At 38.9% G+C, this 57,671-nt stretch carries 53 protein-coding genes and 1 pseudogene (2 of these 54 running past the window's edge); 8 read left to right on the top strand and 46 right to left on the bottom strand.

Going from position 1 to position 57,671, the window contains the following annotated elements; genetic code table 11:
* The 16 genes and pseudogenes from ACSAMO_RS01110 to rnr form a co-directional block, all read right to left on the bottom strand.
* Positions 1-230, bottom strand: partial view of an antirestriction protein ArdA gene (locus ACSAMO_RS01110; protein ID WP_002323345.1) — the start only. 274 nt of this gene lie to the left of the window's left edge; the window shows 230 of its 504 coding nt (coding positions 1-230); the start codon lies at positions 228-230; the stop codon falls past the left edge of the window.
* A 17-nt stretch (positions 231-247) separates the two neighbouring features.
* Positions 248-751 (bottom strand): antirestriction protein ArdA, encoded by a 504-nt coding sequence (locus ACSAMO_RS01105; RefSeq protein WP_025489601.1) that lies wholly within the window; start codon positions 749-751, stop codon positions 248-250.
* A complete protein-coding gene (locus tag ACSAMO_RS01100; protein WP_074038079.1) occupies positions 670-966 on the bottom strand; it encodes a conjugal transfer protein in 297 nt (98 codons plus the stop codon). The genes ACSAMO_RS01105 and ACSAMO_RS01100 overlap by 82 nt, the downstream gene beginning before the upstream one ends.
* A gap of 88 nt (positions 967-1,054) precedes the next feature.
* A complete protein-coding gene (locus ACSAMO_RS01095; RefSeq protein WP_022620533.1) occupies positions 1,055-1,681 on the bottom strand; it encodes an alpha/beta fold hydrolase in 627 nt (208 codons plus the stop codon).
* A gap of 70 nt (positions 1,682-1,751) precedes the next feature.
* Entirely contained in the window at positions 1,752-1,973 is a 222-nt protein-coding gene (locus ACSAMO_RS01090) for a hypothetical protein (RefSeq protein WP_002323342.1), read from the bottom strand.
* Positions 1,974-2,087: pseudogene (locus ACSAMO_RS01085) on the bottom strand (DUF3789 domain-containing protein); the annotation flags it as partial.
* 33 nt (positions 2,088-2,120) lie between these two features.
* Positions 2,121-3,317 carry a MobT family relaxase gene (mobT, locus tag ACSAMO_RS01080; protein WP_025489600.1) on the bottom strand — a complete coding sequence of 399 codons (1,197 nt, stop codon included), beginning with the start codon at positions 3,315-3,317 and terminating at the stop codon, positions 2,121-2,123.
* A gap of 149 nt (positions 3,318-3,466) precedes the next feature.
* A complete protein-coding gene (locus tag ACSAMO_RS01075) occupies positions 3,467-3,856 on the bottom strand; it encodes a hypothetical protein (protein ID WP_004843352.1) in 390 nt (129 codons plus the stop codon).
* Positions 3,857-3,950: 94 nt separating this feature from the next.
* Positions 3,951-5,342 carry an FtsK/SpoIIIE domain-containing protein gene (locus tag ACSAMO_RS01070; RefSeq protein WP_004843351.1) on the bottom strand — a complete coding sequence of 464 codons (1,392 nt, stop codon included), beginning with the start codon at positions 5,340-5,342 and terminating at the stop codon, positions 3,951-3,953.
* A 91-nt stretch (positions 5,343-5,433) separates the two neighbouring features.
* Positions 5,434-5,919 carry a DUF6560 family protein gene (locus ACSAMO_RS01065; protein ID WP_004843350.1) on the bottom strand — a complete coding sequence of 162 codons (486 nt, stop codon included), beginning with the start codon at positions 5,917-5,919 and terminating at the stop codon, positions 5,434-5,436.
* An 86-nt stretch (positions 5,920-6,005) separates the two neighbouring features.
* Positions 6,006-6,389 (bottom strand): YdcP family protein, encoded by a 384-nt coding sequence (locus tag ACSAMO_RS01060; RefSeq protein ID WP_004843349.1) that lies wholly within the window; start codon positions 6,387-6,389, stop codon positions 6,006-6,008.
* A 15-nt stretch (positions 6,390-6,404) separates the two neighbouring features.
* On the bottom strand, positions 6,405-6,731 hold the full coding sequence (locus ACSAMO_RS01055; RefSeq protein ID WP_004843348.1) for a YdcP family protein: 327 nt from the start codon (positions 6,729-6,731) through the stop codon (positions 6,405-6,407).
* Between the two features lie 21 nt (positions 6,732-6,752).
* The gene (locus ACSAMO_RS01050) at positions 6,753-6,953 is read right to left on the bottom strand and encodes a hypothetical protein (protein WP_004843347.1); all 201 of its coding nucleotides are present in this window, start codon (positions 6,951-6,953) and stop codon (positions 6,753-6,755) included.
* 12 nt (positions 6,954-6,965) lie between these two features.
* A complete protein-coding gene (locus ACSAMO_RS01045) occupies positions 6,966-10,010 on the bottom strand; it encodes an SrtB-anchored collagen-binding adhesin (protein ID WP_499209611.1) in 3,045 nt (1,014 codons plus the stop codon).
* A gap of 401 nt (positions 10,011-10,411) precedes the next feature.
* A complete protein-coding gene (locus ACSAMO_RS01040) occupies positions 10,412-11,551 on the bottom strand; it encodes a THUMP domain-containing class I SAM-dependent RNA methyltransferase (protein ID WP_499209610.1) in 1,140 nt (379 codons plus the stop codon).
* 8 nt (positions 11,552-11,559) lie between these two features.
* A complete protein-coding gene (gene rnr, locus ACSAMO_RS01035) occupies positions 11,560-13,812 on the bottom strand; it encodes a ribonuclease R (protein WP_499209609.1) in 2,253 nt (750 codons plus the stop codon).
* Positions 13,813-14,059: 247 nt separating this feature from the next.
* On the opposite strand from rnr, the gene secD reads away from it, so the two are divergent.
* Together secD and secF are read left to right on the top strand one after the other, a co-directional pair.
* The gene (gene secD / locus ACSAMO_RS01030) at positions 14,060-15,355 is read left to right on the top strand and encodes a protein translocase subunit SecD (RefSeq protein WP_022229077.1); all 1,296 of its coding nucleotides are present in this window, start codon (positions 14,060-14,062) and stop codon (positions 15,353-15,355) included.
* Positions 15,355-16,275: a protein translocase subunit SecF gene (gene secF, locus ACSAMO_RS01025; protein WP_022229078.1), complete on the top strand. Its 921-nt coding sequence runs from the start codon at positions 15,355-15,357 to the stop codon at positions 16,273-16,275. Before secD ends, secF begins: the two co-directional genes overlap by 1 nt.
* A gap of 85 nt (positions 16,276-16,360) precedes the next feature.
* Here secF and ACSAMO_RS01020 read toward each other — a convergent pair whose 3' ends face one another.
* The 4 genes from ACSAMO_RS01020 to ACSAMO_RS01005 form a co-directional block, all read right to left on the bottom strand.
* Positions 16,361-17,719 carry an MATE family efflux transporter gene (locus tag ACSAMO_RS01020; RefSeq protein ID WP_499209608.1) on the bottom strand — a complete coding sequence of 453 codons (1,359 nt, stop codon included), beginning with the start codon at positions 17,717-17,719 and terminating at the stop codon, positions 16,361-16,363.
* 125 nt (positions 17,720-17,844) lie between these two features.
* Complete coding sequence (locus ACSAMO_RS01015) at positions 17,845-18,210, bottom strand: heavy-metal-associated domain-containing protein (RefSeq protein ID WP_117966386.1); 366 nt, start codon at positions 18,208-18,210, stop codon at positions 17,845-17,847.
* Between the two features lie 155 nt (positions 18,211-18,365).
* Complete coding sequence (locus ACSAMO_RS01010; protein WP_499209607.1) at positions 18,366-21,125, bottom strand: Ig-like domain-containing protein; 2,760 nt, start codon at positions 21,123-21,125, stop codon at positions 18,366-18,368.
* A gap of 128 nt (positions 21,126-21,253) precedes the next feature.
* Complete coding sequence (locus ACSAMO_RS01005; RefSeq protein ID WP_499209606.1) at positions 21,254-25,825, bottom strand: glycoside hydrolase family 95 protein; 4,572 nt, start codon at positions 25,823-25,825, stop codon at positions 21,254-21,256.
* Between the two features lie 157 nt (positions 25,826-25,982).
* Here ACSAMO_RS01005 and ACSAMO_RS01000 point away from each other — a divergent pair, with 157 nt between their 5' ends.
* Positions 25,983-26,810: a helix-turn-helix domain-containing protein gene (locus ACSAMO_RS01000; RefSeq protein ID WP_499209605.1), complete on the top strand. Its 828-nt coding sequence runs from the start codon at positions 25,983-25,985 to the stop codon at positions 26,808-26,810.
* A gap of 28 nt (positions 26,811-26,838) precedes the next feature.
* On the opposite strand, the gene ACSAMO_RS00995 is transcribed toward ACSAMO_RS01000, so the two are convergent.
* From ACSAMO_RS00995 to ACSAMO_RS00945, 11 genes are all read right to left on the bottom strand, one after another.
* Entirely contained in the window at positions 26,839-27,267 is a 429-nt protein-coding gene (locus tag ACSAMO_RS00995; protein ID WP_499209604.1) for an S-layer homology domain-containing protein, read from the bottom strand.
* A gap of 139 nt (positions 27,268-27,406) precedes the next feature.
* Positions 27,407-30,040, bottom strand: coding sequence for a glycosyl hydrolase 53 family protein (locus ACSAMO_RS00990; RefSeq protein WP_499209603.1), 2,634 nt, complete (start codon positions 30,038-30,040; stop codon positions 27,407-27,409).
* Between the two features lie 20 nt (positions 30,041-30,060).
* A complete protein-coding gene (locus tag ACSAMO_RS00985; protein ID WP_443707466.1) occupies positions 30,061-30,981 on the bottom strand; it encodes an ROK family protein in 921 nt (306 codons plus the stop codon).
* A 132-nt stretch (positions 30,982-31,113) separates the two neighbouring features.
* On the bottom strand, positions 31,114-31,542 hold the full coding sequence (locus ACSAMO_RS00980; RefSeq protein ID WP_443707467.1) for a flavodoxin: 429 nt from the start codon (positions 31,540-31,542) through the stop codon (positions 31,114-31,116).
* A gap of 49 nt (positions 31,543-31,591) precedes the next feature.
* On the bottom strand, positions 31,592-32,161 hold the full coding sequence (locus ACSAMO_RS00975; RefSeq protein ID WP_499209602.1) for a DUF3793 family protein: 570 nt from the start codon (positions 32,159-32,161) through the stop codon (positions 31,592-31,594).
* Between the two features lie 49 nt (positions 32,162-32,210).
* A complete protein-coding gene (locus ACSAMO_RS00970) occupies positions 32,211-32,501 on the bottom strand; it encodes a DUF2325 domain-containing protein (protein WP_022229091.1) in 291 nt (96 codons plus the stop codon).
* 126 nt (positions 32,502-32,627) lie between these two features.
* A complete protein-coding gene (locus ACSAMO_RS00965) occupies positions 32,628-33,800 on the bottom strand; it encodes a D-alanyl-D-alanine carboxypeptidase family protein (RefSeq protein ID WP_499209601.1) in 1,173 nt (390 codons plus the stop codon).
* A 92-nt stretch (positions 33,801-33,892) separates the two neighbouring features.
* Entirely contained in the window at positions 33,893-34,060 is a 168-nt protein-coding gene (locus ACSAMO_RS00960; protein WP_443707470.1) for a hypothetical protein, read from the bottom strand.
* Positions 34,061-34,082: 22 nt separating this feature from the next.
* Positions 34,083-35,273, bottom strand: a complete 1,191-nt coding sequence (gene gltS, locus ACSAMO_RS00955; protein ID WP_499210113.1) for a sodium/glutamate symporter — start codon at positions 35,271-35,273, stop codon at positions 34,083-34,085.
* Positions 35,274-35,295: 22 nt separating this feature from the next.
* On the bottom strand, positions 35,296-36,234 hold the full coding sequence (locus ACSAMO_RS00950) for a TAXI family TRAP transporter solute-binding subunit (RefSeq protein ID WP_499209600.1): 939 nt from the start codon (positions 36,232-36,234) through the stop codon (positions 35,296-35,298).
* A 656-nt stretch (positions 36,235-36,890) separates the two neighbouring features.
* A complete protein-coding gene (locus tag ACSAMO_RS00945) occupies positions 36,891-37,226 on the bottom strand; it encodes a winged helix-turn-helix transcriptional regulator (protein ID WP_294668474.1) in 336 nt (111 codons plus the stop codon).
* 303 nt (positions 37,227-37,529) lie between these two features.
* Here ACSAMO_RS00945 and ACSAMO_RS00940 point away from each other — a divergent pair, with 303 nt between their 5' ends.
* The 4 genes from ACSAMO_RS00940 (at position 37,530) to ACSAMO_RS00925 (ending at position 39,532) form a co-directional block, all read left to right on the top strand.
* On the top strand, positions 37,530-38,363 hold the full coding sequence (locus ACSAMO_RS00940; RefSeq protein ID WP_499209599.1) for a nuclear transport factor 2 family protein: 834 nt from the start codon (positions 37,530-37,532) through the stop codon (positions 38,361-38,363).
* A gap of 66 nt (positions 38,364-38,429) precedes the next feature.
* Complete coding sequence (locus ACSAMO_RS00935; RefSeq protein ID WP_499210112.1) at positions 38,430-38,753, top strand: tyrosine-type recombinase/integrase; 324 nt, start codon at positions 38,430-38,432, stop codon at positions 38,751-38,753.
* Between the two features lie 137 nt (positions 38,754-38,890).
* Complete coding sequence (locus ACSAMO_RS00930) at positions 38,891-39,085, top strand: hypothetical protein (protein WP_022229100.1); 195 nt, start codon at positions 38,891-38,893, stop codon at positions 39,083-39,085.
* A gap of 42 nt (positions 39,086-39,127) precedes the next feature.
* Positions 39,128-39,532 carry an SLOG family protein gene (locus tag ACSAMO_RS00925; RefSeq protein WP_499209598.1) on the top strand — a complete coding sequence of 135 codons (405 nt, stop codon included), beginning with the start codon at positions 39,128-39,130 and terminating at the stop codon, positions 39,530-39,532.
* Positions 39,533-39,673: 141 nt separating this feature from the next.
* Here the strand turns inward: ACSAMO_RS00925 and ACSAMO_RS00920 are convergent, their stop codons facing one another.
* The 12 genes from ACSAMO_RS00920 to ACSAMO_RS00865 all read right to left on the bottom strand — a co-directional run bounded on the left by ACSAMO_RS00920 (position 39,674) and on the right by ACSAMO_RS00865 (position 53,038).
* Positions 39,674-40,306, bottom strand: coding sequence for an L-2-amino-thiazoline-4-carboxylic acid hydrolase (locus ACSAMO_RS00920; protein ID WP_499209597.1), 633 nt, complete (start codon positions 40,304-40,306; stop codon positions 39,674-39,676).
* On the bottom strand, positions 40,303-41,145 hold the full coding sequence (locus tag ACSAMO_RS00915; RefSeq protein WP_499209596.1) for a class I SAM-dependent methyltransferase: 843 nt from the start codon (positions 41,143-41,145) through the stop codon (positions 40,303-40,305). The genes ACSAMO_RS00920 and ACSAMO_RS00915 overlap by 4 nt, the downstream gene beginning before the upstream one ends.
* Complete coding sequence (locus ACSAMO_RS00910) at positions 41,135-41,755, bottom strand: class I SAM-dependent methyltransferase (RefSeq protein WP_499209595.1); 621 nt, start codon at positions 41,753-41,755, stop codon at positions 41,135-41,137. The genes ACSAMO_RS00915 and ACSAMO_RS00910 overlap by 11 nt, the downstream gene beginning before the upstream one ends.
* A 26-nt stretch (positions 41,756-41,781) precedes the next feature.
* Entirely contained in the window at positions 41,782-42,645 is an 864-nt protein-coding gene (locus ACSAMO_RS00905; RefSeq protein WP_499209594.1) for an MBL fold metallo-hydrolase, read from the bottom strand.
* A gap of 8 nt (positions 42,646-42,653) precedes the next feature.
* Entirely contained in the window at positions 42,654-43,259 is a 606-nt protein-coding gene (locus ACSAMO_RS00900; RefSeq protein WP_499209593.1) for a class I SAM-dependent methyltransferase, read from the bottom strand.
* Positions 43,259-44,989 carry an ABC transporter ATP-binding protein gene (locus tag ACSAMO_RS00895; protein WP_499209592.1) on the bottom strand — a complete coding sequence of 577 codons (1,731 nt, stop codon included), beginning with the start codon at positions 44,987-44,989 and terminating at the stop codon, positions 43,259-43,261. Before ACSAMO_RS00895 ends, ACSAMO_RS00900 begins: the two co-directional genes overlap by 1 nt.
* A complete protein-coding gene (locus ACSAMO_RS00890; protein WP_499209591.1) occupies positions 44,982-46,769 on the bottom strand; it encodes an ABC transporter ATP-binding protein in 1,788 nt (595 codons plus the stop codon). Before ACSAMO_RS00890 ends, ACSAMO_RS00895 begins: the two co-directional genes overlap by 8 nt.
* Before the next feature lie 80 nt (positions 46,770-46,849).
* Positions 46,850-47,467 (bottom strand): TetR/AcrR family transcriptional regulator, encoded by a 618-nt coding sequence (locus ACSAMO_RS00885; protein WP_295198347.1) that lies wholly within the window; start codon positions 47,465-47,467, stop codon positions 46,850-46,852.
* A gap of 85 nt (positions 47,468-47,552) precedes the next feature.
* Entirely contained in the window at positions 47,553-48,695 is a 1,143-nt protein-coding gene (locus ACSAMO_RS00880) for an S-layer homology domain-containing protein (RefSeq protein ID WP_499209590.1), read from the bottom strand.
* 59 nt (positions 48,696-48,754) lie between these two features.
* Entirely contained in the window at positions 48,755-51,178 is a 2,424-nt protein-coding gene (locus tag ACSAMO_RS00875) for a leucine-rich repeat protein (protein ID WP_499209589.1), read from the bottom strand.
* Positions 51,179-51,190: 12 nt separating this feature from the next.
* Complete coding sequence (locus ACSAMO_RS00870) at positions 51,191-52,828, bottom strand: leucine-rich repeat protein (RefSeq protein WP_499209588.1); 1,638 nt, start codon at positions 52,826-52,828, stop codon at positions 51,191-51,193.
* A gap of 15 nt (positions 52,829-52,843) precedes the next feature.
* A complete protein-coding gene (locus ACSAMO_RS00865) occupies positions 52,844-53,038 on the bottom strand; it encodes a hypothetical protein (protein ID WP_499209587.1) in 195 nt (64 codons plus the stop codon).
* A gap of 99 nt (positions 53,039-53,137) precedes the next feature.
* Between ACSAMO_RS00865 and ACSAMO_RS00860 the strand changes: the two genes are divergently transcribed.
* Complete coding sequence (locus ACSAMO_RS00860) at positions 53,138-54,364, top strand: IS256 family transposase (RefSeq protein WP_499209174.1); 1,227 nt, start codon at positions 53,138-53,140, stop codon at positions 54,362-54,364.
* Positions 54,365-54,522: 158 nt separating this feature from the next.
* Here ACSAMO_RS00860 and ACSAMO_RS00855 read toward each other — a convergent pair whose 3' ends face one another.
* The 3 genes from ACSAMO_RS00855 to guaA form a co-directional block, all read right to left on the bottom strand.
* Positions 54,523-55,110 (bottom strand): hypothetical protein, encoded by a 588-nt coding sequence (locus tag ACSAMO_RS00855; protein ID WP_499209586.1) that lies wholly within the window; start codon positions 55,108-55,110, stop codon positions 54,523-54,525.
* A gap of 202 nt (positions 55,111-55,312) precedes the next feature.
* Positions 55,313-56,733, bottom strand: a protein-coding gene (locus ACSAMO_RS00850; RefSeq protein WP_499209585.1) for an IS3 family transposase whose coding sequence is annotated in 2 segments (ribosomal slippage) — positions 55,313-56,211 and positions 56,211-56,733 — 1,422 coding nt in all. Because the reading frame shifts where the segments join, the coding sequence is not laid out codon by codon here.
* A gap of 169 nt (positions 56,734-56,902) precedes the next feature.
* Positions 56,903-57,671, bottom strand: the 3' portion of a protein-coding gene (gene guaA / locus ACSAMO_RS00845) for a glutamine-hydrolyzing GMP synthase (protein WP_499209584.1). Its footprint extends 764 nt past the window's final position; 769 of the gene's 1,533 nt are visible here — the last part of the coding sequence; its start codon lies off the right edge, out of view — the gene reads right to left on this strand; its stop codon occupies positions 56,903-56,905.

The raw sequence follows: 57,671 nt of genomic DNA, 5'->3' as shown, positions 1-57,671 counted from the left end.
TCCTCTATCATTTCATACATCTCATTGAGTTCTTCAATGGAAACATACTCGCCAATCGCAATGGGGAAGTTGTCGGTATCATGGATTGCGTATTCCTCATACTGTTCATTCAAGCCGATTTTTTCTTTTACATCTTCCTCATCAATGGGAAACGTGAACCAAGCACCGACTAAATATCCCTCATTGTATTTGCCAAGATTAGCAATGTAAACCGCCATATCATCAATCATAACCACCACCTCATTTCCTACTCTGGCAGTTCAAAGATACCGTGTTCTGTTACTAAAAATTTCCCGTGTTCCTGCAAGTGAGAAGCATAGGCTTCAAAGTCAAAGTAATATTCTTGACAGTCCTCGGATAAATGCTTAAATGTCGGGTCGTTCATCAGCTTTTGCCTTGCAACATCTATCATGCTTTTGCAGTCAGGATAAACCGTAATCACGTTCCTGCAAATATAAAGTGCTTCTAAATTGTCATATACGGTCAGAAGTGATACATATTCTTCCTGCATATCACTTGAAAGCTGGCGGTACATAAAATCTAATTCGTTGAGCTGATACACGCTTGTATGTTCGTGAACTTCATCAGCATAAGGCAACACCTTTTCGATAATACAGTAATCCCCACTTTCTGCACCGATACCTAACTTTTCTTCAAACTCGGCAACATCTATCGGCAGGTCGAACCAGTATGATATTGTTTCTTCGTCAGTTGTTCCTCTCGTTTCCACCAGTACCCTTGTTTCCTGCATTGTTCCTCACGTCCTTTCTGTTGGTTCATCACATCTTTTAAGTTCTGGTATGAGATACCAAACACATATTTAGAAAAATCTTCTAACTGTCTTTCTTCATAGTCGGCAGGGTTCAGCCGTTTCATTTCATGCCACACCTTACGCTTGTAAGAGGGCAGGTCGGAAATGTATTCACAGCCGACTTTTGCCTGCATATCCTTAAAAATATCGTTCATTTCATCACTCCAATCTGAAATTTAGGTATGAAAAAAGCAGTCAATCCTAAGACTAACTGCTTTGTGTGTATGGATATGAAATTGTTTATCAGACATATTGTTTGAAAAATACATTTAACTTTTGCCCTAGTAGTGTTGGGTTATCTGTATTTACTTCATGTCCTGCATTTTCAATAATAGCTATTTCTGCGTTTTCTATCTGTTGTTGCAATTCTAAAGAAGCTTTTTTATTTATCTTATCCTTATCGCCACAGACAACAAGTACCGAACATGATATTTTTTTCAGTTCATGTTTAAAATTAAGTTCTGTCATAGATTTGCATAGATTGATAAAATCTGTTTTCTGAAAACCCATTTTTTCAAATGCTGAACAAGGCATAATACGGAATATCAGATTTTGCATTTTTAACAGATACTTTGGCATTTCATATTGTGTGCCTATTAACACTAATGAGTTCATTTTTTCTGGGTGTTCTATCGCATACTGCATAGCAAGAATACCACCTAAAGAAAGTCCACAAATATTTAGCGGTTCTTCAAACTGTTCACAGTATGTTTCCAATGTCCGATACAATGTATCATAACATGGTATTTTTCCAAAAAGCCAATCTGATAAATTAGGGCATAAAACTTCAAAATCATCATTGAATACTTTTACGGTATCACTCCAACTTTCAGAAGATTGTCCCAAACCGTGAAGCATTATATATTTCATTCCATCACTCCTAGATACTGTGTTTCATATCCACATTATAACATTCGCATATCAGCACCACAATAAAATTTTATGCACCGATAATCTTATTGAACAGCTCTAACAATACATCTTTCACACCGCCAGCGTTGAATACCAAACCGACAGCAATCAAGGCAACTACCAAGAAGCCGATAAGTTTTGAAAACTCACGCTTGAACCCTAAGTAGATACCGATAACCACAATCGCCATAAGCACTAAGCTCTGTGCGTTTGATAAAAACCATTGATACAAATTTTGTCCGAAATTCATTTAATTGTCCTCACTTTCTTCTAATTGTTTCATTTCATAGTCAGCTTCTTTGCCGACATTCAAAATACACATCAAGACTACGCCGATACCCATTCCCATAGATACCAGCAGGAAATCTTTTAATAATACCCACATTTTTTATCACTCCTAACTTTCCACCAAATCTTTTGCAGGGGTCGTCTGCTGTTTGATTATCATTTTATGCTTTTCTGTGAGCTTTGCCTGCTGTTCGATTGTTTCCATGTAGTCTGTACCGTTTCCTTTATCAATCTTTTTCAGCATTTTCAAGGTTGGTGCTACCTGCCTTTGTACCCAACGCAATGTGCGGTCTAAGGTGTAAGGCTCTGGCTTTGTCGTCAGCTTCAAGCTCTGTCTGTTATCGCCAATAAACCAAGCCCAGCGGTCATTGAGTTTCCATTCATTTTTTCGCTTGTCGGGTTCTTCATCAACAAACCGTACATACTGGTTGATGATAGAAAAGGCGGTCTGCTCTGCGTCATAATAGGTCAGCAAATCTCGTACTGCATAATAGGCACGTTCATTTCTAAGCCGTATCTCAAAACGGTTGATAATGTCGGCTTCTTCAAGCGGTGTCCCTAACTTGACGTACTGCTCATAGTCCTTTTCATAGATACAAAAATACACATCTGATTTCAGCGAACCAAGATAAAGGGTGCGTCCCATATATTCTCTGTCGTCCTCTCTATGCTTGATAAGCTCGCCCGACTGGTAAAACTTATAACTTCTGGACTTTCCGATATATTCCCGTTTTCTGCATTTTTCCGCAAGCTCTGGAATATCCAAAATGCCCGTATGGTCGTTGATAGCAAGGTCGATACGCTTCATCACGCCACCGTCTACGAGTGCGTCCATGAGAAAGTCATACCAGCTTCTTTGCTGTGCCAGCAGGTAACTTTCAAACTGCCTGCAACCACGCCCCTTTAACTCTAAAAGGACACCTTTTTCTTCGTCAGCCGACGTATAGATAAAGATGTCCCCTAAAGAGTAATGCTCCGTATAACTGTAATGTCCATAATCTTCATGGAGCATATAGTTGATATTCAGTTTTAATATGTCTTTGATGATATGCTGTATATCCAGCGTGGGAAAACGAATTTTCACATAATCAAACAGCATGGTAAGCGGTGCTTCTGGATTGAACCTTGCCAGTTCTTTATGCAGAGTTTCCAAAAGCTCCTTTGACGGCTTCATTTTTCCGCTTTCTATCTTATTGAGATATTCTCTTGTGATACCAGAAGCCACCGCCAGCCTGCCTTGTGAGATACCGTAAGCAATCCGTTTCTCCCGTAATTCTTTTATCCATTGTTCTTCATTCAGAACCATACCCCCAATCTGTAAAGTGTGAAGTTTTTTTAGGCGACTTCACAGCCGATTTTTGCTAGGAAACCATGCCAGAAGCCTTATGTTTCCTATGTTTTTTGTCTATTGTCTATTTGCAAACGTACCCCTCTGTTAGATACCGAGGGGTTTTATCAGCGGACGGGACAAGCCCCGTCCGCCAAGAACGGAACTTGCGGTTGAGAACCGCAAAACCCGTCCTTGTCGTCCGTGTCTGTGTCCTGCTGTGAACCTTGTATGCCCTCATAGATAACCGCAAAATCTATTCTTTCATCTGAAAGTGCTTCTTTCATTTCTTCAGACAGCCCTTTAAGAAATACATTACATTGCAGACAAGCCTTATCTAAAACTCGAAATCGAAAATAGATTATCCTGCTTTCAACGCAATGTCTACTTTCCAACCTCATTCTAAACTTATGAGGAATGTTGATTTTTTCACGAATAACATCATCAATGATTTTATCTATCCTTGAATGAAATCGCAGATTTGGATTGACAGAATAATCTAAAAAACAATCTAACATATATTTCCTGCAATCCGTTGTAAAAATATCTGTATTCAAGCACAAACAGAGGTAGTTTTTCTCTGTGGGTGCGTGATAAACATTTAATGTGTCCTTATTCAATCACATCTTCCTTTCCTTGTTGTTCTGGCATGACTTGTCTTTCTTGTGCAAGCCTGCCGATTGTTTGTAAAAAATCATGTCCTTTGGGGACTAAAGGCGTGTAAAATTCGCTTATCACGCTTGTTCCCATATCACAATAGCCACGCCCCTTGATACGCTTCTGGAAAAACTGCTTTTTCACATCTGAACCGAACAGCATACCGTAACCTAATTCGCTGATACGCCCAAGTCCCACACGGAAATTGAAGTTATCTCTGATACCGTCAGAGAAATACTTTGCGTCTGGACGCTGGCAGGCAACGATAAGGAAATAACCTGCTTGTCGTCCTAACATAACGATTTTCTTTAACTGGCTAAGCAAGCCCACGCTTTCCTTTGTCCCCAGCATTTCAAAAAATGCCACATATTCATCAAAGATAAGAAAGCAGGGTGGCAGTCCCAGATAGGCGTAGTTTTCGCCCGTCTTATAGTTCGGGTGTTGCTTCATTTCCTCACTTCGCTGTACCATTCCCTCATAAAAGGCATTGACACAATCAATCATTTCTTCTTTGGTGTGATACACATTTCCCATAACTGTCCCTAAGTCTGCAAGGTCAGCGTTCTTCGGGTCTAAGATGTAAAGGACAGCGTTGGTATGCAGTAAGGCTTCAATAAGCGTCAGCAGAAAATAAGTTTTACCGCCACCCGTTCCACCAGCAATCAGAGCGTGAGGGAGTGCGTCATATTCCCAGACAAGATTTTTCATCAGTTTCAGACAGCCGTTTTCTGCCCGTACTTCATCAATGGTAATGCGGTTCGCTATCATATCATAAAGCAGGGTATATTCAATATAGCCGTCATGCAGGGTCTTGTCGGTCAGCTCACAATATAAGCCACTTTCCAATTTATCCTCTAACCGTAAAAGCTGGTCTTGATATTTTCCCAGCGTAATTTCACAGCGGATATGAAGCAGTCCCTTTTCCATTTGATAATAAATCTTTGGAAACCAGACGATTTTTTCCCTTGATCTGCTTTGCAGGTCAGTAAAAAAACCGCTGTCTTGTACGGTATCGGCTTCATACCACTTATTTTCCAGTACCATTCTTGCCAGCTTTTGACGGTGCAGGAGCTTCTTGAAACTATCGTAACAGAAGTGGTAATACAGAAAAACGACCAATGCACAAACACCAGTCGCTATCAGTATAGTTATGAAGTTGTAAGGGGAAAGCGTCAAGCCGTTCTCTAACAAGCTGAAATGTTCCCAATCAGTACGCATGAGCTGTTTGATATTCAGTAGCAGGAGAACCGCCACGAATACAAACAGAAGCGTTCCTATGGAAAAGTGGTAGACAAGGTGCTTGTCGCTGGCTCTGATACGGTGTCCTTTGTTAAAAATCTTTTGCATAAATCAATCACTCCTTTCTGGGTATGAAAAAAGCAGTCAATCCTAAGACTAACTGCTAAAATAATATAACTGTTTATTTGGGCGAAACGTATTAGAGTAAATTTTTCTCTTTTAACATTTCAAGAAATTCTTTATATCCAACACAGTCGCAAGAAACTGTACAAATTTTTTTGTTTCCTACAAATATTTTCAATCCTATTTGCTCTTTTTCTGTGCAACGGGAAATATCATTAAATGAAATTTCTCTTGTTCTTCCAACAGCAGGAGTAATACGCAAATTATTTCCGTCAATTACTACCTTATGTCTTTTTAATGCCCACGCACAAAATTCAATCAATAGAACAAAAATAGCAAAAACAACAGAGTGTCCCACCGTATTATCAAATCCCATGAACAATCCTAAAGCTATTGCAATTCCTACCATTATCAATGAACAAATATGACATACTGTTTGATAGGCGTGTGATACAAAAACAGTATTTGTGAATTTTTCTTTTTTAGTTGCTTTTTGTGTCTTATCTAATACGAGAGATATAATAGGGACAACGAATACAGCAAATATAATAGCTCTTATCATAAACAGCACTCCTTATAATTAAATTTTTCATACCCATATTATAACAGTTTTATATATCCGCTACAACGAAAATCTATTCAGCAAGCCTATTTTTTCGGCTGTCCCTGCGGTGTATGGTTCTGTGGACTGCCTACGTTTTGATTGCCTTTATTCTTCAATACAATATCCTCTGCCTTTACATACCAGTCCACATCTGCACCCGTATAGGTCTTTCTTGATACCGTATCGGCTACTGGATTGACAAGCTCCACAACTGCATTGTACGGAAATTCTCTTAACGGTACTTCTGGCGGTACAGACACGGGGATAATTCCACCATGCAAACTGCACTTCAAATCATAGATACGCTTTTTAAGCTGGGTACTCGGTGTCCCGTCCTCATTCTGTAAGAACACATCACGCACCGCTGTAAATTTTAATTCTCCAAATGTTTTCTCTTTGTCAATAACAAACCCGTTTGATAATCTCATAAATTCTTCACTCCTTTACTTTTCTTCAACTGCTACAATATCATCAGCAACTAACACATAATCGGTATGTCCCATATCCCCGATTGCATAACCTCTGCCGTATAACTTCGGATTGACAAGTTTTACTTTCTGTTCATACTTGAACTTTTTTTCGCCAGCCTGCACGGGAATTTCTACCACAACATTTTCGCCTTTCTGTACGTCAGAATAAAGGTTATAGCTTCGTCTTGCTAAGACCCTGCGGTTATTTTTATCTCTTTCAAAGACTGGCTCACTTTCGCCTGCAAATTCAAGAGTTCCAAAAGACTGTACCATATCTGGCACGACATATTTCATTTCCATATTGTTTTACCTCGTTTCTTTCTATTTTTGATAAATTGATTGTGATTTCTTATTCTGGCGGTTTGGGAAGTACCAGCAATCCCACAGATAGTAAAGGGTAAAATCAATGCTTACGCACCCTTGACTATCCGTGTTCTTGCAGGTTGTTGGCAGACAAGCCAGAATAAGCGGAAGTCTGCCGTTTGACAACTTCGGCGGAGAGCGTGATTTTTCTTTTCTCATACCGTTACCGCCTTATGATTTTTTCATTTTACGGCGTTTGTAGAAGAAGATACCTGCCAGTCCAGCACCAGAGGTCAAAAGAAGTGCAAGCAGTCCGTAAAGGTTTGTGTTATCGCCCGTTTTGGGACTGTCGCTCGGTCTGTTTGGCTTTTCTGGTGTCGGTGGTGTTTCGGGTTTCTCTGGTTCTTTTGGCTTTTCCTTAAAGGTAATCGTCTGTCCCTTATCCTCAATATCCTTATGCTCGGTAACTTTCTTCGGATCGTCTGGATTGCTTAAATCGTACAATTCTTCAAAAGTTACAAGCTGTTTGCCGTCAAGGGAAGTAGCGTCAAGGGTAAAGGCAACTTCCACTTTCATAGTTTCGCTGTCAGCAGTAAAAGTGTAATCACTTTCCACACGTTTCCCATTGATAAGAAGCTCGGCATTTTCTTTTTTCAACATCTGCCAGCCCACCAGTTTGTACTGTGTACCGACTTCTAAGCCCTCTAAGGTTACGGTATCAATGATTGTTACCTCTTTTCCAGCTTCAAGCTCTTTGTTGCCGTCCTTATCGGTAGCAGTCGTATGAATTTTGATGATACGCTCTGTGATAAGTACGGTCTGCCCGTCGTCCTCAATGTCTTTATGCTCCGCAACTTTCACGGGTTCGTCTGGATTGCTGAAATCATACAATTCTTCAAAGGTAACAAGGTTCTTGCCACCTAAAGCAGACGCATTGAATATATAGGAAATTTCCACTTTCATTTCTTCATCATCAGCGACAAAGGTATAATCGTTTTCTACACGTTTCCCGTCAATGATAAGCTCGGCGTTTTCTTCCTTTAACATCTGCCAACCTTTCAACTGATACTTTGTGCCTTTTGTAAGCCCGTTTAATTTGACAGTATCAACGATTGTTACCTCTTTTCCTGCAAGGATAGTTTTTTCGCCGTCCTTGCTGGTCGCTGTGGTATGGATAGAGATTTCTTTTTCGTATTCATCAGTCAACGTTCCTAAATCAATCACAAGGTTATTTCTTGATACCACGATTTCAAAAGGTGGGATAAGTTCAAAGCCTTTGTTACTGTCGCAACGCATTTCTTCAATGATGTAGGTATCATAAGGTAATGCACCCTTGCTGTCGTCTGGTTCAGAAGTTCCAAACCACACACCGTCCTCGCTGGTCTTGCCTGCGTTGGTATTGTGCTTATGCGAAGCCCATTCAGAAGAAGTGGAAAACTGCCCGTTATCATCAGTTACAACTATATGATTTTCGCCCGTTGTCTTGCTTGTGATCCTAAAAGGAACATCAGCAAGACGCTTGTGTGTGCCTGCACCGATTTTTACACCCTCAATATCTCCACGCTTAATCTGATTATAGATAGAATGGGCTTCGTCGGTTAAGTCCACGATTTTTCCATTTTCTGTGATTGTAAAATCAATCGGTTTTGCACCGTCTGTCAAATATCCGTCTGGTGCTTCGCTCTCAACGATACGGAAGTTTCCATAAGGTAAAAGGTCAGCAGAAGTAGAAGCGATACCCTCAATATCGGTACGAATTGTCTTTACCACTTCATTTTTCTTATAGAGCTTGCCCTCAACCAATACTGCATTATCATTTAAGGAAATGATGTCAAAGGCAGTATCTTTTAAAGTTGCACTTCCTTGTAGTTTGGTATCGCCCGTTTCTAAATCTCGTTTCTGAATTTTCACACCGCCACGGATAACCTTATCTGATACGGAAAACTGGTTACTTCCAGATAATACGGCAAGGTCGCCGTCCTCGGTAATCTGTGTAAGGTATAAGTCTTTTATCTGTTCGGACTTATCGCCAGCCTGCATATATGCACCGTCTAACAAGTATCCGTTTGGAGCTTTTGTTTCTTCAACGGTTAGCGTTCCAAGTGGAAGAACCGCTTTACCGTCCTGCATATAGAAGCTATCGCCAGATACTTTGTATGCGTCCGCAAATTTTGTGATGTAGTGGGTTGACCCGTCGCTGTCTGTTTCAGCGATTGTCTTTGTAACCCATGTACGAGTAGCTTCGGCAGGGAGATTGTCTTTATTATAGAAGCCTGCATAATACTTCCATGTAAATTCCGCACCTGCTAGAGAAGCGTTCCCCTGCGGATTGTCTTTCTGTGTTTCCATATCAATCTTGAAAAGCTCAATCAACGTGTCCGTTACTTTTGGTGTATCAGATACTTTCAAAGTCGCTGTTTTTCCAGCTTCAACCTTTAAGGAATATATAGTTTTATCTACTTTATATCCTGCTGGTGCGGATAATTCCTTGATATAGACTGTGCCTGCTTTTACCTCTACAACATCTGTATTTCCGTTTTCATCAGTCGTAAGAGTGGCAAGCTGTTTCGTGCAGTTCTTATCAGAAAAGACACCGTATGTTGCACCAGCGATAGAGTAATTCCCGTTACCGTCTGTAATGCTGGTATTACTGGTAGCCTTTTTAAGTTTCGCATTTCCGATATTTAACTTCGCCCAGAATTGCCCCAATTCCTGCCCCTCGCCAGAGTAGATATAACCGCCACATTCATAACGTCCTTTATTTTCTTTGACAAAGGCTCTTGCACCAGAGAAAACTTCGTCCTGCGTTGCCTTTGGAATTTCATCATAAGAAGCTCTCACGTTGTCGCATTGCCAGCCAAGATGTACGCTCAATCTCTGCCAGACAACAAGCTGTCTTAAAAGGTAGGCGTGATTGTTGCTTATTCCGCTGTGGCTGTCTGTGTACTGTTTCACATATTCGATAGATAAGGCAACGTCGCTTATCTGGTCGGCACTCATACGGGTGCTTGCGTCAATTCTGGTCTTGTAGCCATTCCTAAAATCTGTGTTAATGTCGATACAGTAAGCGTCCTCGCCCTCGACGGTCAAATGTCCCTCGTTAAAAGTAGAACCAATCGAACCGTCATTCATTACTTTTTCAACGATACCGACACGCTCTTTTGACTCCGTCCAGTATTGCTTGCTTTCTGCATGAACGGGTGTCGTCGGTAAAGTAGTAACGACAGTTGCAAGAGCTAAGAAGCCAGTACACAATCGTTTTAACATCTTTTTCATAAATCTAATGCTCCTTTCATTTTGGGTAATAAAATAGCCGTCCAATAAGAACGGCTGGAAATAGAAAAGGAACGTCATGTTAGGCGTTCCATAGTCTATAAGTTATTCAATTTTTTCTTGTTTCAATACTGATGTGTTGTACCATATCTTTGCATATCTAGGAAAACTTGCGTATCAAGGCTCATTCGTTAGTAGTAAATAAGTAGTAAATTGATGTGTTTGTTTCCTTGAAAATGCTGATAGATACTGTGTTTTAGCGGATAATCAGATTTTTATTGTGTTTTTTATTTTAATAAATTATACAATTTTATAAAGAAGTTTTGAATTGCAAATTATAGAGAATAGTTTGCAAATAGTGACATTATAAAAAATACCGATTGAAATTTTCAATCGGTATAAATTTACTTGTTGGTTTTAGGCGGACGCTCTCCGAAGAATTGATATAGATTGCACTTAATCATACCATTATACAATTTACGTTTTTTATTTGCTTTTTTTCCGAACAGCGATTCAAAGTTTTCGTTTGACGCGATAATATAATACGACCACTTATCAAGTGCATTAAAGCTTTTGCCTATTTCCTTATACAGTTTTTCACATTCTTTAATTCCACCTATTCTTTCACCGTAAGGCGGATTACAAATAATTGTACCATACGGCATATCGAAGTGAATTTTTCGTGCGTCACCTTTTTCCGCTTTAACAAAGTCACCCACACCTGCAATTCGGGCATTTTCATTTGTCAATTCAACATATTCGTTTTCTATATCATACGCATAAATTTCAAGCGGCACATTTCTTTCCAAGCTTTTAGCTTCTTCAACGGACTTAACCCACAACTCTTCATCTATCCACGCAAAATTCTGTGCCGCAAATTCTCGCTTTATTCCCGGAGCAATGTTTCTTTTTATCATTGCGGCTTCAATAGGAATTGTACCGCTGCCGCAAAACGGATCACATAGCGGATATTCAAATTTCCAATGACTCAGTTCAACCATTGCGGCGGCAAGTGTTTCTTTTAGCGGTGCAACATTTGAATGTTGTCTGTAACCGCGTTTGTGAAGTCCCTCGCCAGACGTATCTATCATAAGTGTAACTTTATCTTTAAAAATTGAAAACTGTATTTGATAATTTGCGCCGTCCTCCGGCAACCATTCTATGCCGTATTTATTTGAAAGACTTTCAGCAGTTGCTTTCTTTATAATTGCCTGACAATCCCTTACGCTTGCAAGAGTTGACTTTAAGGAATATCCTTTCACAGGAAAAGCGTCATTTTTGCCAATCCATTTACTCCGATCAACAGCTTTTGTCTTTTCAAACAATTCGTCAAACGTGACCGCAGTAAATTCGGCAGTTTTTATAAGCACTCTCTCTCCTGTTCTTATCCACATATTTGCTCTGCAAACAGCCTCATTATCACCCATAAACGTAACTCTGCCGTCCTCAACTGAAGTTGTTTCATAGCCAAGACGACGTACTTCTCTTGCGACAAGCGATTCAAGTCCGAACAATGTTGTTATTATAATTTCAAATTTCTCCATTTGTAAACCTACTTTTTCTTCTTATTGTATTTCTTAAAACTCTTTTTCCTTTTTGACTTCTTACCGTGTTTTTCCGATTTAGGAATTTCTATCGGTTTTGCGAACTTTTTAAGTAACTTACGGTCCGCGTCTTTAGCTAAAACAAAGTCAATCTGTCTTGAAAGAATATCAGTTCTCGCAACAACTATATTTACCACATCACCGGTAGTATACGACTTCTGTTTTCTTCTGCCGGTAAGCGTATTTACCTTTTCGTCATACTCATAATAATCATCGGTCATATTTTCAACTCTTATTAAACCCTCAACCGAATTTTCAAGTTCTACAAACATACCGAAATTAGTCACATTTGCAACCACACCCTCAAAGGTTTGTCCAATAAATGATGACATATAAGCCGTTTTCATCAAATCGTCAACGTCACGTTCGGCCGTTTCCGCATTTACTTCACAATCGCTTGAATGTTTGCTTGCCGCCGAAACGTAACCTGCAAGATATGAAATTCTGTTCCCCGTAACCTTGCCGTCAAGAAAATCTTTTAATATTCTGTGTATTGCCAAATCGGGATAACGTCTTATCGGCGAAGTAAAATGACAGTAATATTTTGCCGCAAGTCCGAAATGACCGAGATTTTCTTCACTGTACTTTGCTTTCATAAGTGAATGCAGCATTGTTGACGCAACAATACGCTCCTGCGGTGTATCTTTTACTGTATCGAGTATTTGTTGCAGAGCCTTTGGATGAATAGGTGTATCTCTGTCAATCTTACCCTTAAACGACAATCCGAAATGAAGTATAAATTCATTAAAAGTCATTATCTTTTCAAGTGTCGGTGCCTCATGGTTTCTGTATACAAACGGTATTTCAGACCAAAAAGCATATTCGGCGATTGTTTCATTTGCCGAAAGCATAAATTCTTCTATCATTTTGTTTGAAGTACCGCGTACTTCTTTTTCTATTTCAATCGGCTCTCCGTTTTCATTCACAACTATATGACTTTCAGGAAAATCGAACTGTATCGCACCTCTTAAAGTACGTTTATTCTTTAATATTTGTGCCAAGTCCTCCATTAGTTTCAATGTCGGCAAAATATGCTTGTATCTCTCACAAAGTTCTTCGTCACCGTCTTCAAGCATTTTATTTACATTATTATATGTCATTCGTTCTTTTGAGCAAATAACCGATTTACAAAGCTTGTGGCTCACAACATTTCCGTCACCCGTAATTTCCATAAATACAGACAAAGTCAATCTGTCCACTTGCGGATTAAGACTGCAGATGCCGTTTGAAAGACTTGTCGGCAGCATAGGAATAACTCTGTCTGCCAAATACACGCTTGTACCACGCTTGTATGCCTCATTTTCAAGTGCTGTATCCTCTTTTACATATTCTGAAACATCGGCTATATGCACACCGAGATAATAGTTTCCGTTGTCCTTTAACGTAAGAGATACGGCGTCATCAAAATCTCTGGCGTCATCACCGTCAATGGTGAAAATAATCATATCTCTTAAATCTTCTCTGCCTGCAAATTGGCTTTCCGTCACTGTTTGAGGGATTTTATCAGCCTCATTTAATGTTTCTTTATCAAATTCCTGCTTAATATCATTTCCTAATATAATACCCTCAATGCAACTTTTAAGCGACTCCTGTTGTCCGAGAACACTTATAACTTCACCGAAAATCTTTTTCTTGTCACTGTATCTTGTAATCTGTACGGCAACTCTGTCACCCATTTGAGCCGTCATTGCGTCCGATTGAGCTATAATAATTTTTGAATATATTTTTCTGTTATCGGGACGCACATAAAAATATCGTTCTTTTTCCTTATATATAACACCGACAATAACCTTGTTTCCGCGTTCAAGCACCTTGGTTATATGACCTTGTCGGTGACCTTTTGCATTGTCGTTATCGTCAATATGAACGATAACTCTGTCGCCGTTTATAGCGTCACCCATATCGTCACCGGAAATAAATATGTCACTTTCGTTTTCGTCGTCACATATTACAAAACCGAAAAATCCTTTTGCATTACAGACAAGTTTACCTACTACCGTTGAGTTTTCTCCCTCAATGCTCATATATCTGCCTTTTTTAGTCATATATATTTTACCCTCAATACAAAGTTCGGTTAATATATCGCGAAGTTCTTCCTCATCTTCCGCCGGTACGTCAAGTACAGTCATCAATTCGGCAAATTTAAGCGGAATATATTCTTTTGAACACATATATGAAAGTATCTTTTCTTTTCTGTCCATTTCTCTCTCCTATTTTTGTCAATTTAATTCCAAACAATTCTTTACTTATAATTATTCTATAACAAATATGTAATATACGCAAGTATTTTATACCTATGATTAATCTGATTGTAACCTTTTTGTTACATTATAGTAATATAATTTTTATTGACGAAAAGGTTGTATAGCGATATAATAACTTTATGCTATTTTATAATGGGTTTTAATGAGCAAATAGAACCCAACAAAGAAAGGAATGGATACGCAAATGAAAAAGAAGAGCATTATCACTCTTTGTTTCGTTGTTGTATGTGCCATTTTGCTTAACTATGTAGCCTTTATAGGTTTTAACATAGCTGGTTTTTCATATGGCGGTATGTTCGGCGAAACAGGTATCAAAAAGGGCATCGACTTAGCCGGAGGTTCAGTTATAACTTTCCAAGCTGATTCAGACGCTCCGACCGACGACCAAATGCAGGTTGTCGAATCAATTTTCCAAACTCGTATGACTAATGCGGGATATACAGAAGCACGTATATCTCAAGGCGAAGGCGGAAAAATTACTGTTGAAATACCTTCAGTATTTGAAACAGACCAAGCTGCAAGCCTACTTGGCGATACAGCAAAACTTACATTTAACGATGCTGACGGCAACGTAATTCTTGACGGTGCTACAGACATCAAGAACGCTTCTTACCAATACGGTAAGACTTCACAGACAGGTTCGGCTCAATCTTACGTTCAGGTTGAATTTAATGCTGAAGCAAAGCAAAAGTTTGCCGACGCAACTAAGGCTGCTGCCGCAAGATCAAGTGAAGGCAAAAACTACATTTCAATTCAAATGGACGGAAAAGATATTTCTTCTCCGAGAGTTTCAGAAGAAATCAATTCTGACTCATGCATAATTTCAGGTGATTTCACTCCTGAAACCGCACAAGACCTTGCTAACAAGATTAAGTCTGGTCAACTTCCGTTTGATATGAAAGTTATCTCTCAAGAAACAGTAGGTGCCGAACTTGGTGCAAACGCACTTCCTACAAGCCTTTTGGCTGCTGCAATCGGTATCATTCTTATAATGATCTTTATGGTTATTATGTACAGAATTCCTGGTCTTATCGCAGATATTTCATTGTTAATATATGTCGGACTTATCGGTTTGGCAATGGGTATATTCCATGTTAACCTAAGTCTTTCAGGTATTGCCGGTATCGTTCTTTCAATCGGTATGGCGGTCGATGCTGACTGTATCATATTTGAAAGAATGAAGGAAGAATTAAAAGTTGGTAAAACTATCAGAGCGTCTGTTTCGGCAGGTTTTGATAAGGCATTCTCAGCAATCCTTGACTCTAACATTACAACAATCATTTCTTGTGTAGTTCTTTACATCTCAGGTATCGGTGCAGTTACCGGTTTTGCTACTACACTTGGAATCGGCGTTATTTTGAGTATGTTTACTGCTATCGTTATCACAAAGTTCCTTCTAAAGCAACTTGTAGGTATCGGTATCGAAAACAGAAGTCTATTCTATAACGCAAAAGCAAAAAAAGGAGGTGCGGAAGAATAATGAAAGATTTGACTAAAAACAGATGGAAATTCGTGCTTATCCCCGCACTAATTGTTATTGCCGGTATTGTTCTATATATCGTACACGGCGGATTTAACTTCGACGTTGAATTTATGGGCGGTATCAGAATGCAAGTTAATATGCACACTGATTTCGACAATAAAGAAGTCGCTGACTTAATCCAAGAAAAAACTGTTGATACTGTATCAGCAAAAGTTCAAACAGGTGACAATCCTCAGGTTGCAGTAATCAAAACTCCTCCTGTTGACGAAACTGTTAAGACTGAAATTTTCAATGCACTAAAAGATAAGTATAATCTTTCAGATGATGATTTACTTTCAGTATCATCTGCATCAGCAAGTTTCGGTAACGAAATTCAAAGAAAAGCTTTGCTTTACACATTGCTTGCTATAATCTGTATCTTGATTTACATTGCAATTCGTTTCGAGTGGAGAAGTGCTATTATGGCTGTTATAGCTCTTGCAATCAACGTACTTATCATGGCTGCGATTTATGCTATAACAAACATTCCGCTTAATACAAACTTCATTGCGGCAATGCTTACTGTTGTAGGTTATTCTATCAATAATACAATCGTTATCTTTGACAGAATTCGTGAAAACACAAAGTCACGTAAGAAGAATGAAACTATTTCAGAAATGGTTAACAGAAGTGTTTTTGAAACAATGGGTCGTACAATCAACTCAACAATAACAACACTAATTACAATCGTTCTTATTTACATTCTTGGTGTATCTGCAATCAAGGAATTTGCTCTTCCTCTAATCGTAGGTATCCTTGCAGGTGCATACACATCAATCTTTATTGCCAGCACATTCTGGGCTTCATGGAAAGAATCAGATATGAAAGCTAAAGCAGCTGCTGCTCAAGAAAGAAAAGCAGCAAAGAAAAATAAGTAATTGATGTTACAAAAATAACCGTTCGATACGAACGGTTATTTTTTTGCCTTATTTTAAAAATACTATTTGTTTTTTTTAATTTTTATTATGTTTCTTTAAACAACTTTTTCCTCACCATTGCATATGCAATTAACACCGCAATACCTGTTATAACCCACGAAACAGGATACACATTCATCAGCATTTCAAAACTTCTGAACTTATTGAATACGGTGTATATCCATATTAATCTAAACACACACGACCCCAATACAGTAAGCACCGCCGGAGTCATTGAATATCCCAATCCCCTCAATGCCGCACCGCCTATTTCATACGAGCTTGCCAAACATTCAAACAACAATACGTGGACCATTCTTATTGACGCATATTCAAGAACGGCTTTATCAGTAGTATAAATTTCTGCGAAGAAGTCACGCCACACAACAAATATAGTACTCATCAATCCGCATATAACCACACTTGAAATCATACTGTATACGAATATCTTTTTACAACGTTTAAAATTTCTTGCACCGTAATTTTGACTTGTAAATGTCACTGCCGCTTGTACGAATGCACTAATTGTAAAATATGTAAAATACTCAAAATTCAATCCTGTAGCAGAGCCGGCAACTGCATCAGAGCCGAAACTGTTTATAGCAGTCTGTATACAAACATTTGAAACAGAGAACACAACTCCTTGCAATCCCGCCGGTACACCTATTTTGATAACTTTTATCAATTCGCTTTTCTTTATTTTTAATTTATTAAGCCTTAATCTGATTGTTTCTTCTTCATTCATCAGAAAACAGATTATAAGCACCGCACTCACACCGTCGGCTATTACTGTTGCAATCGCCACTCCCGCTACGCTTAATTTAAATACTATTACAAACAGCAAATTAAGACAGGCATTTATTACTCCAGATATAATCAGACAATATAGAGGTCTTTTTGTATCACCTTTACTTCTTAAAACAGCTGCTCCAAAATTATATATCATCAAAAACGGCATTCCCAAAAAGTAAATGTGCAAATACAATACCGCTAAATCTATTACATTTTCGGGTGTTCCCATAATTTCAAGAATAGGTCTTGCAATCATCAATCCTAACACAAGCAGAAATACACCGCTTATAAGCGAAACTATCATTACAGTATGAACTGCATCTTGAATTTTTTCTGTTTTCCCCTGCCCTATATAATTTGCTATGACAACATTCGCACCGACTGAAATTCCCACAAACAGATTTATCAGCAAGCTTATAACCGAACTGTTACTTCCAACCGCCGCCAGAGCCTCACTGCTCGCAAACCTTCCGACAACCGCCACATCAACCGAATTAAACAGTTGCTGCAATATACTGCTTATCGCTAACGGAAGTGCAAATAATAAAATTTTATTAAAAATACTTCCATTCAGCATATCCATCTGATTTGATATACCTTTACTCTTTTTCATTACATACATTCCTCCAAATATTTTAACTACTACTATTATAGCACATATGTATAAAATTAGAAAGTTAGTCTTGCACAAAAATAGCAGAAGAATTTAATCTTCTGCTATTTATATTAACGTAAATATTATTGTACGTTGTATGTAGTCATAATATATCCGGCACTTGAAACAAGTTTTCTCAAAAATAATTCAGATAAATTATTTTTCATATGTACCGTTGCTAAATTTTGACTTAAATCAACTTCTGCCCATACGCCGTCCTCACTGTTAAGTGTATTTTCGACTCTCGCTTTGCAGTGATTGCAAGTCATTCCGTCTATGCCTATCTGAACACAGTACGGATAATGTGACACATCTTTATCCTCAACCTTAATTTTCTTAACGTGTTCGATTTCAGCGCCGCAACACCCCGAAGTCAGTTTTTTAGCATAACTTCTAATAGCTATAACCGCTATAACTATCAATACTGCTACTATAATCGCTGTACTCATAATATATCTCTCCTTTGCTTTAAATCACAATTAAGGTTAGTATCCTCTAACCTTAATTAGTTTAGCACAACTAACCGATTTTGTCAATATTTCTTGATTTTTTTCAAAAAAAGAAATCAAGCTTAGTTTTTAAGCTTGATTTCCGAATTGCATTTCTATTCTATATTTTTAACCAATCTCACATTGTCCATCTGTACCCATTCATTTGCGTGAGCGTCCGAATATAGTCCTACTGTACATTTTCCGTCTGTCACTTTTATATCTGTTGCAACAACAATTTCTTTCCAATCATCAATATTTGTTTTAACGGAATATGTTTTCTTTTCGTCACCGCTTTGTGCGTATACATTACATACATTTTGTCCGCCACTGCTTTTTACCCACGCAGTCATTGTATACGTTCCGTTAGGTAAATCAGTTATTTCTTGATACAAATCTGAAATATAATCTTCCGGTGCAGTTTCCTGTATTACAAAATTACCGCTATCAACCTTTCCGCGCGCATTGGATACAGAATAATTGCCGACATTGTCACGTACTTTCCAACCTGTTGGTGTTGCTGTTATTTTTCTGTCCGCCTCAAATTCTGGATTGGAAATATAGTTATTGCCCTCTCCGACTTCCCAAGTACCTTTTTCAGCGTCCAACTTCCATTGATGAAGATTGTTAAAGTACGGTTTGCCTTCTTTATCAAATGATAGCGGTACCCATTGATTATATCCGATTCCGTTACCTGCAAAATCGCCCCATCTGTCACCGCAATAAATAATCAAATCGTTTTCACTTCCGTGAATCGTTGTATAGAAGCCTGCTTGCGAATTGTGAGCAAAACTATCTCGTGTGTTATTCATTATATATGGAAGTCCCATATCTTTATTATAATCGCCCAAAATGCTGTCAGACTGCATTACATACACTCTTGACGAATTCCAGCCGTATAAATCAGAGCCTGTATAATAGTAATTGCTGTTATATTTAAACATACAATTACCCTCTATACCTGTTTTGTCTTTCTTATCCACTTTGCCGTTTTCATCTATGTAACTGCCGTCTTCATCATAGAAAAGCATTTTGATATTTTCTTCGTCTATATCCAAAAAGTCTGATTCTCTAAGCGGAATTACATATTGATAAGCACGTCCGTTTGCACTTGAGCATATTATATATGCTTTGCCGTTATCATCTTGGAACAAAGTTTGGTCACCTGTAACATCATTTTGAATTGGCAACGTTTTTTGAATATGGTCAATCTTAAACGGTCCTTCAGGCTTATCACTTACCGCATAAACCATACCCGGTGCATATTGAGAAATTAACACATATTTTTTCGTGTTTTCATTATAAACAACACCCATTCTGCCAACCCAACCGTTCGGTTCACCGGTAAGAGGATAACCCTCAAACTTCCAATTCACCAAATCGTCCGACGAATAACAAGTAAATGTTTCGTAAGCGGCATTTCCCGCTTTACCGTTTTCGGGATTTTTAGCATATATATCCGCTTCTTTATATTTTACACCATACCAATAATATTTGTCACCAAACTTTTGAATACAACCGCCCTGTGAATATATATAATTGCCGTCAGTGTCTTTAAAAAATGTATCGTTTGTGATAGTGTTGTCAGATGTATTGACATTAACCGCACATTTTGCGGTTTGCTTACCGTCAGAAGTTGAAACCGTAATTGTAGTTTTGCCCTTGCCTTTCGCCGTAACAACTCCGTCTGTCACGCTTGCAATATTTTCGTTGTCAGATTTCCAAACCAAGTCGGAATTTTCAATATTTGTCGATAACGGATAAACCGAATCTATCTCGGTTAACTCTATACTTGTTTTATTCAATGACAGTCGCTCGGATTTTTTGTCGGTCACTGTGACTTTACATTCGTCCGTAAGTATTCCGTCCTCTGATGATACAGTAATTGTAGCATTGCCGTTTGACACAGCTGTTAAAATACCGTTTTCGCTTACTTTTACTATTGATTCGTCAGAACTTTTCCATGATACCTTATTGTCATACGCAAATTCCGGCATAATAACGGCGTCCAATATTTTATTTTCATCATCGACATTCATTGTCACATTATGCTCTGATAATGTCAGACTTTTTGCTTTGCCGATTGACGTATCTTCATTTTTACTGCTGTCGTTGTTATATTCAATTTCTTGTGTCTTTGAACGCAAATTATCGTCTTCGAGCAAATATGACTTCACTGTATATTTGCCGTAACCGCTCACATTTTCAAAAGTTCCCGATGTTGAATTGTTTTTAAAACCGATAAGTTTATTATTCTCGTCATACAGTGCCACGCCAAACAGCTTACCGCCTTTATAATCGGCTGAATAACTTATTGCACCGTCACCGTCAATGCCTGTCATAAGACGTGATATGTACCCATCGGCTTCTTTCAATACAACATCATCAACATAAACGTCCACTTTGTCCCACAAATTAAAATATGCTAAATAATCTTGAGTATTGTTACATTCAAATTCGATTGTATGCTTTGTCCAATCAGTATTTACCGATATTTCTTTCGTTTTTACTGGATAACTTCCCGGCCAATCCTGTGAACCGTCAAAGAAACCTGCATTTACAATACAATCCTCTTTCGCTTTTATATAAAATTCAAGTGTGTATGTCACATTTCTTTTCAGTTCAACTCTCTGTGCAACAACGGCACTGTTGAAATGAAGTGCCTTTTCACCGCTGTGCACTTCGTCTGTTGTACAATCGGCAGAGTTTTCATTTTCATAAACCCAACCGTACCTACCTGAAAAACGCCAACCGTTTGTTCCGAGTAATTCAGTTTCAAAGCTATCATTTTTTATAAGATTTTCCGCCGCATATGCCGAAGTCGTGCATAACGCGGTTATCAGTAATGCAGTAACGATTTTTACTTTATTTTTCATTTAACAATCTCCTTTTGTATTCATTGTTAAAATTTTATCACATTTCTTTGAATTTTTAAAGAGTTTTTTGCAAAAAAGAACGGATATAATTAAATATCCGTTCTTTAAATATCAGTTTTTTATAACAATTATTCAGTGAATATATATGTTTCTCCTGCACTTGCATTTTCAATAGTATACTTGCCGTCTACAAACTTTATATTCTCACCGTTTAATTTTAATATATTATCTTTTTCGTAACCGATTGTAATATTACCGTCAACAGTCGGTGTAATCTTTATTTCCGTTGCTTTATTATCACTCCATTTAATAGATACTTCTGCACCGTTTTTAGCCTTAATACCGCTTATTTCACCGCTATTCCATTCTGTAGGCAATGCAGGAAGTATGTAAACAGTTCCCGTCTGTGACTGCATAAGAAGTTCCATAACACCTGCCGCCGAACCGAAATTACCGTCTATCTGGAACGGTGCGTGTGTATCAAACAAATTAGCATATGTTTTTTGTGCTAATTGATAACGGAATAATTCAAGTGCTTTATCGCCGTCAAGACATCTCGCCCAAAGTAAGAATTTATTCGAGCATGACCAACCTGTTGAATCATCACCTCTGTTTTCAAGTACTACTTTCGCACCGTTTAACAATTCCGGTGTGTCACGATTTATAAGTGTTCCCGGGTACAAACCAACAAGATGTGAAATATGTCTGTGTACAGGGTCACCCAACGTTTTTCCGTTTGCGTCTGTATTATAGCTTGTTTCTTCTTTCCATTCCTTAATCTGTCCGTCACCACCTATTTCCACAGGTATTTCAAGATGATTTCTTATTTCTTTCCACGCACTCACCTTATCGGTATCAACACCTAATATTTCTGCCGCTTTTATAGTATAATCGTACATACCCGCAACAAGCTGTAAGTCATATTTTATACCTTCCTCTGTTGGTCCTTGCTCCGGTGAACGACCTTCCCAAGTAGTATAATAATATCCGTCAGGATACTTCTCAGTATCTGTTGTAGTTCTGCGTTGATTTTGATACAAATACTGCGTATAGAAATTTGCCGCTTTTCGCATTATCGGATATAATTCGTCCGCCAAAAGTTGTTTATCGCCCGAAGTCTGATACAAATCCCACAGATTATACATAAGCCATGCGGTATTACCTGCCGACTGAATATTTGTTGAGCCTGTCATATCTGTTGTACCCATTATCGCTTGCTTTGTGTGCATAATAAATACATCATCTTTATCATCTGTACTGTCTGCAAACGTCATCTTGCCGTTTTCAAACGTATACGATTTCGGAGTAACTTTATACATATTTTTAGCCGTTATACGTCCTGCCGGAATTTGTGAATTAAACCAACCTATAAGTGATTTACCGCTGTCAAGAAGATTTGCACCGCCTGCAAACCAATAGTTCATTTCCATATTGATATTAATACAGTAACACGAACCCCATATTTCAGCGGTTGACTGACACCACTTACCTTGAAGTGTTGACGGCATAGTTGTAGAACGCGATGATGAAATCATTAAATATCTTGCATAATTGTAATGAAGTTCTTCAAGGTGCTTATTTAGATTTGCATACGCACTTTCATCATATGAAACGACTGTCTTATTATCAACAGATTTTGTGGTTACTGTGTTTTTATATGATAATTGCAATTCATTTGTAGGTACTGAACATATTTCATTATTATCCGTCAAACTAAATTGTACTTTGTCGAATTGCTCTTTATAATCTTTTATATGTTCATTTTTCAATTCTTCATAAGTTAATTCAGACGCACCTTGTATTCTTTTTTCTGCTTTTCTGACAGCCGCTTTAACTCCTTGTGTATTCTTATACGGTGTTTTTGACATATTGACAGTTCCGTCTGCATTAAGTTCAAAATGAGTCGGGTCATAATCTGTTGCCGCCGCTACAAGTATTGTTACACCTGTACTGTCAGATACATTAACTGAATTATATCCGTCTGTCACTGTACCGTCATCGGCAATAACTTTTATAATGGTGCAATATTCCAAATCGGATTCTTGATTCCATGCCGCATTACCGCCCGATGAATACGGTTCACTGTCTTTTAATTTACCGACAATTTTAATCTCACCGTTATTTACGGTTACATTACCCGAGTGCATTGAAACAGGTTTTACGTCAAACTTCAAATCATCACCTGTGTAACGGAATACAAGTACTTCTTTAGGATAGCTTGCGAAATATTCTCGATTGAAATTTTTATTATCATATTCGTATCTCACATGAGCAACAGATTCGTCAATGTTGAGGTCACGGTAATAATTATTGACAGTCGCACCTTTCGGCATATTGAAATCAACAAAAATATTACCGACGCTCATATAACCGTTTATGCCTTCACTCATTTTACTGTTTACAGTATTTGAATTAACTTCTGTTTGAGTTCCTCTGTATCCTGCCGCCCAGAAAGTTTCTTCATTAATCTGAATTTGGTCTTTGTCAGGAAGTCCGAAAATCATACCGCCCATATATCCGTTTCCGATAGGCAATGCTTGTTGCTCCCAATCCGCACCGTCACGAGCGTAGATACTGTTATTTGCCCCATTGGCACTTGCAAGAAACGCACCTGTCTTGTACCATAGTGCATTATCGGCAGTTGCACCTTGATAATTATTGTCATATGTATAATTTACATTCAAAGTTGATACATCAACTAAATTCGGATCAATTCCATACGGTACACTACTTGGTGATATGACACCTGCACCCATACCAAGTCCCGATTTTGCACCTGTCAACCAATCGGAAACAAGCGGAATATTGGAATATTCACCTGTTGTTGTATTAAATATTTCATCTGATACAACTTCACCGATTTCACTTTCATCATTTCCACCTATCTCTGTAAACACTGTTGCTAAAGGCGTCATACTATTAAAATCACTCCACAATAAAATCTTTATATCAGTTCCGTTTATTATTTTTATATCCGATAAGTCAATTTTATTTTTCCCTTTTTTAAGTTTCACTGCTTTATCGTTTATTTGCTTTAATATTCCGTCTTTATATTGAGCTATTATAAGTGTTGTATTCGTTTCGCTTTCGCTCTTATTTTGCATTACAATAGCTGTATTCAAGTTTTCGTCAATTTTTGTGACCTTTACAATATCATATTCATTATCGCTTGTTGAATACTCATCATCTGCTTTTGCTATATATACCTTTACGAATGATGCTTTTTCAAAAGCAATATCAGTGTTTATCTTCTGTACTCCGTCAGTCAATTCACCGATAGCAATTTTGTTTTCTTTGATTAGCTTTTTATTTTCATCAAATACTTTCACAACGGCAATATAGTCGTTTGTACTGTCGATTTTTTTATCAACAATTATTCCGTCTATACCTCTTGCATTTTTTACATCTGTTTCACCGTTTTTCAATAACAGCCCTTTTACTTCATACGGACAATTTTCAGAATTGTTTGTTCTGACTGTCACTTCAAATTCATCAGTTACTTCCGACGTTTGAACAGATGATACGGTAAGCGTTGCTTTGATTTTCACAATACCGTCAGCGGCACTGTCTGAAACAGTAAGTGTGCCGTCGTTTGATATTGACACTCCTTCTGTATTATCGACTATCTCCCATTTTGTATCACGAGCAGGAATAACCACACCGTCTGCGATTGGAATTGCCATATACTTTGATGTTCCGCTATGTACGACTTCATCACCGTAAATTTCAACTGCATTCGCATTGCCGAGTGACTTAAGTACTAAATTTATAGATTTTTTTATTCCGCCACATTCTGCCGAAACTGTTACTGTTCCGGCAGTTGCAGACGGAGTAATTGAGAGAGAACCATTATTATCTATTGATACACCGTTATATCCGTTTACCGAATAAGTGATATTTGCCGTTGTATCCTCACTTCCTTTTGAAACAATCTCTGATTTGTCTTTTTCTGTTGTAATGCTCTTATAAACTTTCGCAGTATACTGAACTGTTTGATTTTCTGACGTTATATACTTTTCAGTTGTGTCAGATGTAATTTCCAACATATCTGCCGTATCTGCTATTTCAATTTTTGAAATTGCTATTGAGCTCCATTTTCCAAAAGCAAAATCAATCTGCGATGTTTGATTAGATAATTTTACTGTTGTTGTGTACCACTTATCAAATTCACAATTTGATTGTACATCTATTTTTTCACCGTCGATTGACATTGTGTTTTCATTACCGGCACTTCTATTTGTACTTCCGTTGTTAGTCGAAGTCGGTTTTGCATATGTTATCTTTACATATTTGCCCGACTCTATCGGATTGTCAAATTTAAGCGTCATTGATGTGTTACTGTTTCCGCCTGTCCCCATAAACAAATAATAACCGTTATCGCTAAGTCCCATTCCAAGCGGATAATATCCTGTTCCAGTTTTAGTTGTTGAGTTCATTATTGCAACATTACTATAGTTTGAACCGCTTGTTGATATGCTCAATCCCGTATCGGCAATCTTTGTTTCAGATAATGATGATGTATTAAATGCTTTTGCCTGATTAAACGTACTGCCAAATGTATATGTTGACTTTTCTAACATTACATTATAAGTTTCATTTGTTTTTTCAGCCGGCATTTTCTCTGCTTTTACAGGTAATATACCTATTGAAGTGTAAAGCATTGACACCGACAGTATACATGAAATCAATTTCTTCTTCATCGTTTATTCCTCCATAAACATTTTATCTGTTAATTGTATTTTAACATAACCAATATCAATTTGTGTATCTAAAAGTCACATCTTTTTATCAAAAAGTCAGATTTATATATTTACAAAACAATAAATATTTCTTATAATACTTTTAGAGGTGATATATATGGGAGAAAATCCACACAGTCAAAATCAACTGCTCAATCAATACATTTCAAAATTAGAAATAAGATTTATTTTAATAGACAACGGCTTATGTCCCGATTGGTCAAGAGAAGAACATACTCGTATGAGAGATTGTTTTTATTTAATATTAGACGGTCAAGGTAAAATAACGGTAAACGGTAAAGAATTTTATCCAAATAAAGGCGATATGGTACTGTTGCCGAAAAATTCAAGGGTATCGCTATACTCCCAAAACGAAACTTGCTACAATAAATATTGGTGTGATTTTTTTGCAACAATTAACGGCAAGTCGCTATTTGATATAATTGATTTCCCGTATGTTGTTCATATTGAAAATCCGGATTATGTAAAATCGCTCTTTAATAAATTAAGCGAACTCAGATTAAAAAATGACGCAGTATCTGCTCTGATGATAAAATCAATTTTGATTGAGCTTTTAGCAATATTTTTGAGTTTCGATAAAGCTAAACCACACAATGAAATACAAGATGATGAATTTGTCAAATTTATAAATGACTATATCAAAAATCATATTCACGAAAAAATTTCCGTAAAGTCCCTTTCAAATTTAATGGGATTTAATGAGAAATACTTTATATCGATTTTTAATAAACATTTCGGCATAACTCCCGCACTTTACATTAAACATATGCGTTTGGAAACCGCCAAATATGATTTACTGTATACAGACCATTCTATCGCCTTTATAGCCGATACAATAGGCTTTTCCACAATTCAAAAGCTATCTAAAGATTTTAAAGAATATACAGGCTTTACGCCAACCGAATTCAGAAAAACATTCAAATAGACCCAGCATTTTTGATGGGTCTATTATTTTAATCGTTAAAATTTTCTACAAACCGCATAAATACCGCTGCCGCCTCTGCTCTTGTGGCATTGTCTTTCGGATTAAGTGTTATGTCTGTTTTTCCGACCATTAATCCACTGCCTGCCGCCCATTGCATTGACGGAATTGCATATTCAGAAATATCGTTATAATCATCATATGAAAGTATATTTGTGTTATCTCCCACTTGTGTATCTATCTTCTTGTAATTTGCGTATCTGTACAAAATCGCTGCCATTTGTTCTCTTGTAATATCTGCGTTAGGATCAAATTCTGTTGCCGATATTCCTGCCACTATACCGTTAGTGCTTGCCCAAGCAACTGCTTTTTCATAATATGCACCGCTTGGAACATCTTCAAATTTACATTCGCCTTCCTCATTTTCACCGTCTATTCTATGTAGAATAGCAACAAACATTGCTCTTGAAAGGTTTGTGTTCGAAAAAAAAGATAGCACAAAACAGCCATCATACCATTCTATGCTATTATATAAAAAAGCGACACTTATTAATACAAGTGTCGCTAAAACCTGTCGACATTTTGTTGACAGGCTCTTTTTATCTTTCAACAGTCTTACTTTCTACATTACACAACGGTTTTAAATTTCTGTTCCACAACATCGCCTTTATCGTGTAACTCTTGCTTTCGTTTTTGATATTTATATTATCTCTGTTTTTGTCGCTTATCGCAACCACATTACCTCTGTCATCATATACGGCAACATAAAACTTTGCATTTGCAATATCTGTTCTGTATTCAACATCATACTTTAACATTGAATTTTCTATCGTACCGTCTACTTTTGAGATATAGTTCTTACTGTCGGCTTCTGTTCCGTCAGCATATGTTTCAAAATTAATATTCTCTACAAATACGCCGTAATACGGTGCGTCCGGCGTATATTTTTCCGTATAGCCTTTAGCCGAAATATCAAATTTATTCTCTTTCGGATATGGCACAGACACGATGTATTTACCGAATCTGTCAGTGGAAACGTTATATTTTTCACCGTTTACCGTAAATGTTATTTCTGTATTTTTAACAATGCCTTTATCATTGCTGACTGTACCTGTTATATTAATTTTGTCGCTTGCGTTTGTATTGTATTTCATCGCCTTTTGTCCTTCAACTGCTTTTCCGTCAAAATCAAATATAGTCGAATTCGGCACAACATTGCCTTGAGTTGTATCGGTTGCCTCATCTATCGCCCAACCGATTTTACCCGTTCCGCCGTCATATACCATTACCGGATCCCAATACAAATCACCTATACATCTGCCGCCAAGCACCTGTTTCAGCTTTGCATACAATTCCGTCAAAAACGCTCTTTGTCCCGATTGAGTTTCACCGTAAATATTTTGATAATATCCACTGTCCTGAAGTTGACCGTCCCAACCGTCAGGCTTTGTTTCGTTCCAGTTGTAACCCGTTTCCATTATTATAACATCTTTATCATAACGATTTATAAGTGTATTGAATTCATTCACAACATCATCAATCGAAATAGACTTAGTGTAATACGGATAATACGAAACACCGATTACGTCAAAATCAATATTTGCAAGCGCATTAATAAAGGTCTTTCTTCTGCTCAAAAGTTCACCGCCGTGGTCACTGTGAAGAACAATTTTACTTTCCGGTGACGTTTCGCGAACAGCCCTTGCACCTGCATTTACAAAACGGGTAAGATAATCACTTTTGTTGTAGAACCCGTTATTGTTCTTATGGTTGTTGTAAAGCAATCCGTACTGCATTTCGTTACCTATCGAAACATATTCAGGACAAGTTCCCTGTTCGATTAATTTAAGCATCATATCCTTTGTAAATTCGTATATTTTACCCTCAAGATATGTTGCAAGCTCATCACCCGTTAGATTATTTTCCTCAATATACGGACGCCAATCATATGGAATAAGCTGATTTTCACCGTCCGACCAAGTATCAGAATATGCAAATGTAAATTCTATCTGCATACCTTTATCCTTTGCACGTCTTGCCATTGCCAGACAGTCGTCGGGATCTTGATAGCCTTCAGGCAAATAATACTCGTTTCCGTGACCTTTTCCCGGATTGTTTAAAACTCTGATTCTTGCAAAATTAAAGCCGTTTTCAGCCATAATTTGAAGTGCATCACCCTCTTGACCGTTTTCGTCATAGAATTTGCCGCCCCTGTCTTCTACATATGTAAGCTTTGAAATTTCTCCGCCTTTTAAGAAAGGTATTCTGCTCTCCTCCGACTTTGCAAAAGACAATTTGTCAAGAGTAAGAGTTTGCGAGCCTTTTATATAAAGTCCTATATCACATTTTCCGTCCTCTACGATAATTCCCGGCACTGTAACCTTGCTCTCATTGTCACTTATCGGTATTGACGTTGACGCCATTGTGTGACCGTTTGTTTTGGCATACAAATAGCAAATACCGTCCGTTGTGTCGTTAGTCAAATACGCATTTAGTGTATATGTTCCGTTTTCCATATTTCCGACCGTTTGACTGATTTGCGCCTCGTAATCTGTACCGCTTGCGTTTAACCTGCCGTCAGATACTGTCATATTTTCACTGTTTGTAATAGTCCAATTTACATCACCGTCAGAAAATGACGCATTTTTTATTGTATTATCATCATCGCCTATTACAATCTTCGGTGCATTACCGCTGTTTGTACATGAACCGATGTTCCAGTTTGTGTTGTTGTTCTGCGACTTAACGTCTATTCTAAACGCAACATTTTCCTTATCCTTGATTGATTTTATATAGTCTGTCACATCAATTTTAAATTCACCTGTATTTGATGGTGATGTGAACGACATAATTTCTTTTTCGGTATATGTCGGTGCAACAGTGTATTGCATACCGTTTTCAAAAGCCGAATAATCAGCCTCATATAAGTATGCCGTTCCCGAATTTGTGACAGAAGTTGTATCGAGTACAAGTTCTGCCTTGCCTACATTTTCCGCATTGAAATTTTCAGGCAATTCAAAACCCATATATGCCGCCGTTTCCCATCCTGACCAACCGTGAATACGCAAATCATACGTTGTACTGTCGCTTTCGGTCGCTCGCCATTGTGCTGTTTTGACTGCAGTTATTGCTGTATTGCTTGTCGGTTTGTCACTTTTCTCCGCAAAAGACGTAACCGCAAACATATTGCATAGCATAGCTGCCGTTGTTAGTAAGGTAAATAATTTTTTCATTTCCTTCTCCTTATATTTAATTAATATAATGCCGCACCGACGATACCTGCATCGTTAAACAATTCTGCCGCGGTTATTTCGGTTTTATCAAGGTATTTATTATAATCATACTTATAAACAAATTCTCTTACTCTGCTTATAAACGGCTCACCCTCTCGGCTGATACCGCCGCCGATTACAACCTTTTTCGGTTGGAATATATTAATTACATTCACCAATCCCTCTGCAACGTATTCAATATATTTTTCTACAACCTTTAATGCGGTTTCATCGCCTTTATCAGCCGCACGAAAAGCCGTTTGTCCGTTTATAACTGTTTCTTTTGACATTATGCTTTCGGGATTATTTTTTATCGCAGCTTTTGTCTGTGCAACAAGTGCGGTAGCTGACGCATATTTTTCCCAACACCCTTTTCGACCGCACGAGCATTGTACACCGTCTTTTATCAACGTAGTATGACCGATTTCACCGCCTGCACCGTTAAAACCGTTATATATCTTGCCGTTTATTATAATCCCGGAGCCTATTCCCGTTCCGAGAGTTATACAAATAAAGCTATCCGCCTTACTTCCCGAGGCGATATATTCGCCGTATGCCGCTGCATCGGCATCATTTAATATTTTAACCGATACACCGCACTTTTCCTCAATCGGCTTTACACTTACTTTATCAAAATTAAGATTGCACGCAAACATAATCATTCCCTTTTCGGAATCAACCGTTCCGGGTACGCCTATACCTATTTTTTCAACCTGTGATAATTTAATATTGCTTTCATCACAAATTTTTTCGCACAAATCGGCGATATTATCAATTATCGCACTTTCCCCACGTTCAACCTCTGTCGGCACTGATATTTTCTTAAATATTTTACCGTTTTCGTCAACCAAGCCTCCGGCAATATTCGTACCGCCCAAATCTATTCCTATATAATACTTCATTTTCTCCACTTCCTCTTTTTTGTTATATTATATTCTAAATGCTAAAAAAAAACAAGCTTTTACTAGCAAAAAAATCTGAGCAAACCAAATACGATTTACTCAGATTTTTTCTCTTAGGGAAGTCTATTTAAATTATAGCGCTGCTACAATTTTACCTAATCCGTTACACGATGTAACTGCGTCATCATCAGGCGAATCATTTGCGATTACGCTTTCATATGCAAGTTTTGCACCCGAATCTGTAACTCGTTTTTCCCATTCACGCATCCATTCGCCGTCACCCCAACCGTATGAGCCGAACAATGCTACATTTTTACCCGAAAGATTACCCTCAAGTTCTGCGAAAAACGGTTCAAATTCGCCCTCTTCAAGTTCTTCAGCACCCATTGCCGGACAGCCCAAAATCAAGTTATCATAAGACTTTGCCTCATCAGCTGTTATTTGGTCGACTGAAAATAGTTTTGTATCTGCATTAACCTCTTTTGCACCTTCAAATATTGCATTTGCCATTACCTCGGTATTACCTGTACCACTCCAATAAATAATTGCTGTTTTGCTCATTTGTATGAACCTCCTCAAAAAATAATTATTAACAAACTGCCCTTTGCAGTTATGCTATACAAAATAAATCTGTTAGAGTTCTTCCCTCATTAATTCTTTTAATTACTGCCTTACGGCATTTATTATAACGACAGAATAATTTTTTTGCTTGCTCTGTGTTCTCATAAACTTTCCATTCACCTGTCAAAAGACAGCCTTGGTGTTTATGATTTATAAAACCGTATATATCATGCAAAGGATAACCGAGAAATGCTCCGATTTCGTGCGGAAATTCCTTGTTCATCAATCTTTGTGCATATATCCTTGACTTTAGTATTGCCAAATATTTTGTTAATGAAAACTCTTTCGGATAACCGTTATCGCACAAAAACGATTTTATATCCTCTCTTTGCAGATATTCACACAGTTTCTGCTTTCGATATACCATAACAAGCACACGTTCACCACATTCGCACAAAACATCTATGTAAATATCATTTTTATTAAGCTGTTCATTAAGAGTTTTGACTTGACACGCTATATTCGGATTGTCACTCTTACTGCACGAGGCTATATTAGACGGTTTTATACCCGCAAATGCCGGTGCACAATGATATGCTAAAATATATTCTGTCGGCATAAATTTTCTCCTTTATAATTAGTTTAGACTAACCCAATATTAAAAAAATTTATACTGCTTTGCAGAAACATTCTGTAAGTGCATCATTCAATGCACAAGCACTTGATGAATTACAATGCTTTATAATTGCACCCGACTTTTCAGCCTGACCTGACGCAACTCTTACCATTTTATGTGCTACCGTTCCTGTGAACACAATAACTATATCCGGATTGCCTATCTGATTTTTAAAATCCGCAGGACATTGCGTAAACACTTTACATTTACATCCGAATTTTTTGCATATTTCTTTATATCGGCAGTGCATTCTGTCGTGACCGCCTACTATTACAATACTCACTTAACACACCTCTTATTCTTAGTTAGTATAAACTAACGGCAGATTAAATATATATGGTTAGTTTTCACTAACCATATATATACTACCATACATAAATTATTTTGTCAACAATTTTATTATATTTTTTTAAATCTCGCTGTTTTCTTCTGTATCATTATCGCTTCCGAAGAAAATAGTTGCGAAAAAGTCTTTTATTATAAGTCCTATTCCCTTTTTCTCAACTGTCGACGACGCATTCAAATCAAGATCCGCTATAACTTCACCGTCACGGCTTATTGTCATAGTTCCTATTTTTTGTCCTGCCTCTATCGGTGCGGTAATCGTTTCGTCTATTTTTATTTCCTTGGTAATATTGTCCTCTTGTCCTTTTTTCACAAGCGTTGAGCAGCTGTCCCCTGCAACAACGCCCACTTCTTTGTCTACGCCCTTTTCAACCGCTATTTTCTGCACTTCATCTCCGGCGGTTATTTGTGTGTTTACCGCATAATTTGCAAATCCGTAATCAAGAAGTGATTTTGCTGACGCAAATCTTTCTGCCGAAGTCGGTGCACCGAGTACAACGGCTATAAGCTGCATATCATTTCTTTTTGCCGCCGCACTCAAACAACATAGTGCCTTTGATGTTGAGCCTGTTTTCAGTCCGTTTGCACCGTCATAAAAACGTATCAATTTATTTGTGTTCGCAAGCTGGAACTTTCCACCGCGAAGTGTGTCCATCCATATTGACGTGTAATTGAAAATCGTTTCATGTTTCATCAATTCCCTTGACATTATCGCAACATCTCTTGCACTTGAATAATGGTCATCTTCATCAAGTCCGTTTGTGTTCATAAAATGAGTATTTTCCATACCGAGTTCCTTCGCCTTTTCATTCATCATATCCACAAACGCACTTTCACTGCCTGCAAGATGTTCTGCCATTGCCACACAACCGTCATTCGCACTTGCAACCGCAATACCTTTCAGCATATCATTTACAGTAAGTTGTTCTCCTGTTTCCAAAAACATTGTACTTCCGCCGTAACTCATTGCATTTTCACTTACAGTGACCATATCGTCAAGGCTTATCTTTCCACTGTCAACAGCCTCCATTATAAGGAGCATAGTCATAACTTTTGTAACGCTTGCAATAGGTAATCTCTCATCGGGATTGCTTTCGTAAAGTATATTACCTGTCGATTCTTCCATAAGTATTGCTGATTTTGCATTAAGTCCTAAATCGGTATTGCCTTCGGCAAATACAACAACACTATGCATCATAAAACATACGCAAATAAAAAAGCATATTACTCTCTTCATACTTATATCCTCCGTAAAGTTTTTTCTGTATGAATTTATAATATGCTTTTTATGGTTTTCTATTCATTTTATAAGTAAAATGTGAAAATCTACTATTTATTTTTATGTTTTATATGTATTTCCGGCACTGCCACGTTGTCATATGTAATGGTTTCTGTATCGTCCGTATCGGTTGTTTCTTCTACATCTTCTTTGTCGATATGAACTTCCGGTACTGCAAGATTTTCTGTTTCAACTGTTATAAATGGTTTCTTTTTCATAATAAATCCCTCCATATCACTCTTAGAACAAATTTATAAAGAAAGTTATTGTTAAACTATTTAAAAAGTCTGCAAACATACTGCCTATAATCGGTACAAGCAAGTATGCCTTTACTGACGGCACATATTTTTCTGTAAGTGCCTGCATATTTGCCATTGCATTAGGTGTTGCGCCCATTCCGAAACCGCAAGTACCTGCCGCAAGCACTGCCGCGTCATAATTTCTGCCCATTACGTTAAATAGAACGAAATACGTAAATACAAACATCAACGCAACTTGTCCTGCAAGAAGTATCAATAGCGGAAGTGCCAATGATGCAAGTTGCCATAATTTCAATGTAATCATTGCTATGCCCAAGAATAATGAAAGACATATACCACCTATATCATTTATTTCACCCATATTTACGGTGAAGAGGTTTGTGTGTTCGCTTATGTTTCGCATTGCCGCCGCAACTATCATTGCACCTATGTATATTGGAAATGTCATTCCTGTTTTGCTCAGTGCCCACGAAACAATCGTTCCAAGTCCCATTGCTATGGCAATTTGATATGTTGCAGGTGCATACATACTTACACTTCTCTTGTGTTTCTTTTCATCCTCAACAAGTGTTGCATCATCTTCCATAACGGCAGTTTTTAAAAGGTCGTGCTTTAATATAAGCCGTCTGCCAATAGGACCGCCCATAAGTGAGCCGGCTACTAATCCGAATGTTGCCGCCGCTGTACAAAGTGTTGACGCACCCGAGATTCCTAAGTCCTCAAGTACAGGTCCGAATGCTCCGGCTGTACCGTGTCCGCCGACCATAGGTATTGAGCCTGTGCTAAGTCCTATAAGCGGACTTACTCCGACCAACTTTGCCAACCCTACCGAAACAAGGTTTTGGCTTATAATAAGCACTATTACGCAAACTAAAAATACTACAAGGCTTAGTCCGCCACTTTTCAATACTTTCAAATTAGCTTGAAATCCTACCGACGTAAAAAATATTACCATACATACATTTTTAAGTGTTTCGTCAAATGATATTTCCAAAATTCCTGTCGCATACAGCATACACGAAACAATCGCAAATATCAACCCTCCGACAACAGGTGACGGAATACAAAATGTTTCAAGGAATTTTATTCGTTTTTTCAAAAACGCTCCCAAAAACAATACCGCAACCGCCATACCAAGCGTTTGGTACATATCTAAAGAAATCTGATTCATGTTTTGCATTTCCCCTTTTTATTTATTCTGTTGCAACTTTTATTCCGTTTTCCGCATAATATTCGTTTGCACCTTTGTGAAACGGTATAGTAATATTTTCTGTTGCAAAGTTCATATCGAATGTATTATCTTTGGCAAAATCAAACTTGTAGCTGTTGTCGAAGATCTTTTTTGTGATTGACTTTACTATGTCATCTGCCATCTTGTCACTCGCAATCAGTACCATTTTCACACCGAGTGTCTCAATATCTTCTGTTTGTCCGTCATATGTGTTTGCTTTTATTGTGTATTTTACATATCCGTTGTATTGCTCTGTAAGTCTGTCAGCAACAGTTCCATCAATAGGGATAAACTTTATATCGTCCGAAATTTCTGTTATTGCACGAGTCGGTGTTCCGGCTGTACAGAAAAATGCGTCAAGATTTCCGCTTTTCATTGCTTTTGCTGCGTCAGTGTATGATAAATACTTAGCGTCAACCATACTTTCGTTTAAACCGTATGCCGATAATATTTGTTTTGAATTTTGTAATACACCCGATTCTTTTTCTCCAAGCGACACGCTTTTTCCGTATAAATCGCTTATTGAATTTATATCCGAATCTTTCAATACCGCCACTTGTATCGCCTCTGTATATAACCCGGCAATAGCCGAATAACCTTTGTATTCCTTGTCAAAATATCCTGTTCCGTTGTATGCGTCTTTCATAACATCACTTTGTACAAACGCAATGTCAACATATTCTTGAGATATTAAACGCAAATTTGCTGCAGAACCTGCTGTTTTTCGTACTTTAAAATAAACATCACTGTTGTTGTTTAATATTTCCGATAATTCCGTGCCGTAAGCATAATATGTACCGTTCACATCACCCGTACCAATCTGTACCGTGTTTTTCATCCCGCACCCCGAAAATGCCATTACCGAGATCGCTGTGATTAAAATATATAAAACTTTTTTCATGTTCTCCCTCCATTTCTTTTAACAATTTATTTTAACATATAACAACATTTTTTTCAATATGTTTTAAATACATTTCTACAATAAACTGTAACAGAATAAAAAAACACTCCAAAACCGCAGTAAAATGATTTTGAAGTGTTTTTTATTATTTCCATTTTTATACGCTATCTTTGTTTTTTTATTTAATGAAATTAACAGGATGTCTATATTATATTATAACAATTAGACTTGTTAATGTTATAAGATTATCTCAATCCCCAGTATCCTTTCCCCTTTCCATAAACAGAATAAAATACATCATTGCCTTTAAACACCTCAGAATCAGAAGAATTTCGTTCAATACAAGCTCTTATTCCAGCTTGTTGTTTTTTTAGTTATTGTATTACCAACACCTTTTCATATTCTGCATATATGTCCGAATATGACGCTTTTCCTCCAAGGTTTTTTAATGCTTTTATAGTATTATCCAAAATAGTCATTTCAAAACTCCTTATTTTTTATCACCTATCATAATTTTCACAATATTACTCCAACTCGCTCCTGACAACTGTGACTTAAACGATTTTATATATACCGTTTGGCACAAGTTATAAGAATTATTCAAGAATTACCGTATATCATAATTCCTGTTGTCATTATGTTGTCACACAAAAGTTTTAATTTCCTGTTACGCTGTTTTTGTAGTCCTCGCCCCAGTTCCACATAGCGTCAAGTATCGGTTTGAGACTTTGACCCAATTCCGTCAAAGAATATTCCACTCTTGGCGGAACTTCGGCATATACCTCTCTGTGCACAAGTCCGTTCGCTTCCATATCACGAAGCTGTGCAGTCAACACCTTTTGCGATACCGTACCGATGGATTTTTTCAACTCGCCAAAACGCTTTGTTCCGGGCATTAAATCTCTTAATATCAAAACCTTCCATTTGTCGCCAATCAATGTCAAGGTAGTTTCCACAGGACAAGCCGGAAGTTCTTTTGTTTTCTCGTTCATATGCTACCTCCGCCATAATATCTAATTGTTATTTACAATTTAATTGTACCATACCCCCCTATTGGCCGTCAAGTACATCATAAATCAAAAAAATCTTAAAAAATTTTCAGCGTTTAAAACTCCGAAAGCCCTTGTGTTTACGCATTAGTTTCCGTTCGGTAACCGCCCAATAGTATCTTTCAGGTAACTACGGCACAATATTGTGCTTACTTTACAAGTGATACCGACACTGATATAATAGTGTCAAGAGCTACGAAGAACGGCCGTTTCGTAACTCAAAGCACAGACAAAGAGAAATCCAAAATGAATATTTTTAAGAAAATCTTTGGTAATAACCAAAACGACAAGAAAGAGGTAATCACAATGACAAATACAGAAAAAGCTATTGCACTTATTAACACTTTTGCCACAGGCGATACAGAAAAGGCTTCCGAGCTTCTTGCAGAAAATTACATTCAGCACAATCTCGCATACGACACAGGCAGGGATGCTTTTGTAGGCTCTGTTTCCTACCTTGCTTCAGCTCCCATAAAAACAACTGTAAACAACATTCGTGCTTTTGAGGACGGCGACAAGGTGTTCTTGCAGACAGTTTATAACTTTGCAGGTGTGGGCGAGCAGGTTGCCTTTGACATTTTCCGCTTCGACGAAAACGGCAAAATTGCAGAACATTGGGACAACCTTGCAAACAATGCAGAGCCGAACCCGTCAGGTCACACGCAAACAGACGGCACTATGGAAATCAACGACCTTGATAAGACAGAGTCAAACCGCGGACTCATAAAAAACTTTCTTTATGATGTAATGCAAGGCAATCGTCCCGAAAAAACGCCTGATTACTTTGATGGCGATACTTACATTCAGCATAACACAGGTATTGCCGACGGGCTTTCAGGACTTGGTGCAACACTTGAATCACTCGGCAAACAAGGCATCCAGATGATTTATACTACTGTTCATCAGGTGCTTGCACAGGGCAATTATGTGCTTGCAGTCAGCGAGGGAACTTTCGGCGGAGCACCTACATCTTATTATGATTTGTGGAGAATTGAAAACGGCAAAATTGCAGAACATTGGGATGTAATGGAGACTATTGCCGATAAATCAACTTGGCAGAATCAAAACGGCAAATTCTAATGAGTGTGAGAGTCACGCAAGCCCTTTCTTGCGTGACTTTCTGCATTTATACGGAGGTAATAATGGATTATCTTAACCGCAAAGCTCAAAGCGATTGAACACGGAGGTGGTTTTTTAATTAACCGCAAGGGAAAGTTTATTGAGCCGACTGTTTATGCACGGCGATATAAGGCGATTTTGAAGGAACTCGGCATTCGTGATGTAAAGTTTCATACAACTCGGCATACTTTTGCCACAAGAGCTTTGGAAATCGGAATGGATATAAAAACTCTGTCCGAAATACTCGGACACGCTTCGCCGACAGTAACGCTGAACATATACGCTCACTCTCTGCCGGAACATAAGGCGAAAGAAATGGATCGGCTCGGAAAAATGTATAATCCGTCTTGATAAGCCGTCAAATATTCATAAAATGCCTGAAAATTCAAATAATATGAAGTGTAAATCGTTTAACTATCAGTTTTACGATTTTTTATTTTGTCCAAAAATCGTTGTAATTAAACATTTGACGGAGAAAGGAGTTTTCTGTGGAATATAGCGAGGTTTTATCGTATTTCAAAAATGATATTCGTAATAATCCCGACATTGAGATTATTCTGCTTAAACACGGTTATATGATTTTTTACTGGGATGATGTAGAACATTCATACTATCATATCAGCGAACTTATACAAAGCCCCGAAAAGTTGTATGAGATATTAAATAAAGAATTTGAAAAATAGTTTAATTGCATTGAATTTTCAACAGAAGAAGGAATATTTATTATGGAAAATGAAAAACGATTACACAGGTGCTGCTTTACGGGACATCGCCCGGAAAAATTAAGCCTTTCCGAAAATGAGGTAAAACATCTTTTGGAAAAGGCTATTGACAATGCAATAGCGGACGGATATGTAACTTTTATAACGGGTATGGCAAAAGGTACGGATATATGGGCGGCTGAAATTGTGCTTGAAAAGAAAAAGCGGAATGACGCTCTGCGCCTCATCTGTGCCATACCGCACCCCGATTTTGAGAAACGGCGTGGATTCTTTGAAGAACGGCGGTATAACCGCATATTAAAAAATGCCGATTATGTAACCATAATCAGCGATCACTATTATAGAGCTTGCTATCAAAAACGCAATGAATGGATGGTTGACCGTTCAAGCCTTGTAATTGCCGTTTGAAACGGTCAGCCAAGTGGGACAAAGAACACAATAGATTATGCCGATCGCAAGGATGTTAAAGTTGTTAATGTTTTAGATACAACAATGCAATAAAAACGGCATTATTTACAGTTCCTTTTAAATTCGATTTACAAACAACCGTTAAATCTTCTTTTTATAGCCGCAATCGCAATACGAGCCGCCGGACGCAATGGTATATCGGCGCACAAAATTCGTGGCTCCGCCTGCCTCGCTCATCGTATAATCCAAGCGGCACATTGCAGGCGTCAAATCGAACAGTCCAAGCTCTTTCATCAGCACGCAAATTCCGCACTTTGTAAATCGCCCCTCATAGCCGCTGCCGTCCGAATATTCATAAAAATCCATATTCCACGAGTACGGGTTGCGGTCGGCAGCTTTTAATTCGGCAGTTTTTTTCATTTCTGCAATGTCTTTGGCGGTGAATTTTTTCTTTCCGCTTTGGCGGCAGAGCCACCTCATAAACCTTGTCATCATCGCTTTTGAATAGTATTCGGTAAGTTCGTCAACGCTCGGTCTTTTGGGCATAGAGAGTACAAAAGCACTCAGCATTGCACAGCCGACAATGTTTGTTTTAAACTGATCTCCCTTTTCAAATTCGGGCAGATTACGGATAATGCTTTTGTATCTGCTTTTTGCGTTTTTCGATATTTGTTTGGCTGTGATTTTATTATATCCGAATTCGGAAACAAGATTTTTTCTGAACGATTTTTCAAACAGCACCCACATTCCAAGCGGTATTCCTATATATTTCATTTTGCACCTCCAAAATCAAGACGCACAATCTGCATTTTCATAATATTATCGCCTACGCTTGCTAAAAACTTAAAAAATCTGCCGACAGGCGCATTTTTAAGGTCGCCGTAACCGAGCATATACCCTCTGCTTGAAATGCTCATATCTCTGCTCCATAAGGAAAGCTCTTTCTTTGCGTTCGAAACGGAAAAGTAAGCGCCGACGTCTTTTATCTTTGATTCCTTAAGCCAGGTCTTTGCAATCATCTTTACAGCAGTTTTCCCGGCGGCGTCAAACACCATTCTGCCGCCGCCAAACATATTTGACATAGCCCGAACAAGCCTTTTAACCTGTTCGGTGCGAAAATAATAAAATACGCCTGAGGCAAAAAATACAACTCCGTCCGATGCGTCTATTTCTTCAAACCAGCTTATATCGTTTATATCACACGCTATATTCTTCTCACGCTTGCCGGCAGTCAGCAGCTTATTTCGCACCGTTATAACATCAGGGAAATCAAGGTTGTAGATTTTGCATTTTCCGTTATCACAGCAGCGCCCGGTGTTATCAAGTCCGCAGCCTAAGTTTACAACTGCAGCGTTCGGGTGTGCGTTTAAATAATCCCGAATCTCCCACGCAAGGTCGTTTTGGCGCATCGCAACCTCTAAAAATCCAAATCTTTGCATAAGGCTCTTTGATTTTTCCGCAACATCCGAAAAGTCATAATCAATTTTATCAATCAGTTCGGACGCTGTTTCATCATAATACAATGTGGGATACAGTTCGGAACACATTTTCCGTGCATAAAGCGGAATAATAAGCGTTTCCTGTACAGTGTTCTTTTCAATTTTATATTTCATAGTAACGCTCCTTTTTTATCAACACCGCCGCCGCACAAGGAATCCGTCCTTCACATAAAGTATAGCTTGCTTCTGCATATCCCGCAGCAGCAAAAAAATCTCTATATGTCTCCGGAGTGAATTTTCTCTTAAAGTCAGCTCCGGCTTTTTCGATTGCCTTTGAAGCACCATTGATCTTGCCGTTTTCAGTACGGTTCATATATGTCGGAATAATGATTTTTCCGCCCGGGCGGCATACCCGTTCAAGCTCGTGCAGAGCCTTGTACGGTTCGTCCAGCAAGTGAATCACATTTGCAGCAACTACTGCATCAAAACTATGATCGGGATAATCAAGGTGCATGATGTCCGCTTTTTCAAAATGTACGTTGGCATATTTACGGCACTTTTTCTTTGCTCGCTCCAACATTTTTTCGAAAAAATCCGTTGCAACAAGGCTTTTGCACCGCTGTGCTGTTTCTTTTGTGAGTAATCCGGTGCCGCAGGCACATTCCAAAACCTCATATTCGGGCAGAATCAGATTTTTCACCACAGAGCAAAGTTCCTCATTTGTTTTTCGGTTGATAACATTTGCAAAAACGTCATATACACACGCAACATTATCCCAAAACATAGCTTGCCTCCGTTATTTCAGTTCTCCTATTTCCCTGCTACCTTTAAAAATCCGTTTTTTGCATTTCTCTCCGTATCATCAGACTCATCATAGGCATCGTACGGTGCCGACGGATCATGAACTTTCTTTTTAAACGGTGAACACAGCTTTTCCTTATGTGCAAATGCAAATTCAAAGTTGTCGGTAAAACCTGTATGTCCCGTAATAAACAGCGGCTTAACACACATTTTCTTCAGTTTTTGCTCAAGAATCCCGAGCGATCTCACCGCCAGCTTATTGCTTTCCGCAAGTGCTGAAATAAAGCTGTAACCGCCGTCTGCACCAAACCAAATCGTATCTCCGGTAAACAGATACTTATCATCAATCAAATATACCATATGTCCCCATGTATGACCCGGAACAAGAAATGCGTGGATTTTAATATTGCCTATTTTAAAGGTTTCGCCGTCCTTTAACAGTTGCTTTTTGTTATTTATCGTCACCTGCGGCAACTTATATAGGCGGTGCATAACCCTTCGGCGAACCTCGCCCGTAAGATAACGATTTTCAATTTCTCCGACATAAAGTTTTGCCTTTTTGAACAATCCCAAGCTGTCTGCCTCAACCGCCCCAACGTGGTCGGTGTCCTGATGCGTTATAAGAATATGCCGTATTGATTTTGCGTCAATCCCAAGCCAGCCCATTTTCTCCGCAAGCCTGTCATAGTTGTAGCCTGCGTCAATCATAATTGTTGTTTCACCCTTGCGATAGAAAAATATATTTGCAACCCACTCTCTTACGCAAGCGACATTTTCATCAATCCACCCGGTGTTAAGCGGCTTAAATATCTCTTTTCCGCGGTAAATCCGACTCATTGCCACACGCTGAAATTCTGTTGCTTTTTTTGACATAATATCCCTCACTTTTCCGCCGTAACGCACAACCAATTATTCTTTTTCCGAATCTGAATATTGCGAAACGTTGCCTGTCCGAGATATTTTTTCAATTCTGTATCTTTATATATGGTCATTCCCTCAATGATTTTTGTCCATTTCTCATCTTTAGCCTCATCACCGCTAACCTCATTACATATTAGAAATGTTCCGCCGGGTTTCAGTACCCGATAGATCTCACAAAAGCATCTCGGCAAATCCTGCCAAAAATAGATGGTTTCAAAAGCCGTAACAGCATCGAAACAAGCCGCCGAATACGGCATATTCATTACATTGCCTTTCAGAACTGTGCAGCGTCCTTCTGCAACAGCCTTATTATTGACTTTTTTGGATTTTTCCACACTGACAATAGAATAGTCAATACCATTTACAATGCTATGCGGATATTTCTTAAGAAGCTTTTTGATGTTCGCTCCACCGCCGCAGCCACAGTCCAATATCTTGGCATTTGACGAAACTTTCAAGAATTGAAGTCCCCAATGTGCCATAGGTTTGTGTCCTATATTCATCATTGCGGTCATAACTTTCCCGCCGAATCCCACAGGCTTACGAGTGTTTTCAAAAAATGACATTATCTCACCGTCCAATTCTGTCCCTGAAGCTGTAAATCAGCCATTCTCTTAAATATTCCGTTTTTATTTAAAAGTTCCTCCGGTGCGCCTTGCTCGGCAACAATGCCGTCCGACAAAACAACAATTTTGTCCGCACCGGTGATTGTTCTCATTCTGTGAGCAATGACAAGAACCGTTTTATTCCTGATAAGTCTTGAAAGGGCAGTCTGTATTGCGGTTTCGTTTTCAACATCAAGGCTTGCGGTTGCCTCGTCCAAAAGTATAATCGGTGCATCTTTCAAAAATGCTCTGGCGATTGAAATCCGCTGTCTTTCGCCGCCCGACAATTCGCAGCCGTTTTCGCCGATATTGGTATTCCATTTATCGGGGAACTTTTCGGCAAATTCATCACAATTCGCAAGGTGTGCCGCCGCCAAAACCTCCTCATCGGTTGCGCCTTTTCTGCCGAGTCGGATATTTTCCATAATGGTGTTATTAAAAAGCGTTACATCTTGAAAAACGATAGAATAAAGCGTCATCAGCTTTTCGGGATCGATTTTTGAAATATCCATACCGCCGACAGTAATTTTGCCCTTTTGATTATCCCAAAATCTGACCGCAAGCCGTGACACTGTTGTCTTTCCGCCGCCGGACGGACCAACAAGCGCCGTAACCTCGCCCTGTTTTGCGGTGAACGACACATCACTAAGCACCGTTTCGCCGCTCTTGTAGGCAAAGCCCACATGGTCGAAGGTAATGTCGCAGCCTTTGTTTGTGAGAGTATCGCCGCCCTGCTGAATTTCGTGGTCTAAGATTTCGTTCATTCGTGCAACATTTGTCCGCATTGCAATAACCGCCGCAAGGTTTTGAAGTGCCGCCTGCATCGGGTCGTAAAGACGGGATGCAACGAGCAAAAACATAAAAAGCGTTAAAACATCTATTTTTCCGCTGACAAGCCGTGACGCACCGACAAGCGCAACGGTTGCGATGCCGAATTTTAACACCATTCCGGCAGAGGTTACGAAAACGGCGGTGGTTATTTCCGTTTTGAAAGCCCCTTTTTCAACGGAACGAATTTTACTTCTTAAACCTTTAAGGTAACTGCTTTCCGCATTGTTTGCCTTGAGGTCACGCAATGTTTCTATGTATTCCTGTATTCCGTCTGCACAAGCCATTTTGACCGACATATTCCTTTGCTGCGCTCTGTCCTGAACCTTGTAACTCAGCACGATAATCAGCACCGATACGGGAATTACCCACAGTGCCGCAAGCGCCATTGCCTTGTCAAACGCAAACAAACCGAGTGCAATGACTATCGTGGAAATCACCGAGCCGAACAGCGCCGGTATGTAGTGCGAGCAGTCCTTTTCTAAAACTTCGCAGTCTGCCATAATCGTACTTGTGAGGTCGGCAAGGTCTTTTTTGCCGAGAAACGAAAGAGGGAGCTTTCTGAGCCTTTCGGCTAAGCTTAATCTACGTTTTCCGCTTTCCTCGTATGTCGTAAAAAATGTATTGTTATACTGAAACCAAGTTGTAATTAATATAAGCGCAAAGCATATAACGCAGCCGACTGTGTAAAAAACTGCTTTTCCGCCCATATCGCCGCCGAGTAAATCTTTGACCAAATAATATAAAAGTCCTGTCGGCAGCATAAATGCCATATTCTGAAAGGCGCAGGCGATAATGCCTTTTATTAACCCTGCCGCACCGTCCTTTGACGATGCCGTGGCTTTTTGTATAAGCTTAATCATTTCTCGATTCCTCCGTTTCGTTTGATACTTTCCAGCTAACGGATGATTGATAGTCATTTTGCATTTTATAGAACATACCTTTCTTTTCTATGAGTTCCGCTCTGTTTCCGTATTCCGCAACCTTTCCGTCCGAAATTACATAAATGCAATCCGCATTCCGAACGGTTGAAAGCCTGTGCGCAATCATAATAACCGTTTTACCCTCGGAAAGCTTTGCAAAAGCTGTCTGTACTTTTACCTCATTATCGGGATCCGCAAAGGCGGTCGCCTCGTCCAAAATTATAATCGGAGCGTTTTTCAGCACTGCACGGGCAATGGCAATTCTCTGCATTTCACCGCCGGAAAGATAAACTCCTCGACTTCCGATAACGGTATTGACACCGTCGGGGAATTTTTCGATAATATCCATACACTGCGCAGCCCTAAGCGCATTTAAAACTTCTTCATCCGTGGCATTGGATTTGCCCATTTTAACATTATCGAGAATGGACGCTTTGATGAGCTTGCTGTTTTGGAACACAAATGAAACCGTGTTCATAAGTTCGTCCTTGGGAATATCACGAACATCAACACCGCCTATTTTGATACTTCCCGAATTTACATCAAAAAATCTTGAAATAAGGCTTGCAAGCGTTGATTTTCCGCCGCCGGACGGACCGACAAATGCAACCGTCTGTCCGTCTTTTATTTTCAGCGATATATCCGATATAACCTCTTTTTTACCGTCATAGCTGAAATGAATATTTTCAAGTTCAATAGATGCACTTTTAGGCTTTTGCGGATAGTTTCCGATGCTCATAGGCTCGGCATTAAGCACGCTGTCAATTCTTTCGATAGCGTCGCTGATAACCATGCCCTCCTCGCTCATATACATAATTTTTGTGAGCGTGACAGATATTACAGGCGTTATAATTATGTAGAATAAGAGATTTACGAGAAATTCACTATCAACAGTGCCGTTTGTAAACCAAAACGCACCGAGTATTAAAAATGCAAACACACCGTTTATCGCCAAAGTGTATAGCATCATCGGCAGCCGCATATCTTTTGTGTACGCAAGAACCCACTTCTTGTATTCGTCAATCGTGGCTTTGAATTTTTTGAAAGAAAATACCGATTGACCAAATGTTTTCACAACAGGAATACCTCTCACATATTCAACCGCCTCATTGGACATTGCCGCAAGCGCATTGCCGTACTGCCGCATTTTTTCTTCCATTCGTTTTCCCGTCATTGCGGACATAACCGCAAATCCAACTGCAACAGGCACCAAGCTCAAAAGTCCGAGCCGCCAATCAAAAACAAGCAGCAGTGCAAGCAGTCCGACAGGTGTCGCCATTGCCGCATATTTATCCGGCAGCTGATGTGCAAGATAGGTTTCGGTCGCCGCAGTGGAGTCGTTTATAATTTTGCGCAGCTTTCCGCTGCCGAAACTGTCGGTAAAGCCGATGGGCAGCTTTGCAATATGCTCGGTTATGTCAATACGCATATTTGCCGCAATGCGAAATGCCGCAAGGTGAGAGCAGAGCAGTGCGCCGATATAGATTAAATACGATATAATCGCATAAGCCATTGCCATTATGCCGTAATGCGTAAGATTTTGCGCACTGCCGAAATTCGGCGAGGCTTTCAATACCTCGTTGATAATTTTCCAAATGTACCAAAATGGCACAAGTGCAGTCAGTGCGCTTACGGCAGATAAAATCCACGAAACATAAGTAAAATACTTGTGTCCGCCGGCATAAGATAAAAGCCGTGATAAATTTGATTGTTTTTTCAAAACAATTCCTCCTTGCATTGATTTGTTTTAAGTTGTCTTATAGTTAGTTTAACCTAACATATATTCAAAAAATATAGGGATTAAAATCCCATAATTTTTTTCCAGCCGGCAGTATAGAACGCTTTGAGCTCCTCAAGATATTCTGCCGCATTTTCGTGCGGAATATCGTGAATAATCACTTCAAAAAATGCCGAAAACAATCCGCTTGCCAATATATGCTCAAGTGTTTTGTCAACATTGTATTTCGGATAGCCGAGCTGTTCCATTGTTTTTGCAAACTTATGCGTGGCGTCAACTTCGATTTCCGCCATATCGTGAATTATATTTTCATATTTTGTGCCGTCAGAGGAGCAGAGAATAAGTTTAAATTCATCTTTATTGGCATAGCAATAATTCATCATTTTTATCATTCCCTCGCCGGAAAGCTCGCCCATTTGCTGTGCCTGTTCCTTCGGTGAAAGCCTTGTAAAAGCATTTTGCGTTTCACAAAACATACCCATAAGCGTGTCATATTGCTCGCCGACAAGTGCGTCAAACAATTCTTCTTTGCTCTTAAAATAACCGTAAAATGCACCCGTTGTCACGCCGGCATTTTTTACGATTCTGCGCAGTGATGCCGATTGAAAGCCTTTTTCGGAAAATTCAGCTTTTGCAGCCGACAGAATATCATCAAGCGTATTATTTTCGTTTCTATTCATTTTCAGTCCTCCGCAAAACAAAATATAACACTGTTATATTCATAATAACAGTGTTATATCTTTTTGTCAAGAGTTTTATTAAATTTTATTTTGTATTTTTAAAATAAGTTGAAATTCTTGCCATAATCGAAGCAAGCTGCGCACGGGTTAAATTTCCGTTTGGTTCTATAAGTCCGCTGTCATGCCCCTTTATCAGTCCCATTTCATAACAGATTGCCATATCTTCTTTTGCGTAATTAGAAATTTGCTCATAATCGCTATGTTCTTTTATTTTCTCGCTGCCGGTCGGTAAAGGGATCTCTTCGTAATTCAGATAGCGTACAATCATTGCCGACATCTGTTCACGAGTAACTGCACTTTCGGGGGCAAATTCTGTTTCGGAAATACCTTTTACAACACCGTTTTCCGCACCCCATGAAACATAGTTTGCATAGTATTTATCTGCCGTAACATCGGTAAAAGCCGATACTGCACTCTCTGTATTATCTTTTGAAAACCTACCGAGAACGGTAACCGCCATTGCTCTTGTAACAGTTCCGTCGGGATCGAAAATCGTATCCGATATGCCTGCGAACAAGCCGTTCTTTACGCCGCTGTAAATATCGTTTTCCGCCCAATGACCGTTTATATCCGCAAATTTTTTGTCTGAATAGGTTTTTGACGTGTCAGGAATGGGTATGGTTATATCCGGTTCCTTTATACTTCCTCCGCTTGAAGAACTGCCACCACCGCCGCCGGATGTTCCTTGTCGGGTTATTGAAACGGTAAACGGGCTTGATGAGGTATCTCCGTTTGTTTTACCTGTTTCATCAACTATTACAATTTTTGATTCAACTAAGGAAATTGTCCTTATTCCGCTGCCACTGTAAGTATAGTTTAATGTAGCTATTTTCTTTTTTTCGGTGCTGTATTTGTTGGTGTTTGAAAAAAATCCGAAATACAGACATCCGTCTTTTATAGTCTGTACCTTTGACTCATTCTGCAATTCATCTGACAAGACAAGTGATTTAAATTCTACATCGCTTTGTGATGGTTTAATACCAAATTCCGCCCCTGCATATGTACTGTCAGCTTCTAAAAAAATATCAAACGAAATTTCTTTATCGTTTTTACCGAGCGTGATGCTTGTGCTTGAGGGCGTGATTTGTGCCGCATAGGCAGCAACAGACGAAATACTCAAACAAACAATCACAGCAGCCGAAAACAGCTTTTTTGCTATTTTGTTCATAATATCCTCCTACTTAAATGACAGGGCTATAGTAGAATACAGCCCTGTATCATGCGTCATTATTTTGTAAAATTCAGCCAAATTTCCATATAATCCTCGATGTCGATTCTGCCGTCATCGTTGAAATCGCATTTTGATGCATCATTCCAGTTTGAACTGTTCTTATCTGCACGATAGTAACGCTGTGCTTCGGTAATATCCAAAAGATCAATCGTTCCGTCTTGATTTACGTCATAGGAAAGTGCATCCGTAAAGGTTGCCTCGGATGGGTCGATTCCGTTCACTTTGCCGTATTTTACGGTTTTATCGGCGTCCCAACCCGATACCTTGACATCGGTGATTTTCAGTGTAGCATTTTCGGCGTTGACAGTAATTTTTGCAATATCTGCGGACTGAGCCGACGAAAACAGTTCGCCGTTTGCATTGAGATAACCCAAAACCACTTTGCCGTCCTCTGCGTCGCCAATGACGGTAAATCCGTTAATTCCGCTGACTGTTACATCATTGGTTGATGTTTCAAAAGTAATTTGAATATTTGCAATCCTTGACGATTCGGAAAGTGCAAGCGTGAAATACGATTTTCCTTTTTCGGAAACCGCTTTATCCGCTTTAAGCGATACTTTGGTTTCGATTTTTTCCTCTGCCGGTTTTGGGGTTTCGGAATCCGTAACGGAGATTGTGCAAGTAGCATTTACACCGTTCACTGCCGTTGCCGTGATTTTTGCACTACCTGCCGAAACGGCGGTTATAACGCCCTTGCTGTCAACGGTCGCTACCGTGTTGTCTGAGCTTTCCCAACGAATTGATTTATTCGTTGCCGTTTGTGGCAGTACCGTTGCCGATAATTGTAGTTTGTCTCCCTTTTTCATAGCTGCGGTGGTTTTGTTCAGCGTTACTTTCGTTACTTCGTGATCTTCTCCGCCGGATATTGAAGAATCAATTACTGCAAAATATCCCAAACTGTCCGTCTGTACGGTAAAGGTCTTGCTTACTTGCGATGATGAAAATTCCACCGCCTCGCCGTTTTCATAATAGTACAGCTTTGCATTTTTGGAGCAGCCGTCCGGAAGTCCGACACTGATTGTATAGGTATCGCTTTCGGGGGTTGCGGATACTTCATATACTTTCAAAATTCCGTTTTCCGATTTTGCCTGAAATGCATCATATTCGTTGCCCGAATTTATCTCATTCACAACAAGCTGCGAATTGATTGAAAACTTTCCCTCAACCCTGACTTTTTTGTCGAGATTGATTAAGTAAAAGCTTCCGAAATCAACACCGTCAAGATTGGATACACTGTCAAGAATTTTGTATTGATAACCCCAGTCGGCAACATTATTCACCGCCCATCGCTCTCCGTTTGAGCCTTTCTCTACATATACAACAAGGCTTTTCGGACTGTCGGGGAACATATCATAAGCTCCGAGCGTATCATCATTCGGAAATCCCGTGACACTTGCCGGAATCACCACTCTTTGCAGATTGGTGCAGCCCTCAAATGCCGCCAGTGTAATATTCACAAGTCCGTCCGGAAGAATTAGATTTGTAAGCGATTTGCAATCGGCAAATGCATACATTTCAATATTGGTCGCCGCTTGTGGGAACTCGATTGACGAAAGGCTTGTACAGCCTTTGAAAATGCTGTGCGGTATGCTTGTCAGATTTTTCGGCAACTGAATATGCGTAAGCTTTGTGCAATCTTCAAACGCCCCGGAACCCAGCGACTCTACCGTATCGGGTACTGTTACATCGGTTAATCCCGAATGCTCAAAAGCGTTGCCTCCGATGATTTTTACGGTTTCGGGAATCTCTATATCCGTCAGCTTTTCGGCATTTTTGAATGCCCCTGACCAGATGCGGTCAACGGTTCTTCCTTGAACGCTTTCGGGGATACTGTATAATCCCTCTCTACCGCTCGGATAAGCCGTCAATGTCAAATTCGGATCGTCATACTGCGGCTCACCCTCATTGACCCGCGGTCCGAACATAACGCCATTATCGTCCGTATAATAATACGGGTTTTGCGGATGTACCTTTATTTTTTCCATACTGCTGCAACCTTTGAATACATTCGCCGTCACATAGCTTGCCACTGCGGGAATTTCACATTCCGTAAGTTTCGGGCAATTTGCAAAAGCATCCAATCGTATAATCAAATCGGCTCCGTCTGTCGGGTCTTCAAATATAACCCGTTCCAATTCGGTACAGCCGTCAAATGCATGGTAGCCGATTACCTGTACGCTGCCTGGAATTGTTACGCTTGTGATATTATCGTTATTTAAAAATGCCTCTCCCGCAATAATGGTGACGGTATCGGGAATTTTTATATCTCCGCCGTCTCCGAAATAACCGAGGAGCTGACCGTCTTTGATATTTGCACCAATCAGTCCGTCATTGCCGGCAGATACGCTGACGGTAAATCCCATCAGCATAGCCGCAATCACTACAAGAGAAGATAATCTGTTAAAAATTTTATTCTTCATATATACTCCTTTTTAGAAATCGCTTAAATGATTGAATATGTCTATGTAGTCCTGAATGTCAACCTTGTTGTCGCCGTTTACATCCATTGCTTTTGCTTTTGCCCAAGTTTCATCCGATGATGCTACCTGATAGTATCTTTGCGCCTCGGTAATATCAATAATATCGACCGTACCGTTGCTATTTACATCATAATTCGGAACAAATACGTTTGCCGATGATGTGCCCATTGTGACTGTACCGTTCATTGCCGACTCATCTTCACCGACAACGCCTGCCGCTTTCGCATCGGTTATTTTTGCAGTGATATTTCCCTTTGCATCAGCTTTTAAAGGAACGGCAATTTCTGCAAGCTTTGTTTTTTCTGCTGAAGAAAATCCCGAAACATTTCCGGTAATTCCGACATATGCCTTTAAGATAAGTTTTCCGTTTTCTTCTGTCCAGTTTGATGTTCCGCTTGTGAATTTGTCATTTGCAACCGTAACCGTACCTTCACTAACCTGTGCCGCATCGAATGACACCTTTAAAAGAACCGCATTCACATTTTCGGCGTTATCAAAATAAATGCTGTAAACCGCTTTTCCATCCTTTATTTCCGGCTCTGCCGAAACAGAAAAGCTTGTGGAAACCGTCTTGACTTCAGGAGTTTGCCCCGCAACAGTTATAGTTGTTTTTTCGGGTGTATAATATTTGGTATATGCAGATGTGGATTCAAAAATCTTTGCAACTTCTTCGTTTTTCACAATGACCTTGCTGCTGGTATTCATCTCGGTGCAAATTTCCGAGCCGATTGACGGAGCTGTTTCATGCTCAAGGACAATTTCCTCAATGGCTTTCATTCCGTTAAATGTGTAGCCACCCAAGCTTGTAATGCTTGCCGGAACGGTAACTTTTTTCAAAACAGAGTTGTTTCTGAAAAGGTGCATTGCAGTGGAAGTTACTGCTTTTCCGTTCACTTCTGTCGGAATGGTGTATTCCGTTTCCGGTTTTCCGCCGGGATATACAACCATTACCGCCTCATCATCGCTGACATTGTAAAGTACATTATCAACAGTGGCAAACTTTTGCGCACCGTCTTTCATTGTGATTGATGTCAATGCATCGCAGCCGTACAGAAAATTGTATCTTGTCGAGCTGAGTCTTGCCGGAAGCTCAATAGAGGTGAGTGCGGTACAATTTGCAAATGCACCTAAATTGATCGTAAGCGACGCTGCCGTATCATCGTCAAAATTTACGGTATTAAGTGCTGTGCAGCCGGAAAATGCGTTTGTTGAAATCATATCCACAGATCCGGGGATTTCAACGCTTTGCAATCCCGTACAATCCTTGAACGCACTGAGTCCTATTTCCGTATATCCGTCCGGAATCGTGACGCCGGTAATACTTTCGTTTCCCTCAAATGCATTGCCGACAGAGGTTATCTGATATTCCTTCCCGTTGATTTCTGCGGTTGTCGGCAAAGTGATTTCGCCGCCTTTGCCGTTATATGCCGAAATGCTTACCACATACGGCGAGGAGTAGCCGGATTTTGAGCGATCAACCGTAAAATCTCCGACCGTTGTAGTGGCAGCATTGGCGCTGACCGCGCCGATTCCCATCAGCATCACTGCCGAACACATCGTTATCATTGTTTTTTTGAATAAATTTTTCATCGCATAATCTCCATTCTATTTATTTATCGTTGCTTTATCCGCAAATGGACGCATTGATGCCATACTATCCCATATCATAACTGATATAGACTCGGAATTAGTGAAATCAATTCCGCTGACATCAAGTTTATTTTTGCCTTGCTGTAATGTAACATTTTCTTTCTGAGCGCTTACCAATTTGCCGTTTTCGTCATATGCCGCAAAAATCACATCGACATTTTGAGCTTTAGAAGGAGAGTGTGAGAAAAAGTCTGTAAAAAATAATCCTTCTATGATAGAATATAAATAAATCATAGGAGGAATTTTTTTATGGCAAGACGTAGACGAGAAAGAATGAGTGAAGGAAAGAAGAATATCATTGCCGGATTGATTCAGGAATACAACATCAAGACAGCAGAAGATATTCAAGAGGCACTAAAGGATCTGTTAGGCGGTACTATTCAGGAAATGATGGAAGCTGAACTGGATGAACATTTAGGCTATGACGAATATGAACGCAGTGACAATCCGGATTATCGAAATGGAGTAAAACACAAAAAACTTCGTAGTTCTTATGGTGAGATACCTATTGATGTTCCACAAGACCGTGACGGTGATTTTGAACCACAGATAGTCCCTAAACGAAAGAAGGACATATCAGCAATAGAACAAAAAATCATTGCTATGTCGGCAAAGGGCATGACAACAAGACAAATTTCTGATATTGTGGAAGATATATATGGTTTTGAGGTAAGCGAAAGTATGGTAACCGCAGTTACAAATAAAATATTACCTCAAATAGAAGAATGGCAACAACGCCCTTTATCAGCTGTGTATCCGATAGTTTTCATTGATGCAATCCACTTTTCGGTTCGTGATGAACATATAGTGAAAAAAATAGCTGCATACATAATTTTGGGTGTAAATGACGAGGGCAAGAAGGAAGTTTTAAGCATAACTATAGGTAAAAATGAGAGTGCGAAATATTGGCTTGGAGTTTTAAATGAACTCAAAAATCGTGGTGTTAGAGATATATTAATATTATGTGCAGACGGTTTATCAGGAATAAAGGAATCAATAGCAGCAGCCTATCCAAATACGGAGTATCAGCGTTGCATTGTCCATCAAGTGCGCAATACATTGAAATATGTAGCGGAAAAAGACAAAAAAGCATTTGCAAATGATTTAAAGAGTATATACCATGCACCGAATGAAGAAAGCGGATATGAACGTATGCAGAGTGTCACAAAAAAATGGCAAGAAAAGTACCCTAATGCAATGAGAAGATGGGAAGAAAATTGGGATGTTTTATCACCGATGTTCAAATTTTCAGCAGAAGTCAGAAAAGTCATGTATACAACAAATGCAATAGAAAGCCTTAATAGCGTACTTCGTCGATTGAATAGCCAAAGGAGCGTATTTCCGAGCGATACAGCCCTTTTAAAGGCACTGTATTTGGCAACCTTTGAAGCAACAAAGAAGTGGACAATGCCACTTAGAAATTGGGGCAGAGTTTACGGAGAACTGTCAATTATGTATGATGGACGACTTGTTTAGCATATATTTTTACATTTGTATAGTGTGAAAAATACGGTCTTTTGCAAGACCGCTCTTGACGCGGAAGAAAATCCGTGCTATATTACAAAAAGGCAGATAAGCTGAATTTTGCTTATCTGCCCAAATAAAACTAAGTATTTTATCATAGAAAAATTAATTTACAGAAATAATCTCACACTCTCTTTAGAAGAAAGAATATCAACAGCATTTTGAGTAAAATCTAAAACGCTGCACTCATTTACCGCATATTTTATACTTGTTTCGTAAACTTTTACTTCTCCTTTTACCGCAGTACCGTCTGTTTCGGTAATTCCGGCACATATCACATTTGATATATCCGCAATAAACTCCCCGGTTGAGGAAACATCAATCGGAATGACGATTTTCGCAACCTTAATTCTTTCGTTTGACGAAAACCCCATTTTATTACCGGTTCTTCCGAGGTATCCTTTTACAGAAATCCTGTTGTCGGTATTCCAAGTTGTATGCAATATGTCAAAGCATTCGTTTTTTTCAAGAGTTGCTTTTCCGACATTTTTACCGTCAAAATTCATCTCAAAGAAAAGCGTACTTAAACAGTTCGTGTTTTCTAAGTATAAATTATACTCTATCCCTGCTTCGGTGCGTTTTGGTTCAACCGCTAATGTGGTTTGCGGTTTTTTCTCTGTCTGTGCAAAGACAGCAATGTTTGTTATTACAATCAACACAGTTACAATTACTCCGATTATTTTTTTGCGTAAGTTCACTTGATCACCTCACTGCTTTAGTTGATTATTAGATTAGTTTTAACTAACTTACCTGTAAAAAAAATAAATATTTCGTACATCACTCCTCATTTGCAGTTTGTCTTAACTAACCGTAGTATTTTTAAAAAGAGCCCTGTTTGATGTGACCCCCAAAAGTTAGACTTTTTATAGCGTAGTAGTTTTAACGACTGCTACGCTATTTTTATGCAGCCAAGGTGTTGAGCCGATACTCAACCGGACTCATCCACCCAAGTTTTTCTTTTATTCTTTTCTCGTTGTAATATTTTATATATCTTTCAATAGCATCTTTAAGCTCTTCAAAGCTGTAATATGTAGTTCCATAATACATTTCCTGCTTTAATATTCCAAAGAAATTTTCCATCACAGAGTTATCATAACAATTTCCTTTCCGAGACATACTTTGAAATATTTTGTTTTCTTTAAGAACAGAGGAATATGCACCCATTTGATATGCCCAACCTCTGTCTGAATGGAATGTTCTTCTGTATGGGCAATCAGATGTTATTTCTATTGCTTGTTTCTGTGCCGATAAAACACTTGCCGCTGATGGAGTTTTGCTTATACCATAGCTTAACACTTCACCATTAAACATATCAAGAAATGGGTCTAAATACAATTTCTTAATTACCATTCGGCCTTTGTTGTCAATCTCATAATACTTAAATTCGGTCGTGTCAGTAGTTATCTTTTGATGCGGTACAGATGTATTAAATCGCCTGTTAATTCTGTTTGGTGCTATTTTACCAACATTGCCTTTGTACGAATTATATCTGCGACTTTTTCGAGTAAATGATGTGACCTGGAAACATAATTTTTGCATGATTCTTTGAACTTTCTTTTTATTCACAAAAATCTTTCTGTTTCGTAATTCTCTATATACCCGTCTGTAACCGTAATCCTTGTTTTCTATATGGATTTTAGTGATTTCATCCTCCAACTGTTTATCAGGATTTTCTCTGTCAAATCGTTTTTGCCAATACATATATGTTGCCTTTGGAAAACCGACTACTGCGAGAATGTCTTTTAATTTGAACTGTCCTCGGAGACTGTGGACGATTCTCGCTGTTTTTTCAGAAGAGTTTCCTCCTCTAAACGCAGTCTCCTCAATTCTTTTAAATATGCATTTTCTATCCTAAGTTTAAGTAGTTCGTCTTCAAGTTCTTTGACATGCTCGGCACTTGTATCCACGGGTTTTTCTCCGTCATATTTAGAAGGCTTTTTACATTCTCTTATATCCAATGTTTTCTTACGACCTTTCTTTTTAGGTCTCAAAGCATCAGGACCGGCAATTCTGAAATCATTGACCCATTTTACAATCAATGATGGATTACTAATTCCTTGTGATAGTGCTAATTCCTGATATGAGACCTCACTTGATAGATACAATTCTACCATAGAAAGCTTAAATTGAAAAGTATATTTCTTATTTTGTCTCGAACGCATTAACCCTTCTTCACCAAATTCTCTGTATGCGTGTACCCATTCTTCAATTCTCCTCTTTGCAGGAATGTTATATTTACTTGCTAAATATCTATACCCACCTTCAGCATTTAGATATGCCTGCACAACCTCCATTTTAAATTCAAAACCATATTTTGCCATGAAAAAAACCGACCTCCCAATAGTTAGATTTTTGGTCTAACTTTTGGGGGTCGGTTCATTTCAGTTAGCTCTTACTTTTATAAATTATTTAGTGTTGCCAAATTGTTGCCATTTTGGACTCGTAAGTGATGCAAACGGCGTGGTTAAGCCATTTGTGAGGCGTGATACCTCATTCCCACTCAATAGTTGCAGGTGGTTTTGAAGTTATATCATAGACAAGTCTATTAACGTGTTTTACTTCGTTTACGATACGATTTGATGCTTTTTCTAGGACATCGAAAGGTATTCTTGCCCAATCGGCTGTCATAAAGTCGGTTGTGGTTACGGCTCTTAAAGCAAGGGTATAATCATATGTTCTGCCGTCACCCATAACGCCGACGCTACGCATATCTGTAATAACGGCAAAATACTGGTTTATATCTCTTTCAAGACCTGCATTTGCGATTTCTTCTCTGAATATAGCGTCTGCGTCACGCAAAATTTCAAGTTTATCTTCTGTAATTTCGCCTATAACTCTTACAGCCAATCCCGGTCCCGGGAACGGTTGACGCCATACGAATTTTTCAGGCAAACCAAGTTCGATACCAAGCTGACGCACTTCATCCTTAAACAAATCACGAAGCGGTTCAACAATTTCTTTAAAATCAACGTGTTCCGGAAGTCCGCCTACATTATGATGGCTCTTAATAACAGCCGCATCACCTGCACCGCTTTCGATAACGTCCGGATAAATTGTACCTTGAACAAGATAATCAACCTTACCGATTTTCTTAGCTTCCGCCTCGAACACACGAATAAATTCCTCACCTATAATCTTACGTTTCTTTTCGGGTTCTTTTACGCCCTCAAGCATACCTAAAAATCTATCCTGTGCATTTGCTCTGATAAGGTTAATATCAAACTGATTTCTGAAAAGATTTTCAACTTCATCGCCCTCA

Source organism: Ructibacterium sp. SJQ-7, from assembly GCF_054696575.1.
Note: the sequence above shows the minus strand (reverse complement) of the source record. Positions and strands in the feature narration are given on the sequence as shown.

Coding starts and splice junctions, on each gene's coding strand:
- ACSAMO_RS00940 (WP_499209599.1), top strand. CDS start 37,530: ATGAATATTTTTAAGAAAATCTTTGGTAATAACCAAAACGACAAGAAA.
- ACSAMO_RS00905 (WP_499209594.1), bottom strand. CDS start 42,645: ATGTCAAAAAAAGCAACAGAATTTCAGCGTGTGGCAATGAGTCGGATT.
- ACSAMO_RS01055 (WP_004843348.1), bottom strand. CDS start 6,731: ATGGAAATGAAATATGTCGTGCCAGATATGGTACAGTCTTTTGGAACT.
- ACSAMO_RS01090 (WP_002323342.1), bottom strand. CDS start 1,973: ATGAATTTCGGACAAAATTTGTATCAATGGTTTTTATCAAACGCACAG.
- ACSAMO_RS00910 (WP_499209595.1), bottom strand. CDS start 41,755: ATGTTTTGGGATAATGTTGCGTGTGTATATGACGTTTTTGCAAATGTT.
- ACSAMO_RS00945 (WP_294668474.1), bottom strand. CDS start 37,226: ATGAACGAGAAAACAAAAGAACTTCCGGCTTGTCCTGTGGAAACTACC.
- ACSAMO_RS00985 (WP_443707466.1), bottom strand. CDS start 30,981: ATGAAGTATTATATAGGAATAGATTTGGGCGGTACGAATATTGCCGGA.
- ACSAMO_RS01075 (WP_004843352.1), bottom strand. CDS start 3,856: ATGTTAGATTGTTTTTTAGATTATTCTGTCAATCCAAATCTGCGATTT.
- ACSAMO_RS01040 (WP_499209610.1), bottom strand. CDS start 11,551: ATGGAGAAATTTGAAATTATAATAACAACATTGTTCGGACTTGAATCG.
- ACSAMO_RS00990 (WP_499209603.1), bottom strand. CDS start 30,040: ATGAAAAAATTATTTACCTTACTAACAACGGCAGCTATGCTATGCAAT.
- ACSAMO_RS00980 (WP_443707467.1), bottom strand. CDS start 31,542: ATGAGCAAAACAGCAATTATTTATTGGAGTGGTACAGGTAATACCGAG.
- ACSAMO_RS00915 (WP_499209596.1), bottom strand. CDS start 41,145: ATGAAATATAAAATTGAAAAGAACACTGTACAGGAAACGCTTATTATT.
- ACSAMO_RS01065 (WP_004843350.1), bottom strand. CDS start 5,919: ATGATAAGAGCTATTATATTTGCTGTATTCGTTGTCCCTATTATATCT.
- ACSAMO_RS01050 (WP_004843347.1), bottom strand. CDS start 6,953: ATGAGAAAAGAAAAATCACGCTCTCCGCCGAAGTTGTCAAACGGCAGA.
- ACSAMO_RS00895 (WP_499209592.1), bottom strand. CDS start 44,989: ATGATTAAGCTTATACAAAAAGCCACGGCATCGTCAAAGGACGGTGCG.
- ACSAMO_RS00875 (WP_499209589.1), bottom strand. CDS start 51,178: ATGAAGAATAAAATTTTTAACAGATTATCTTCTCTTGTAGTGATTGCG.
- ACSAMO_RS01095 (WP_022620533.1), bottom strand. CDS start 1,681: ATGAAATATATAATGCTTCACGGTTTGGGACAATCTTCTGAAAGTTGG.
- ACSAMO_RS00960 (WP_443707470.1), bottom strand. CDS start 34,060: ATGAAAAAGAAACCATTTATAACAGTTGAAACAGAAAATCTTGCAGTA.
- ACSAMO_RS00860 (WP_499209174.1), top strand. CDS start 53,138: ATGGCAAGACGTAGACGAGAAAGAATGAGTGAAGGAAAGAAGAATATC.
- ACSAMO_RS01100 (WP_074038079.1), bottom strand. CDS start 966: ATGAACGATATTTTTAAGGATATGCAGGCAAAAGTCGGCTGTGAATAC.
- ACSAMO_RS00885 (WP_295198347.1), bottom strand. CDS start 47,467: ATGAATAGAAACGAAAATAATACGCTTGATGATATTCTGTCGGCTGCA.
- ACSAMO_RS00870 (WP_499209588.1), bottom strand. CDS start 52,828: ATGAAAAATTTATTCAAAAAAACAATGATAACGATGTGTTCGGCAGTG.
- ACSAMO_RS01045 (WP_499209611.1), bottom strand. CDS start 10,010: ATGAAAAAGATGTTAAAACGATTGTGTACTGGCTTCTTAGCTCTTGCA.
- secD (WP_022229077.1), top strand. CDS start 14,060: ATGAAAAAGAAGAGCATTATCACTCTTTGTTTCGTTGTTGTATGTGCC.
- ACSAMO_RS00995 (WP_499209604.1), bottom strand. CDS start 27,267: ATGTTTGTTGCTATTCTACATAGAATAGACGGTGAAAATGAGGAAGGC.
- mobT (WP_025489600.1), bottom strand. CDS start 3,317: ATGGTTCTGAATGAAGAACAATGGATAAAAGAATTACGGGAGAAACGG.
- ACSAMO_RS01010 (WP_499209607.1), bottom strand. CDS start 21,125: ATGAAAAATAAAGTAAAAATCGTTACTGCATTACTGATAACCGCGTTA.
- ACSAMO_RS00950 (WP_499209600.1), bottom strand. CDS start 36,234: ATGAAAAAAGTTTTATATATTTTAATCACAGCGATCTCGGTAATGGCA.
- ACSAMO_RS00975 (WP_499209602.1), bottom strand. CDS start 32,161: ATGCCGACAGAATATATTTTAGCATATCATTGTGCACCGGCATTTGCG.
- ACSAMO_RS00965 (WP_499209601.1), bottom strand. CDS start 33,800: ATGAAGAGAGTAATATGCTTTTTTATTTGCGTATGTTTTATGATGCAT.
- ACSAMO_RS00880 (WP_499209590.1), bottom strand. CDS start 48,695: ATGAACAAAATAGCAAAAAAGCTGTTTTCGGCTGCTGTGATTGTTTGT.
- ACSAMO_RS01070 (WP_004843351.1), bottom strand. CDS start 5,342: ATGCAAAAGATTTTTAACAAAGGACACCGTATCAGAGCCAGCGACAAG.
- ACSAMO_RS01060 (WP_004843349.1), bottom strand. CDS start 6,389: ATGAGATTATCAAACGGGTTTGTTATTGACAAAGAGAAAACATTTGGA.
- ACSAMO_RS00920 (WP_499209597.1), bottom strand. CDS start 40,306: ATGAAATATATAGGAATACCGCTTGGAATGTGGGTGCTGTTTGAAAAA.
- gltS (WP_499210113.1), bottom strand. CDS start 35,273: ATGAATCAGATTTCTTTAGATATGTACCAAACGCTTGGTATGGCGGTT.
- ACSAMO_RS01020 (WP_499209608.1), bottom strand. CDS start 17,719: ATGAAAAAGAGTAAAGGTATATCAAATCAGATGGATATGCTGAATGGA.
- ACSAMO_RS01105 (WP_025489601.1), bottom strand. CDS start 751: ATGCAGGAAACAAGGGTACTGGTGGAAACGAGAGGAACAACTGACGAA.
- ACSAMO_RS01005 (WP_499209606.1), bottom strand. CDS start 25,825: ATGAAGAAGAAATTGATTTCATGTATACTGTCGGTGTCAATGCTTTAC.
- secF (WP_022229078.1), top strand. CDS start 15,355: ATGAAAGATTTGACTAAAAACAGATGGAAATTCGTGCTTATCCCCGCA.
- ACSAMO_RS00900 (WP_499209593.1), bottom strand. CDS start 43,259: ATGTCATTTTTTGAAAACACTCGTAAGCCTGTGGGATTCGGCGGGAAA.
- ACSAMO_RS01015 (WP_117966386.1), bottom strand. CDS start 18,210: ATGAGTACAGCGATTATAGTAGCAGTATTGATAGTTATAGCGGTTATA.
- rnr (WP_499209609.1), bottom strand. CDS start 13,812: ATGGACAGAAAAGAAAAGATACTTTCATATATGTGTTCAAAAGAATAT.
- ACSAMO_RS00925 (WP_499209598.1), top strand. CDS start 39,128: ATGGAAAATGAAAAACGATTACACAGGTGCTGCTTTACGGGACATCGC.
- ACSAMO_RS01000 (WP_499209605.1), top strand. CDS start 25,983: ATGGGAGAAAATCCACACAGTCAAAATCAACTGCTCAATCAATACATT.